Consider the following 57,671-nt stretch of genomic DNA (forward strand, 5'->3'; position numbering starts at 1 on the left):
AGCTTGGCCTGATCGCCGTCCCGTGCATCCGCATACTCGATGCGAGCGATGAGCCCTTCAGGAAAGTCCAGCGGATCAAGTTCATCACCACTGCCGACCAATGTCGGTGGCAGAAGATCGGAAGTCGCAGCACCCACGATGCTGACCGTTGTTGCTTCCGAGCGCTCCAGTGGCACGCCACCACTGACCCGGGTGTAGAAAAAAACCGCCGTTCCCCCCGTGGCAGCGGAAAGGGCATCGTTCGGCACCGGGAGTTTGTACAGGAACGGCGCGTTTTTTACCGTATCGGTCAGCGCCAAAGTGGCTTCACCACCGCTAGCCGCCCGGAAACGGCAGGTCAGATGAATTTCGTCACCCTTCAACCAACTGCGGGGCACATAAATTTGCGCCATGGCTGGCGCGCCATCGAGTTTGTCGAGGTCAAGGATATCGGGATCGTCTTCGGCGTCGTTGGCATCCTCACTGACAATCGGCGGGTCGAACCACGTGCCGTTGAGGTTGACGAAAAGGAACACGTCGGCAGAGTCCGGACTATTGGTGTCCGGGCCGTTGTCCAGACAGTCGTAAACCGTGAAGCTCAGGGGAAAATTCGGGTTGTCCCCAGCGGCAATGAACGTTGCCTCATCGATGATCACCACCACCGGCTTCCCGAGTTCCACCTCGCTCTCAGTGACAACATGGCTCAGCACGATCCCGTTGCAATCAAGATTGAGTCTGTCGCCCGCCCTCATCAACGGGTAGAACAAGCTGACTTCAACACCTTGGTGAGCCCGTTCGGTATTCACCCCCTGATCAAGAATCGACTGTGCAACCTCCAGCTTCAGTTCCGAATGACCTTCGCGCTGCGGAAACAAATCCACCAAACCCGGACGCTTTTTGTGAAACCAGATCCTTAGCGGATGCGAAGTTTCCAGTTCGACATCGGCTCGAACCAGCCCGTATTCAAGCGTGTTAAGCCCGTCTTGCCAAAGCCTGGCGCCCACGTAAAGGCTCAAGGTCTGGTTTTCCTCGCCCGCTGCGATGTGTCTGGTTGTCACCGTTTGAGCATTCAGGCGCAGCGCGAGCGTGTCTCCTGCCAAGACACTCGCCGGCGGATCAATCAACACCCTGACTCCTTGGGGATAGAGATACGTCAGCGCTAACGGCAACCCGCCATCAGCCGGTTGCGGCGAAGAAACCGGTTCTTTCATGCCAAAAACAATAGGCTTTTCGAGGGTTGCAGCGGCCATGACGTCAGTCCTTTGCAGCAGGTATCCAGGATTGGAAAGAACGGGAAACCTGTTCTTTCCATCAGATACTGCAGCGCAAAGGGGCGCAACTGTCAGATCTGACAGGTGTGTTTGAAAAATGAACGGAAAACGTGACCGTTCATCGGCTAACTACCCAATCAGCTGATTGCCGGTAACCACAAACGGAACCGTGCGCCACCCAACGGCGAGGCTTCCACTGTCAAAGAACCGCCCTGCGCTTCCAGTGCCCGGCGACTGATTGCCAGTCCGAGACCAAATCCGCCCGTAGCGCGATCACGACTGCGGTCAAGGCGATAGAACGGCTCGAAAATCCGCTCACGCTCGTCATCCGGAATCCCGATACCGTCATCGTCGACCCAGATTTCACAACCTTCATCCTTGACCTGCACGCCAATCTGAATGCGTTTCTCGCAATAACGCATGGCGTTGCGCAGCAGGTTCTGGATCGCCCTGGCAGTCAGGCGCGGATCCAGCGAAAAACGCTCAAGCTGCCCGTGCAACAACACGTCGATGACGATTTCCGGCGATTCCAGTTCCTCATCGACACTGCCCAGAATACTGTCGATAAACTCATCCAGCGAGACTTCGACCTGTTCCGGCAACTGCGCCGGGTTCTGCAAGCGGCTGTAGGAGAGCAACTCCAGCACCAGTTCATCGAGTTCACGAATGTGCGCGACCAGCCCTTGCAGACGTTCGCGGCTGGCGGCCGGCAGATCATCGGACAAGGCCAACGCAAGGCCGAAATCCAGACGCGTCAACGGTGTGCGCAATTCGTGGGATACCGCATTGAGCAGGTCACGTTGCTGATTGAGCAGGTTCTCTATGTCGCCGGCCATGGTGTCGAACACATTGGCCAGACTGCCGATATTCGAGCTGCGGGCGATCTTCGTTCGCTCGCTCAAATGGCCTTTGCCGAAACGTTCGGCAGTACCCTTGAGGCGTTCGAGATCGCGCCAGTGCGGGCGCAACCACAGCAACAGACACGCGAGCAACGACGCGCCGATCAGCACGTTGATGCTCCAGTACAACAAGTTGACGTCCATCGGATCCGGCGGCACCACCATTTGCACCGCAACGTCATCATTGAGCGGCGCCACCGCCAGCGTGCGCCAGCCCCAATCACCAATGCGCACGACGTTTTCACCACGGCGCAGGCGTCCCTGCTCGATGGCAGTGAAGTCGGCGCTATCAATACGGGCGAGGACGATGTGCAGCGGCTGGAAGTCCTTGTCCATCGACTGCGCCAGCGCCGGCCACTGATCTTGCGGTACAGCGCGGAACTGCTTGCTGATCAACGATTGCAGGCCACGGGAATAATCGAGGTTGTAAGTGACAAAGCGTTCGCGAAACGCCATCACCACCAGATCCGGCACCAGATAAATCGCCGCGCTGTACGAGATGATCGTCACCAGATACAGGCGAAACAGGATGCGAAACATCAGCTCAGCATTCCCATTCCGAACGGCTGAACAGGTAACCCTTGCCCCACACGGTTTTGATCTTGCGCGCCTCGCCGGCGTGGTCATCGAACTTGCGACGCAACTTGGAAATCGCCACGTCAACCGAGCGATCGGTGCCGTTGAATTCGATGCCGCGCAGGCGTTGCAGAATCTGATCACGGCTGAGCACTTCGCCGGCATGTCGGGCCAACACCACCAACAGGTTGTATTCGCCGCTGGACAGTTCCACCGGTTGATCGCGCCAGGTCACCGTGCGCTCGGACAGGTCGATGCACAGGTTGCCCATGAGGATGCGGTCGTTGGCGGTCACCGGTTCGCCGAGGCTGCTGCGCCGTAACAACGTACGGACGCGGGCGAGCAAGACGCGCGGCTCGCAGGGTTTGGTGACGTAATCGTCGGCGCCCATTTCCAGACCGAGCACTTGATCGTGGCTGTCATCGCGCGCGGTGAGCATCAGGATCGGCAGCGTTGCCGAGTCGGCGCGCAGCAGGCGACAGACCTGTAAGCCATCAAGCCCCGGCAGCATCAGGTCGAGAATCACCAGATCCGGCGGATTGATCCGCGCCCGTTCACGCACGTGATCGCCACGGCCGATGACGCTGACGCTGTAGCCATTGCGTTCGAGGTAGCTGGAAATCAGTTCGGCGAGGGCGGTGTCGTCTTCGACCAGGAGGATGTTGGGCATGGGTGTTCCAGAAAAGTGCTGTGGCGACTGATAAATCCCAATCGCGAGCAGGCTCACTCCTACAAGTGATTTGTGGTCAACACAGAACAGTGTAGGAGTGAGCCTGCTCGCGATGGCGGTTCATCTGTCGCAATAAATTTCAAGGGCTAAAGGATATACGCCCTCACCCGTCCCTGAGTAAAACCCTTACACAATTTCACACAGCGCCTACAAAGCTTCACCGCTACTCTCGGCGACTGTCCGTAGGATGCGGGCATCAATATTGGGGGTGGTACATGTCGAACAAACTGCTGGCCGGGCTCGGCCTGATCGCATTGGCGCTGACGCTGAGCGCGTGTGATTCATCTTCGAACGCCGAAGAACAGGCGCCGCCGGCCACGGTGCGCATCGAAACCCTCGAAGCCCGCCCGTTGACGCTGAGCAGCGAACTCAGTGGCCGCATCGCCGCGCCGCGTATCGCCGAGGTGCGTGCACGGGTGGCTGGCGTGGTGCTGGAGCGCACCTTCCGCGAAGGCAGCGACGTGAAAAAAGGTCAGGTGCTGTTCCGCATCGACCCGGCGCCGTTCAAGGCTGACCTCGACAGCGCCGAAGCCGCGCTGCGCAAGGCCGAGGCCAATGCGTTTCAGGCCAGATTGCAGGAACAGCGTTATGCGCAGCTGATCGGCGACAAGGCCATCAGTGCTCAGGATTACGACAACGCCCGAGCCACCGCTCGCCAAACCGCCGCGGACGTCGCGGCCAACAAGGCTGCCGTGGAACGAGCGAAGCTGAGTCTGGGTTACGCCACCGTCACTGCGCCGATCTCCGGTCGTATTGGTCGGGCGCTGGTGACGGAAGGCGCACTGGTCGGGCAGAACGAAACCACGCCATTGGCGCTGATTCAGCAGCTCAACCCGATTCACGCCGACGTCACTCAGTCGACCCGTGAACTCAATGAACTGCGCCGTGCGTTTCGCTCCGGGCAATTGCAGCAGGTCGGTCAGGATCAGGTCAAAGCCACGCTGATTCAGGACGACGGCAGTCTTTATCCGCTGCCGGGCAAATTGCTGTTTGCCGACATCACCGTCGACCCGGGCACTGGCCAGATCATCCTGCGCAGCGAATTCCCTAACCCGGATCTCGATTTGCTGCCGGGCAGTTTTGTCCGCGTGCGTCTGGAGCAGGCAACCATTGCCAATGGCCTGACCGTGCCGCAACGCGCGGTGCAGCGTGACAGCGCCGGTATCGCTCAGGTGCTGACGGTCGATGAGCAAATGCGCGTCGCCCTGCAACCGGTGCAACTGGGTGCGGTGCAGAACGATCGCTGGATTGTCACCGGCGGTCTCAAGCCCGGCGACCGCATTGTCATCGAAGGCCTGCAACACGCCCGTCCCGGCGAGAAAGTGCAGATCGACGACACCCCTCTTCCACTTGCCCAGACCTCTGGTCAGTAAGCAGGACGCTTTTATATGCCGCAGTTCTTTATCGACCGCCCGGTGTTTGCCTGGGTGGTCGCGTTGTTCATCCTCTTGGCCGGCGCGCTGGCCATCCCGCAATTACCGGTGGCGCAGTACCCCGACGTCGCGCCGCCACAGATCGAAATCTATGCCGTGTACCCCGGCGCCTCGGCGCAGACCGTCGATGAAAGCGTGGTCAGCCTGATCGAAGAAGAACTCAACGGTGCCGATCACTTGTTGTACTTCGAATCGCAGAGCAGCCTCGGCAGCGCGACGATCAAAGCCACGTTCCAGCCGGGGACTAATCCCGAGCTGGCCCAGGTTGATGTGCAAAACCGTCTGAAAGTGGTCGAGTCGCGTCTGCCGCAAGCGGTGAATCAGCAAGGCTTGCAGGTGGAGAAGGTTTCCTCAGGCTTCCTGCTGTTGATCACCCTGACGTCCAGCGACGGCAAACTTGATGACGTAGCGCTCAGTGATTATCTGGCGCGCAACGTGATGAACGAGATCAAGCGTCTGGACGGCGTCGGCAAGGCTCAGCTGTACGGCGCCGAACGCGCCATGCGCATTTGGGTCGATCCGCAAAAACTGATCGGCTTCAACCTGACCCCGGCCGACGTTAATGCCGCGATCACTGCTCAGAATGCACAGGTGTCTGCCGGTAGCATTGGTGATTTGCCGAACCCGTCGAGCCAGGAAATCACCGCGACCATTCTGGTCAAAGGCCAATTGTCGACGCCGGAAGAATTCGCCGACATCGTGCTCAAGGCCAATCCGGACGGTTCCACCGTGCGCATCGGTGATGTGGCGCGGGTCGAGATCGGCAGTCAGGAATACCAGTTCGGCACGCGTTTGAACGGCAAGCCATCCACCGCCGTCGGCGTGCAGTTGTCGCCGGGCGCCAATGCACTCGCCACTGCGACACTGGTGCGGGCGAAAATGGATGAGCTGTCGCGCTACTTCCCGGCCGGCGTGGAATACAAGATTCCGTACGACACGTCGCCGTTCGTAAAGGTCTCGATCACCAAAGTGGTTTACACCTTGGGCGAGGCGATGCTGCTGGTATTTGCGGTGATGTTCCTGTTTCTGCAAAACATCCGCTACACGCTGATCCCGACGCTGGTGGTGCCGGTCGCTTTGATGGGTACCTTCGCGACCATGCTGGCGCTCGGTTTCTCGATCAACGTACTGACCATGTTCGGCATGGTGTTGGCCATCGGCATTTTGGTCGACGACGCCATTGTCGTGGTGGAGAACGTCGAGCGGATCATGGCCACCGAGGGGCTGTCGCCCAAGGAGGCCACGCGCAAAGCGATGACGCAGATCACCGGCGCGATCATCGGCATTACGTTGGTGCTGGTCGCTGTGTTTATTCCGATGGCCTTTATGCAGGGCTCGGTCGGGGTGATTTACCAGCAGTTCTCGCTGTCGATGGCGACCTCGATTCTGTTCTCGGCGTTCCTTGCCCTGACCCTGACCCCGGCGCTGTGCGCGACCTTGCTCAAGCCGATTGCCAAGGGCGAGCATCACGAGAAAAGCGGATTTTTCGGCTGGTTCAACCGCCGCTTCGAGCAACTGACCGAGCGTTATCAAGGCTGGGTCGGCTATGCGCTCAAACGTACCGGTCGTTATCTGCTGATTTACGTGGTGCTGCTGGTCGGTCTTGGCCTGTGCTTTATGCGCCTGCCCTCCTCGTTCCTGCCGGTTGAGGATCAGGGCTACACCATCACTGACATCCAATTGCCGCCCGGTGCTACCAAAAACCGTACGGTACAAGTGGCCGAGCAGTTCGAGGCGCACAACGCCGGCGAGCCCGGGATCAGCGACAGCGTGGTGATTCTCGGCTTCAGTTTCTCCGGTAGCGGGCAGAACGCCGCGTTGGCGTTCAGCACACTCAAGGACTGGTCTGAACGTGGCAACGATGACTCGGCCAGTTCGATTGCCGACCGCGCCAACGCCGCCCTTAGCCAGATCAAGGATGCGATGGCGTTTGCCGTGTTGCCGCCGCCAATCGATGGCCTGGGCACCTCTAGCGGCTTCGAATTCCGCCTGCAGGATCGCGGCGGTCTCGGCCACGCCACGTTGATGCAGGCGCGGACAGAGTTGCTCGCCGCAGCGGAAAAAAGCCCGGTGTTGATGAACGTACGCGAAAGCGCATTGGCTGAAGCGCCGCAAGTACAGCTTGAAGTCGACCGTAAACAGGCGAATGCCTTGGGTGTGTCGTTTGCGGATATCGGCAACGTGCTGTCCACCGCTGTCGGTTCCTCGTACATCAACGACTTCCCCAATCAGGGGCGTATGCAGCGTGTGGTGGTACAGGCTGAAGGTGATCAACGCAGTCAGGTTGATGATCTGCTGAAAATGCACGTGCGCAACAACGCCGGAAAAATGGTGCCGTTGTCGGCATTCGTCCAGGCCAAATGGATTCAGGGCCCGGCGCAGTTGACGCGTTACAACGGTTATCCGGCGATTGCGATTTCCGGCGAACCGACACCGGGGCACAGCACCGGTGAGGCCATGGCTGAGATTGAGCGCCTGGTCGCGCAAGGGCCGAAAGGCTTGGGACAGGAGTGGACGGGGCTGTCGTTGCAGGAACGCTTGTCTGGCAGTCAGGCGCCGATCCTGCTCGGGTTGTCGCTGCTGATTGTGTTCCTGTGTCTGGCGGCGCTTTACGAGAGCTGGTCGATTCCGACCTCGGTGCTGCTCGTCGTGCCGCTTGGTGTACTCGGCGCGGTACTGGCGGTGACCTTACGGGGCATGCCCAACGATGTGTTCTTCAAGGTCGGGCTGATCACCATTATTGGTCTGTCGGCGAAGAACGCGATCCTGATCATCGAGTTCGCCAAGAGCCTGTACGACGATGGCCATGACCTGATCGACGCGACCTTGCAGGCGGCACGACTGCGTCTGCGGCCGATTGTGATGACATCGCTAGCGTTCATTCTTGGTGTTGTGCCGTTGGCGATTGCGACCGGCGCCAGTTCGGCGAGTCAGCAGGCGATCGGGACGGGTGTGATTGGCGGGATGATCACCGCGACGTTGGCGGTGATTTTCGTGCCGGTATTCTTCGTCGTCGTCATGAAGCTCGTACACCGCTCCAAAAAATAATGCACCCCCTGTAGGAGCTGCCGCAGGCTGCGATCTTTTGATCTTTAGAACCAGGGTCAAAAGATCGCAGCCTGCGGCAGCTCCTACAAAAGCCCTCTGGCGTGCGCTATGGTGCTGGGACAGTTCGCTAACGTGAGTCCTCATGCGCTTTCTTGCTCGCACCCACCCTCGCCTGTCCGCCGCCGCACTGGTCGGTCTCGCTACCGGACTTCTGGCCCCCGCCGATTCCATCGTCAGTAAAATCCTTATCGGTTGGAACGCCGGCGTCTGGACGTATCTGGTTCTGATGCTCTGGCTGACAATCCGTGCGAAAGCGCCTGACGTCCAACGCATCGCCGAAGTCGAAGACGAAAACGCCGCACTAGTGTTGTTCGTCGTCTGCATCGCCGCCATGGCCAGCCTTGCCACCATCACCTTCGAACTGGCAGGCAGCAAGGATCTGGAAACCAACCGCAAGTTGATTCACTACGCCTTCACCGCGCTAACGGTGATCGGTTCGTGGCTGCTGATCGGGGTGATTTTCTGTGTGCATTACGCGCGCCTGTATTACACCTGCAAAGACAAGGAGCCGGCGCTGCGCTTCGCCGAAGGGCTGACCACGCCCAATTATTGGGACTTTTTGTACTTTTCCTTCACCATCGGCGTCGCAGTGCAAACCTCTGACGTGGGCGTGGCGACCCGGCAACTGCGCAAGATCGTGCTGTTGCAATCGTTACTCGGTTTCGTGTTCAACACGGCGATTCTGGGTTTCTCGATCAACATTGCTGCCGGTCTGTTTGGTTGAGCGCTGCACAAATCTTCTAGGCGACTCGCCAACAGCAGCGCTAAATTGCCCGAAACTTTGCCCGACAGGTGCGGCATGGACTCTCAAAACTGGATCGATCTGGCCCAGGATGCCGACACCGGCATCGAGACTCTGCGCGCGCATTTCAAGGGCCATGCTTACGATCCGCATTGGCATGACAGCTATCTGGTCGGCATCACCGAACAAGGCGTGCAGCAATTCAACTGTCGGCGCACGAAGCACCAGAGCACGCCGGGCAAAGTGTTTCTGCTGGAGCCGGGCGATATTCATGACGGCGACGCGCCCACCGAGGGCGGCTTCACCTATCGCATGCTGTATCTCGATCCGGCGTGGATCGAACGCGAACTTGGCGCCCTGTTCGAAGATGCTCCGCTCAATAGCCAACTGAGTGTCGCCAATACCTTGATCACCGATCCGCAACTGATGCAGGCCACGCAAATGGCCTTTCAGACGCTGCACGGTGGCGAGCTGAAAATTGTCCGTCAGACTGCGCTGGACAATCTACTCGGCCAACTCACCCGCCATTTGCACTGGCGCACGCGTTACGGCGCTGACCCACGCTTGCCGCTGGTGGCGCAAAAAGCTCGCGACTATTTGCATGCCCACGCGCATCAGGACATTGGCCTGGAGCAAGTGGCGGCCGCTATCGGTGTTGACCGCTTTCGCCTGACCCGCGCCTTCAAGGCTGCGTATGGACTGGCGCCCCACGCCTATCTGGTGCAACTGCGCCTGGCGAAGGCACGGCGTCTGTTAGCCAGCGGCGAGCAACCGGCTGCGGTGGCGGTGGAACTGGGTTTTTCTGATCAAAGCCATCTCGGTCGCTGGTTCGTGCGCGCTTACGGCCTGACCCCGGCGATGTATCGCAATCGCTGCTCAAATCTTCCAGACATGGCAGCGGGCAAGCACTGAAGATCGGCTTATCGATCTTCAAGGAAGTTTGCCTGCGATGCTCTCTACTTTCCCGACGTTACTGCCCTTTTTGCTGTTCGCGTTTGTCGCCTCGATTACCCCCGGCCCGACCAATATTCTGGTGCTGAGCAACAGCGCCCGTTACGGTCTCGTTGCCGCATTGCCAATCATTTTCGGCGCCTGCGCGGCGGCGGCGTTGCTGGTGTTGGTGGTCGGCAGTGGCGCCGGCTCGGCGTTGACGGAATTACCCGGCGTACGGAAAGCCATGCAGTGGATCGGCGTGGCCTGGCTGAGTTACTTGGCCTGGCAGATATTTCGTGCGCCCGCCGTAGAACTGAATACACAACAAACAGGGGCTCGATTAGGGCTGGCGGGAGCGGCCAGTTTGCAATTGATCAATCCGAAGACCTGGATGATGGCGTTGGCCGTGGTCAGCGTCTTTGCCGACAACGGTGAAGCCCGAATGGCGCATGTGGTGATCCTGTCACTGCTGTTTTTCCTGATCTCGCTTCCTTGTTTGGGCATCTGGGCGCTGCTCGGCGCCGGCTCTGCACGGTGGTTGCGCTCACCGCGCGCGTTGCAACGGTTCAACCGTTTGATGGCGGTTCTGCTGCTCTGTTCGGCATGGCTGAGCGTGTTGATTTAAGCGCCGCTCGTCGGTGCTCATACACCGCGCGGCGATCATTTACTTGACGGACGATTTGATTCTGGTGTTTCCTGAAACCGGTTTCAGCGCCTCTCACAGCGACTGAACCTATAAATCCAATAACAAGGTTTCAGACCGTGAACGACTTTTCCGCCGCCCAGCGCAGCCGCGTGACCATGCTTGACGTTGCCGAGCGCGCTGGCGTTTCCAAGGCCAGTGTCTCGCGCTTCATCGGCGAAGACCGCGCCCTGCTTTCCGATGCCATTGCCCTGCGCATCGAACAGGCAATCGCTGAACTCGGCTATCGCCCGAATCAAATGGCTCGTGGTCTGAAACGAGGGCGCACGCGCCTGATCGGCATGCTCGTCGCCGATATCCGCAACCCTTATTCAATTGCCGTGATGCACGGGGTGGAAACCGCCTGCCGTGCGCACGGCTACAGCCTGGTGGTGTGCAACACCGACCGCGATGACGAGCAGGAACGCCAGCACCTCGCGCTGCTGCGCTCGTACAACATCGAAGGCTTGATCGTGAACACCCTGGGTCATCATCGCGACGAATTGCACGAACTGCACCGTGAAATGCCGATGGTGCTGGTGGATCGCAAAGTCGACGGGCTCGACAGCGACATGGTCGGGTTGAACAACCCGCACGCCGTGGAAATGGCCCTCACCCACCTTGAGCAACGCGGCTATCAAGAGGTGCTGCTGGTGACTGAGCCCTACGACGGCACCAGTTCGCGGATCGAGCGAGTCAGCAGTTTTCAGCAACAGATCGCCCAGCGCTCGAAGCTGAATGGCGCAGTGCTGGAGACCTCCGACGACCTTGCCGCCGAACTGCAAACCTTTTTGAAAACTTCATCTGCTGGCCCTAAAGCGCTGTTCTGCGCCAATGGCGTGGCGGCGTTGGCCAGCACCCGCGCGTTGAAGGAAATCGGCTGCCGCTTGTTTGAGGATGTCGGGCTGATCGCGCTGGATGATCTGGATTGGTATCCATTGGTGGGCAGCGGAATTACCGCGCTGGCCCAGCCCACTGAAGAGATTGGCGCGCGGGCGTTTGACTGTTTGCTCAAGCGCTTGCGTGGGGATGATGCGGCGGTACGGGTGCTGGATTTTGCGCCGATGTTGGTTGAGCGTGGGTCGACCCGGGGGGATTTGCGGTGAGTGTGATGGCCCCTTCGCGAGCAAGCCCGCTCCCACAGGGGATCGCATTTCAAATGTGGGAGCGGGCTTGCTCGCGAAGAGGCCCTAAAGGCTCAGCACAAAAACCACATGATATTTTTTTGAACAAAAATGAAACCGGTTTCAGAGGTCAATAACAATGAATAAACCCGCCGTTTCCATCAGCCTGTCCAGCTATGGCGCCGAGCTCGTGCGCCAGCGCGGACAAGACTTTTTCATCGATGTACTGGCCGCCGCCGGTGCCGATCGCATCGAATGGCGCGAGGAATTGCTCACCCGAGAAGTCCCCGCGCAACTCGCCGAAGCCACTCAGGTTTTAGGCCTGGAAAGCATCTACTCCTCGCCGACCGAACTGTGGCTCGCCGGCCACGCGCAGCCCAACCCGGAGCTGATCAACGCGTTGCAACACACCGAAGCGTTCGGTTCGAAATGGCTGAAGGTCTCCCTCGGCTACTTCACCGACACCAACGACCTGCAAGCCTTGGCCCAGCGCCTGCAACAGAGTCCGGTGCAACTGCTGGTCGAGAACGATCAAACCCTGCACGGCGGTCGCATCGAGCCGTTTCAACGTTTTTTCACCGCCGTCGAACAGCACAACCTGCCTATCAAGATGACCTTCGACATCGGCAACTGGCAGTGGCAAGACCAGTCCGCCGCCAGCGCCGCGCGGCTGTTGGGGCGTCATGTCGGTTACGTGCATTGCAAAGCCGTGGCCCGCCGCGCCGACGGCAAACTGGTCGCCGTGCCGCCCGCCGCCACCGACCTGTACGTGTGGGAACAACTGCTGCGGCACATGGCCCAAGGCGTTATGCGCGCCGCTGAATACCCGCTGCAAGGCGAAGACCTGGTGCAACTGACCACTGAACACGTCGCCGCCCTCGCCCGCCTCGGCCAATCCCGTCTGGAGCCTGCTCATGTCTGAGATCGATATTCTCTCGTTCGGCGAAACCATGGCGATGCTGGTCGCCGAGCAGAGCGGTGATCTGGCCACCGTCGAACAGTTTCACAAGCGCATTGCCGGCGCCGACAGTAACGTCGCCATCGGCCTGTCGCGGCTGGGTTTCAACGTCGCGTGGCTGAGCCGTGTTGGCAATGATTCGCTCGGTCGCTTCGTGGTGCAGACGCTGGCCAATGAAGGTCTGGATTGCAGCCATGTCGCGGTCGATCCGCAACACCCGACCGGGTTTCAGTTCAAGTCGCGCAGTGACGATGGCAGCGATCCGCAGGTCGAATACTTCCGTCGCGGTTCGGCGGCCAGTCACTTATCGCCGCGTTCGATCAACGAAACGCTGCTCAGTGCGCGCCATCTGCACGCCACCGGCATTCCGCCAGCGCTGTCCGCCACGGCACGGGAAATGTCCTTCGAACTGATGACGCGCATGCGCAATGCCGGACGCAGCGTGTCGTTCGATCCCAACCTGCGCCCAAGCCTGTGGGCCAGCGAGCGCGAGATGATCAGCGAGATCAACCGCCTCGCCGCCCTCGCCCACTGGGTGCTGCCAGGGTTGAGCGAAGGTCGTTTGCTCACCGGGTTTGATGATCCGGCGGACATTGCCGCGTTCTATCTCGATCAGGGTGCAGAAGCCGTGGCGATCAAACTCGGCCCGCAGGGTGCCTATTACCGCACGCAGCAGACTCAGGGTTTTGTCGACGGTGTGCCGGTGGCGCAGGTGGTCGATACGGTCGGCGCCGGTGACGGTTTTGCGGTCGGGATGATCAGCGCTTTGCTCGAGCATCAGAGTTTTGCCGAGGCCGTGCAGCGGGCGAACTGGATTGGCAGTCGAGCGGTGCAGAGTCGCGGGGATATGGAGGGTTTGCCGACTCGCCTGGAGTTATCCGTTGAATTTGAAACCGCTTTCGCGAGCAAGCCCGCTCCCACATTTGGAATGCAGTCCCCTGTGGGAGCGGGCTTGCTCGCGAAGAGGCCCGCATAAGCGCTACATAAATTTGAACCTGCTGCGACAAAAACAACAAGCTCAGGAGCAACGCCATGAAAACCGCAACCCTCGCCGCCCGCCGCTGGTGGTACATCATGCCCATCGTGTTCATCACCTACAGCCTGGCGTACCTCGATCGCGCCAACTACGGTTTCGCCGCTGCTTCGGGCATGGCCGCTGACTTGATGATCACCCCGGGCCTGTCCTCCCTGCTCGGTGCACTGTTCTTCCTCGGCTACTTTTTCTTCCAGGTGCCGGGCGCGATCTACGCGCAAAAACACAGCGTGAAGAAGCTGATTTTCGTCAGCCTGATCCTCTGGGGCGGCCTCGCCACGTTGACCGGTGTGGTCTCCAACGCTTACTGGCTGATCGTCATCCGCTTCATGCTCGGAGTGGTCGAAGCCGCCGTCATGCCGGCGATGCTGGTCTACCTGTGCCACTGGTTCACCCGCGCCGAACGCTCGCGCGCCAACACCTTTCTGATCCTCGGCAACCCGGTGACCATGCTGTGGATGTCGGTGGTGTCGGGCTATCTGGTGCAGCATTTCAGCTGGCGCTGGATGTTCATCATCGAAGGTCTGCCGGCGGTGCTTTGGGCATTTATCTGGTGGCGTCTGGCCGATGATCGTCCGTCCCAGGCCAAGTGGCTCAGCGACGAGGAAAAGCACGATCTGGAAAGCGCCCTCGCCGCCGAACAGGTCGGCATCAAAGCGGTGAAAAACTACGCCGAAGCATTCCGTTCGCCAAAAGTCATCATTCTCGCGCTGCAGTTTTTCTGCTGGAGCATCGGTGTTTACGGCTTCGTATTGTGGCTGCCGTCGATCCTCAAGGCCGGCGCAGAAATGGACATGATCGAGGCCGGCTGGCTGTCGGCGCTGCCATATCTGGCGGCGGTGATCGGCATGCTGGTGGTGTCGTGGGGCTCGGACAAACTGCAAAAGCGCAAACGTTTCGTCTGGCCGCCGCTGCTGATTGCCTCCATTGCGTTCTACGGCTCCTACGCGCTGGGCGCGGAACATTTCTGGTGGTCGTACACGTTGCTGGTGATCGCCGGCGCCTGCATGTACGCGCCTTACGGGCCGTTCTTCGCAATCGTTCCGGAGATTCTGCCGGCCAATGTCGCGGGCGGCGCGATGGCGTTGATCAACAGCATGGGTGCGCTCGGCTCGTTCGGCGGCTCGTACCTGGTCGGTTACTTGAACAGCTCCACCGGTTCGCCCGGCGCCTCGTATTTGTTGATGAGCGGCGCGTTGCTGCTGTCGGTGGTGCTGACGATTTTCCTCAAGCCCGGCGCCAGTGATCGCGTCGTCGCCAAAGCCGTGGCCACGCGCGCCGTGCCGGCTCACTCCTGAAGAGATTTCTGCCATGAAAAAACACGTCGTGTTGTACAAAAAACTGTCGCCCGCGCTGATGGCGCGCCTGCAAGAGCAGTCCGAAGTCACGCTGATCAACAGCCTCGATGCCGACGGCCTCATGCAATTGCGTGACGCCCTGCCCCGTGCCCAGGGTTTGCTCGGCGCCAGTCTGAAACTGGATGCGGCGCTGCTTGATCTGGCGCCGCAACTGGAGGCCATCGCCAGTGTTTCGGTGGGCGTCGACAACTACGACATTGATTACCTGAGTCAACGAAAGATCCTGCTGACCAACACCCCGGATGTCCTCACCGAAACCACTGCCGACACCGGTTTTGCCCTGATCCTCGCCGCTGCTCGCCGTGTGGTGGAACTGGCGAACATGGTGCGCGGTGGTCAATGGAGCCGAAACATCGGCCCGGCGCATTTCGGCACCGATGTGCATGGCAAGACGCTGGGGATTATCGGCATGGGCCGCATCGGCGAGGCGTTGGCGCAGCGCGGGCATTTCGGTTTTGGCATGCCGGTGATCTATCACAGCAATTCGCGTAAACCGGCGGTTGAGGCGCGATTTGCTGCGCAGTATCGAAGCCTTGAAGACTTGTTGCAGCAGGCCGATTTCATTTGCCTGACCTTGCCGCTGACGGCGCAGACCGAAGGCTTGATCGGTGCTGATCAGTTTGCATTGATGCGGCCAGAGAGCATTTTCATCAACATCTCGCGGGGCAAGGTGGTTGATGAGACGGCGATGATTGATGCGCTGCGTAACAACCGCATTCGTGCGGCGGGGCTGGATGTGTTTGAGCGAGAGCCGCTCAATCATGATTCGCCGTTGTTGCAGCTCAGCAATGTGGTGGCAACGCCGCACATGGGTTCAGCCACGCATGAGACGCGCGAAGCGATGGCGCGGTGTGCTGTGGAGAATCTGCTCGCGGCATTGGCTGGGCAGAAACCGGCGAATCTGGTGAATCCAACTGCCTGGCAGGGCTGAGGTTTTGTAGCGCTTTCAAAGCCGCCTTCGCGAGCAAGCTCTGCTCCTACAAATGCAGATCAGCATTGCACCTGTAGGAGCAAAGCTTGCTCGCGAAGAGGCCGGTGAAAGCAACACAAATCCATCAGGCACTGCGTACCTGTAAAAGCTGCGCCGCACACAACGCAATCCGCGCACAGGCATCCGCCAGTTTCACCCGATCCACCACCAGCCCGATGCGAATATGCCCCGCCGCGCTCGGCCCGAACGCCTCACCCGCCAACACCGAAACCCCATAACCTTCGAGCAACTGCGAAGCAAATGCCTGCGCGCCCAATCCGGTCTGGCGCACATCGACCATCACAAACATCCCGCCATCCGGCCGGATCGGGTGCAAACCCGGGCATCCGCGCAAGCGATCGCAGACCAGATCCCGGCGCAAGCGATACTCCTCACGCATCTGCGTCACCTCCGGCAAATCTGTCGCCAGCGCCACCTCTGCCGCTTTCTGCACAAAGTCCGGCAGCCCGAACAACATGCTCAACGACAGATTGACCAAATGCTCGGCCAACGACTTAGGCCCGATCGTCCAACCGATGCGCCACCCGGTCATCGCATGGGATTTCGACAGACTATTGATCGTCGCCGTGCGCTCAGCCATGCCCGGTAAACTTGCCGGGCTGACGTGCTGTCCTTCATAGAGCAGATCGCTGTAAACCTCGTCGCTGATAAGCCACAGATCATGACGAATACACAGCGCCGCCAGTTCCTGCCAGATCAGCAATGACAGGCTCGCGCCGCTGGGATTGTTCGGACTGTTGAGCAACATGGCGCGGGTTTTCGGCGTGATGCGCGCAGCGACATCGGCAGGATCCACGCGAAAACCGTTCTCCGGCCGCACCGGCACCGGCACGACTTTCGCCCCGCAAGCACCAAACACCCCTTCGTAAGTCACGTACATCGGCTCAGCGACAATCACCTCGTCGCCGGGATCCAGCAGACATTGCGCCACCGAATACACCGCACATTGCGCACCGGGCATGACGATCACATTGTCAGCATCGACGGCCTGACCACTGCGTCGCCGATGCCGCTCGGCAATCAACTTACGCAACTCCGTACGGCCACGTACTTCGGAATAATGCGTGTCGCCGGCCAACAAACTGTCGATGGCACCGTGAATGATCGGCAACGGCGTATCGAAATCCGGATCCCCCACACTCAACAACAAAACATCGACCCCCTCGGCGCGCAGCTCCAGCGCGCGGTCGTGAATCTGCCAGGCAGCGGCTCCCTCCCCGGCGATTCGTTGGGTCAAGGCTGAATAGCGCATGTACGTCTCCTGATGGCGCGGATTCCTGCCTTCACCCTATCTCAAATCACAAAACGCGCCACCATCGCATTCAAATCCACTGCCAGACGCGACAATTCATGCGTCGCGGCGCTGGTCTGGTTGGCCCCGGCAGCCGATTGCGTGGCCAGGTCGCGGATGTTGACCAGGTTGCGATCGACTTCGCGCGAGACTTGCGCCTGTTCTTCCGAGGCGCTGGCGATGACCAGATTGCGCTCGTTGATCTGGTGGATCGACTGGGTGATTTGCTCGAGTGCCACACCGGCAGCGCGGGCCATTTCCAGGGTGGATTGGGTACGCTGGTTGCTTTGCTGCATTGACGAGACCGCTTCACCGGTGCCGTTCTGGATACCGGCGACCATTTTTTCGATTTCCTGCGTCGACTGCGCGGTGCGATGGGCCAAAGCGCGGACTTCGTCGGCCACCACGGCAAAACCACGACCGGCCTCACCGGCACGGGCGGCTTCGATGGCGGCGTTGAGCGCGAGCAGGTTGGTCTGTTCGGCGATGGCGCGGATCACGTCGAGTACTTTGCCGATGTCGCGACCTTGCGTAGCCAGGCCTTCGATCATGTGCGCGGTGTTCTGCACGTCGTGGGTCATGGTCTGAATCGCGTCGACGGTTTTCACCACTTGATCGCGACCTTCGCGGGCGGCTTGCGTCGACTGGTTCGAGGCTTCGGAGGTCGAGACGGCATTGCGCGCGACTTCTTCGACGGCGGCGGTCATCTCGTTGACAGCGGTGGCGGCTTGCTCGATTTCGTTGTTTTGCTGTTGCAGGCCACGGGAGGCTTCTTCGGTGACCGCGCTGAGTTCTTCGGCGGCCGCACCCAGTTGCGTGGCGGAACCGGCGATCTGTTCGATGGTTTTGCGCAGGTTGGTCTGCATCGACGCCAGGGCCTGAAGCAGACGCGCCGGTTCGTCGTTGCCGTCGACTTCGATGGTTTTGCTCAGGTTGCCGTCGGCAATGGTTTGCGCCGCGAGCACGGCGCGATTCAACGGGGTGACGATGCTGCGGGTCAGCAACAGCGCCAGCAACACTGTGGCAAGGGAGGCAACTACCGCGACGATAATGATGCCGGTGATAGCGCTGTCGTAATATTTGCCTGCCTGGCTGGACGCAGTTTTCGCGTCAGTGGCGTTGATTGCGATCAGTTTGTTGAGCTGTTCGCCCATCTGGTCGGTGCCGTCCTTGATCCGCGTGTTGATCAGGGTGCGCATCTCATCGACCTTGTCCTGACGCGACAGCTCCATCATCTGACTTTGCGCTTGCATGTAATTGTCGAGCGTCGCGGAGAACGCCTTGTACTGCGCGAGTTCTTCGCCGCCGGCCGGCAATGCGGCATAGCTGGCCTGAGCGCTGCGAACCTTGTCGACGAGCACGCCGATTCGTGTTTGCGCTTCTTGCAAACTCGCCGGCTCACGATTGACTAACACCCGAAACGACAAAATGCGCAGGCGCAGGACGTTCTCGGTCACAACACCGAGATAACCGACGCTAGGCAACTGATTGGTTTCCATGTCGATGGAGGCCTGGCGGATGGTGGTCATGCGATTGACGGCGAACACGCCGAGCACGATCACCAACAAGGCGATAAAAGCAAAACCGAGGAAAGCACGCGGGGCGATGTTCAAGTTGCGCAAGGACATAGTTGGACTCTCAGATGATAGAAGCGACGAGCGTCCATGCCCTGATCACTGGCCCGTGGGGTGGGCTTCAGTCCGGCGTCACTGTTTTAGAATTCTTGTGCTCGCCTGATTGCTGTATCGGCCAGGCTTGAGGAAGGTTGCGGGTAAAGCGCAAATATTTTTCCGATTGTTTCAGCAATGAAACACCAACGCCCCCCTGTGGCGAGGGGATTTATCCCCGTTGGGCTGCGAAGCGGCCCCCAGCAATCTGTCAGGTAAACCGCGCGTACAGGTATTGCGACTGCTGCGCAGCCGAACGGGGATAAATCCCCTCGCCACAGGGGTTCTGTTTGCGGTTTAGAAATTATGGTGAGCCATCTGCCAGACGCGCGCGATATCGGTGGCGCGTTCACGCAGCAAACGCGGCGCTTCGGCGCACGCCTGTTCCAGCGTCATCGGGCCGCTGGTCACGGCAAATGCGGCATCGATGCCGTGATCGTAGAGTTCCTGATAGCCCTCGCCCAAGGTGCCAGCGATGACGATCACCGGCACGTCGTGTTGCTTGGCAATCCGCGCCACGCCAAACGGGGTTTTGCCGCGCAAGGTCTGCGCATCGAAACGCCCTTCCCCGGTGATCACCAGATCCGCACCTTTCACTGCTTCGGCGAGACCAACCAGTTCGGCCACCACTTCAACGCCAGCCTGAAACTGTGCGCCAAGAAACGCCTTGGCGGCGAAACCCAGTCCACCCGCTGCGCCGCTGCCCGGCTCATCACGAACGTCTTTGCCCAACGCCTGCGCGCACAATTCGGCGAAATGGCCGAGGGCCTGATCCAGTTGCTGAACCTGCGTCGGTGAAGCACCTTTCTGCGGGCCGAAGATCGCAGAGGCACCGTGCGGGCCGCACAGCGGATTGTTCACGTCGGCGGCAATGTCGAAACGCACAGCGGCCAGACGCGGATCAAGGTCACTCAGATCCAGTCGCGCCAGTTGCGCCAGTGCCAAACCGCCCGGCACCAACGCCTGTCCTTGCGCATTGAGCAATTTCACGCCTAACGCCTGCATCGCACCGGCACCCGCGTCATTGGTCGCACTGCCGCCAATCGCCAGAATCACCCGTTGCGCGCCGGCATCCAGCGCGGCACGAATCAATTCACCGGTGCCAAACGTGCTGCTGATGCACGCATCGCGCTGCCCCGGCGGCACCAATTGCAAACCACTGGCCTCGGCCATTTCGATAATCGCGGTGTGGTTATGCGGCAACCAGCCCCACGCCGCCTCAACCGGCGCGCCCAACGGGCCACGCACGCGGGTGCGGCGCAGTTCGCCTTCGCAGGCCGCGAGAATCGACTCGACCGTGCCTTCGCCACCGTCGGCCATCGGGCATTTCACCAAAGTGGCTTGCGGCCAGACTTGCGCCAGGCCAAGGGCAATGGCTTCGGCAACGCCTTGGGCACTCAGGCTGTCCTTGAACGAATCGGGGGCGATGACGATTTTCATGCGAATTCTCCAGTTCCAATGCCCCTCATGCTGCCAGTCGGCATGCGCATTGACGCCTGTCCGCTGCACAAGTGGCGCGGGCGTTTATTGTTCATTTTCACAAAAGCAGGTTGCATACGCCCGTGTAGGAGCTGCCGCAGGCTGCGATCTTTTGATTTTGCTTTTAAAAGATCGCAGCCTTCGGCAGCTCCTACAGAGGGTTTGAGTCAGTCTGGGGAAGCAGCTGCACCCCAAGATAAAGCGCCAACATCCCATCCAGCCTCAGCGGATCAACCCCACTGAGCTCGGCAATCCGCTCCATTCGATATCGCAGACTATTGCGATGAATCCCCAGCGCATCCGCACAGGCCTGACTCTGCCCGTCGTGCTCGCACCAACTGCGCAGCGTCGCCAATAACTGGCCGTTAGCGTCCTTGGCGATGACCTTGCGCAGCGGTTTGAGCAACTCATCCAGCGCATCATCGTTGCGGTGTCGCCACAACATCACCGGCAATCGATAACGATTGAGCGTCAGCAAACGCGAGTGCGGCAACACCTCGCGACCATAAGCCAGCAAATCTCCCACGCGACGATAACAACGCCGCAACCCGCCAAGGCCGTCCGCCTGCCCGCCGACCGCAATGCGCAACACCTTCCAGCCGAGGCCATCGAGTTTTTCCAGCAAGCGATCATGCTCGACGTTCTGGCTCGCCGGCCGACACCACAGCAGCGAGGTCTTCGCCGAACTCACGCACCAACTGTCCGGATAGCGCGAGGTCAGCCACGCGCTCAGCGCCTCGACCGTCTGCCCCGGCCCATGCTCCAGACCCAATTCGAACAGATACGGGATCCGCGTCAATTGCGGTTTGAGCCCCAGTTGCTGCGCCTCATCAACCAAGCGCGGCGAATCCCCCGCCTCACTCAACAGCAACGCCAGCAGATCATCACAACGCTGACGCCGCCATTGCTGCTCGGCCTGCTGATTGCGTTGGCCGACGAGCATTTCCGCGGTCATGCGCACCAACTCGGCGTAAGTGCGCAGCAATTCCGGCTCGCCGGTGATGCCGAGCACGCCGATCAAACGCTGATCGAGCAGCAGCGGCAGGTTGATCCCCGGCTGCACGCCCTTGAGATGCACCGCCGTCTGCGCATCGATTTCGACCACGCGACCGTTGGCCAACACCAGTTGCGCACCCTCGTGACGAGTGTTGATGCGCTCCGGTTCGCCACTGCCCAGAATCAGACCCTGGCTGTCCATGACATTGACGTTGTAGGGCAAAATGGCCATGGCCCGGTCGACGATGTCCTGGGCAAGGTCGTGATCGAGTTCGAACATAACGGCGGCAATCCTTATTTTCTGGCACTGACAGTTGTTCAGCCGCACAGGGTCTGGCGGCAAACCCTGTGCTCAGGCACAAAGACAATCCGGCCACAGGTGACCGAGACTCTCGGGGCGATCAACGTTAACCTGTGCATCGCAAAAAATCATAATAAAGAGAGAGCCGCTATGTCGCACAGCGCCGCAGCTACCCAGACCAAAGACGACGATAAAAATGCCGTTTATAAACGCATCACCCTGCGTTTAATCCCCTTCATCTTCATCTGCTACTTGTTCAACTACCTCGACCGGGTCAACGTTGGATTTGCCAAACTGCAGATGCTCGACGCGCTGAAATTCAGTGAAACCGTATACGGCCTCGGTGCCGGTATTTTCTTCATCGGTTACGTGCTGTGCGGCGTGCCGAGCAACCTGGCGCTGACCAAGTTCGGTCCGCGGCGCTGGATTGCGGTGATGATGATCACCTGGGGCACGCTGTCGACCTGCCTGTTGTTCGTCACCACACCTACCGAGTTCTACACCCTGCGCCTGTTTACCGGTGCGGCCGAAGCCGGATTCTTCCCGGGCGTCGTGCTGTATCTCTCGCAGTGGTTCCCGACGTTCCGTCGCGGCCGGATCATGGCGCTGTTCATGTCGGCGATCCCGGTTTCCGGTTTGCTCGGCAGCCCTTTTTCCGGCTGGATTCTCAACCACTTCGCCGCCGGCCAAGGTGGTTTGGCCGGCTGGCAGTGGATGTTCCTGCTGCAAGGCATTCCAACCGTGGTGCTCGGCGCCCTCGCCTATTTCCTGCTGAGCGACAGCTTCGCCAACGCCAAGTGGCTGACCCCGCATGAGCGCGCAGTGCTTGAGGCGGATCAGGCTGAAGATCTGGCGAACAAGCCGAAGACCACGTCCGACTCGTTGCTCGCAGTGTTCAAGAACCCGGCGATCTGGGCCTTCGGCCTGATCTACTTCTGCATCCAGAGCGGCGTGTACGCGATCAACTTCTGGCTGCCATCGATCATCAAAAACCTTGGCTTCAGCGATAACCTGGTGATCGGCTGGTTGAGCGCGATCCCGTATCTGCTGGCAGCGGTATTTATGCTGGTAGTCGGCCGCTCGGCGGACTTGCGCAAAGAACGTCGCTGGCACTTGGTGGTGCCGATGCTGATGGGCGCGATCGGTCTGGTGATTGCGGTGAATTTCGCGGCTAACCCGGCGATTGCGATTCTTGGCCTGACCATTGCGACCATGGGCGCGCTGACCGGTTTGCCGATGTTCTGGCCGGTGCCGACAGCGATGCTGAGCGCAGGTGCTGCTGCCGGTGGTCTGGCGTTGATCAACTCGATGGGGCAAATGGCTGGGTTCCTCAGCCCGTACCTGGTGGGTTGGGTCAAGGACAGCACCGGTTCGACCGATGCGGCGCTGTATCTGCTGGCGGGTGTGATTGTCGGCGGGAGTTTGCTGGCGTTGCGCATGACGCGGACGTTGCGGGCTTAAATAGCAGCAAAGGTCAAAAGATCGCAGCCTGCGGCAGCTCCTGCCTTGGAATACGTTTCCTGTAGGAGCTGCCGCAGGCTGCGATCTTTTTGCGTTAAACGAGCACAACAATTCACTTTGCCCCGCACCACGCTTCTGGTATTTGATTAACGCTTTCCCACCGATAAAAGGATGTCGGCATGAGCTATCGCACACTGGGTCACTCGGGGTTAAAGGTGTCCACCCTCACCCTCGGCACGATGATGTTTGGCGAACAAACCAGCGCCGAAGATTCGTTGCGCATCATCGACAAGGCCTGGGATCAGGGCATCAACTTTATCGACACCGCCGACGTTTACACCCAGGGCCGCTCCGAAGAAATTGTCGGTGAAGCGATTGCCCGTCATCGCCATGACTGGGTGCTGGCGACCAAGGTCGGTTTCGGCCCGGTGGACGGCGTGCCGAACCGCAGCGGTTTGAGCCGCAAACATATTTTCAATGGAATTGATGCGAGCCTGACGCGGCTCGGCACCGACTACCTCGACATCTATTACCTGCACCGCGAAGACCACAACACGCCGCTGGAAGTGACCGTGTCAGCGATTGGCGATCTGATTCGTCAGGGCAAAATTCGCTACTGGGGCCTGTCGAACTACCGTGGCTGGCGGATTGCCGAGGTGATTCGCATCGCTGACCAACTCGGCGTCGATCGCCCTGTGATCAGCCAACCGCTGTACAACATCGTCAATCGTCAGGCCGAGACCGAGCAGATCACTGCCGCGCAAACTTACGGCCTCGGCGTGGTGCCTTACAGCCCGCTCGCCCGTGGCGTGCTCAGCGGCAAGTACGCGCCGGACACAACGCCAGACGCCAACAGCCGCGCCGGGCGTCAGGACAAACGCATTCTGGAAACCGAATGGCGCGTGGAATCGTTGCGTATTGCTCAACAAATTCAGCAGTACACGGAACAGCGTGGTGTCGGCATGGTTGAGTTTGCGATTGCCTGGGTGTTGAACAACGGTGCAGTGACCTCGGCGATTGTCGGGCCTCGGACTGAAGAGCAATGGGATGCGTACACCAAGGCGCAGGCGGTGAAAATCACCGGGGAGGATGAAGCATTTATCGATTCGCTGGTGACACCGGGACATGCCTCGACGCCGGGCTTCAACGATGTGAGCCATTTTGTGTCTGGCCGTAAACCGCATCAGGCCTAAAAAATACACTTGGCTTCAACACAAATCCAATGTGGGAGCGGGCTTGCCCGCGAAAGCGGTGTATCAGGCAACCAAGATATTAATCTTGCCGACGCATTCGCGAGCAAGCCCGCTCCCACAGGTTCTATGCTTACACTCAAGATGTGGGAAATATTGAGCGCTTGCGCAATATTCAGCACAAAAACCACGTATCCTTCGCGCCCCGTTTGATCACCCACCCGCGAGGACAGTTTGTCTAAAGGTATCGCTTTATCGGTTTCGGCCTCGGTGCTGTTTGCCGTCATGTATTACTACACCTCGCTGCTCACCCCGTTGAGTGGCGTGGAAATCTTTGGCTGGCGGATGCTGCTCACTGTGCCGTGCATGACCGTGTTCATGCTGGTGTCCGGTGAATGGCGGCGGGTGGTGGAGCTGGTTCGGCTGATGGCCGCGAAGCCAAAGTTGATCGCCGGCCTGATCGTCTCGGCCGCCCTGCTCGGCGTGCAACTGTGGCTGTTCATGTGGGCGCCGCTCAACGGCTACAGCCTTGATGTCTCGCTGGGCTACTTCCTGCTGCCGCTGGCGATGGTGCTGACCGGGCGAATTGCCTACGGCGAAAGCCTGTCGTACCTGCAAAAGATTGCGGTGTTCTTCGCCAGTCTCGGCGTGTTGAACGAGTTGTATCAGGTCGGCGGATTTTCCTGGGCGACGCTGGTGGTCGTGATCGGCTATCCGCTGTACTTCGTGCTGCGCAAATACCTGAAGACCGATCACCTCGGTGGTTTGTGGGTCGACATGACGCTCATGCTGCCAATTGCCTACTGGTTTGTGCAGGGTGGCGAGCAAGGTTTCGGCGTGTTCGATCAATACCCGGGGCTGATGTGGCTAATTCCGCTGCTCGGTTTGATCAGTGCATCGGCGCTGGTGGTGTACATCATTGCCAGCCGTTTGCTGCCGTTCAGTCTGTTTGGATTGTTGAGTTACGTTGAGCCGGTGTTGTTGCTCGGCGTGGCGTTGTTGCTGGGTGAGAGCATCAAGTCGGGGGAATGGCTGACGTACATTCCGATCTGGCTGGCGGTGGTTGTGCTGGTGTTCGAAGGCTTTAAACACCTGATGCGTCAACGCCGTCCCTGAGCCCTGCACAGTTCAAAATGTGGGAGCGGGCTTGCTCGCGAAAGCGTCGTGTCAGTCGCCATTTAGTTCAACAGGCACGCCCCCTTCGCGAGCAAGCCCGCTCCCACAATTGATTTGTGCGAATCCAAAAAAAATCCCGGCTCTGCATCTCTGCAGGCCGGGATTTTTCATTTCGTCAGCGGATTACTCAGTCGCAAGCACGCCACGACGCACCTGATCACGCTCGATCGATTCGAACAGCGCCTTGAAGTTACCTTCGCCGAAACCATCATCGCCTTTACGCTGAATGAATTCGAAGAACACCGGGCCCATCAGGGTTTCCGAGAAGATCTGCAGCAGCAGACGCTTGTCGCCCGACTCGGACGAACCGTCCAGCAGGATGCCGCGCGATTGCAGTTCATCGACTGGCTCGCCGTGGTTTGGCAGGCGGCCTTCGAGCATTTCGTAATAGGTTTCCGGCGGCGCAGTCATGAAACGCATGCCGACTTTCTTCAGGCGATCCCAGGTGTCCACGAGGTTATCGCTGAGGAACGCCACGTGCTGGATGCCCTCGCCGTTGAACTGCATCAGGAACTCTTCGATCTGGCCGGCGCCCTTGGACGACTCTTCGTTCAGCGGGATGCGGATCATACCGTCCGGCGCGGTCATCGCTTTCGAGGTCAGGCCGGTGTATTCGCCCTTGATGTCGAAATAACGGATCTCACGGAAGTTGAACAGCTTCTCGTAGAAGTTCGCCCAGTAAGCCATGCGACCGCGATACACGTTGTGCGTCAGGTGATCAATGATCTTCAGGCCAGCGCCCACCGGGTTGCGGTCAACGCCTTCGATAAACACGAAGTCGATGTCATAGATCGAACTGCCTTCGCCGAAACGGTCGATCAGGTACAGCGGCGCGCCGCCAATGCCTTTGATCGCCGGCAGGCTCAACTCCATCGGGCCTGTTTCGATATGGATCGGTTGAGCGCCGAGTTCCAGTGCGCGGTTGTAGGCTTTTTGCGAGTCTTTAACACGGAACGCCATGCCGCAAACGGACGGGCCGTGCTCGGCCGCGAAGTACGAAGCAACGCTGTTGGGTTCGTTGTTGAGGATCAGGTTGATCGCGCCCTGACGGTACAGGTGCACGTTTTTCGAGCGGTGGGTGGCGACTTTGGTGAAGCCCATGATCTCGAAGATCGGCTCCAGCGTGCCCGGCACCGGTGAAGCAAGCTCGATGAATTCAAAGCCCATCAGGCCCATTGGGTTTTCGTATAAATCTGTCATGGTGACGCCTCATCATTTCTTATCAATTAACCAGGGTTATTTGTCAGTCATGCGAGGTCGGTGGGCGGCGCACAGGAGATGCCGCGCACACTGCGGGCGAGGAAGTCACCGTAGATCAGTTGAAACCCGAATATCTTCATTGTCGACCCAAGGCTCTTGCGGGCGAGGCTTCTGCTGCCAGAAGACGATTATTATTGTATGCGTAACCCGATTCTACACAGCGTAAATGGGCTTGTCTGCCCTCCCTATAAAATCCGCTTTTTTGCGCCCGGCGCAAGGGGTTTGTTGCACAGGTTGATCAGGCTCAACCCTTGCGCGGCACCGGGGCCGAACACCGCCGGCCCTGTTGATTCGCCGTGTCGGGCCGACGGAAAAGAGCCGCAGATGCCGTATCATTGCTGCCCCTTGATGCTCACCGAAGCGTTTGCTCGACGCTGGCATGGTCTTCATGCATCACCGATGAGCGGCGCAAGCGCAATCCGCCATCTATCGTCCCTTATGCCTGATCTCTTTTTCGGCGGCGCACGGTTGCCCGGCCTACATTCAAGAGCTCCACTTTATTTGCGACAGGAAGCGCCCATGCCGTTAACCGTCAGACACCGCCGCAAACGCAGCACGCGCCTTATCGTGACGCTGCTCAGCGGTTTGCTTCCCGTGATTCTGGGCAGCGTGATTCTTTACATGCAGGCCGAACGCACGTTGCAGCAGAGCACGGCGCACACGGCCGAAGAAGCGTTGCGTCAGTTTGACCTGATGCTTGATAACACTGCGCAAGCGGCGCGACAGCTGCTGCCATTGGCCGGGCAACCGTGCAAGTCGGTCACGCTGGCGTTGCGCGAGCAAGTCACCCGCCGGCCTTTCGTGCGCTCGACTAATCTGGTGTGGGACGACAATCTTTATTGCAGTTCGCTGTTCGGTGAGTTCAGTGAACCCGTCAATGCGGGCGATTACGCGCAGGGCAAATTGTGGTTGATGAATGGCAACCCGGTGACGCCCAACACCGCCCTGCTGATTTATCGCCTCAGTGAAGGACGCGGCGGCGCCTTGACTACCCTCGATGGTTACCACTTGAGCAATGTGCTGCGCCTCATTGGTCGGGACACGTTGTTGTTGCTGCAAGTCGGCGATAACTGGCTGTCCGCCGACGGCAAAACTCATCAGGGCGCACTGCCGGAATTGCCGGTCGCGCAAAGCATGCGTGACTCTGCTCACTATGCTTTCAGTGTGAGTGCAGGATTCCCCGAAGGTGAAACCTGGCGTTACATGAGCGATGAATATCCACCGTTGTTCAGCCTACTGATCTTTTTCGGCGTGGTCTCCGGCGCGATTGGCCACATCGTGCAGAAGCGCTCGACCTCGCCGAGCCACGAAATGTTACGTGCGCTGGAGGCCGGTGAGTTCATTCCGTACTTTCAACCCGTCGTGTATGGCGACAGTAAAAAATGGACCGGCACTGAGGTGCTGATGCGCTGGAACCATCCCAAAGAGGGGCTGGTGCGGCCTGATCTGTTCATTCCGTTCGCCGAGCATTCCGGACTGATCGTGCCGATGACCCGCGCATTGATGCAGCAGACCGCCGCCCTCCTCGGCCCTTTGTCGTCGACGTTTGTCGCGCCATTTCACATTGGCATCAACATCACCGCCAACCATTGCCAGGATCTGGAACTGGTCGAGGATTGCCGCGAGTTTCTTTCGGCATTCACTGCGGGCAGCATCACGCTCGTGCTTGAGTTGACCGAGCGCGAACTGATCGAGCCCACCGATATCACTCGTCAGCTGTTCGAGCAATTGCACACTTTGGGGGTGAAGATCGCCATTGATGACTTCGGTACCGGACACTCGAGCCTCGGTTACCTGCGCAAATTCAATGTCGACTACCTGAAAATCGATCAGAGCTTCGTCGCCATGATCGGTATTGATGCGCTGTCGCGGCATATTCTCGATTTCATCATCGAACTCTCTGCCAAGCTCGATCTGGGTATTGTTGCCGAAGGCGTCGAAACGCAAGCGCAGGCCGATTACCTGACCGCACATAACGTTAACTTCCAGCAGGGTTATCTGTACGGAAAACCCATGCCGGCTGCCGACTTCATTAGTGCATTAACTCATCATTAACTAAATGGGCTTAAGCCGGGTGCGCCGACGGCGCGCACCAAATTGATACAAAAGATCGCTGTTGTTACATGAAGACAACAACAGGATTTACTCTTGACGCATTAACAACTACAATTTTTGTTGCCTGTGCAGAATTGGCAGGTGAGCCATTATCACCGAGTCGCTACAAGGCTCTTGGCTTATAGCTTTGTTTGCGGTTGGTATCAGCCAAATACATTATTGGAGTAAAGATATTGTCCAGACTCGCTGAATTTCGTGCAGCTGAAAAGGCCCTTCAGGAACAGCTCAAGCAGCTGGAATCGCTGAAGAACGATGCCGGGCTCAAGAAAGAAATCGAATTCGAAGAAAAGCTCCAGGGGCTGATGAAAACCTACGGCAAAGGCCTGAAGGACATCATCTCCATTCTCGATCCGAACCCGTCAAAATCCGGCCTGCAAACATCCGCAGCCCCTAAGACCCGCCGTGCACGCGTGGTCAAGGTTTATCAGAACCCGCACACCGGCGAACTGATCGAGACCAAGGGCGGCAACCACCGCGGCCTGAAAGCCTGGAAAGAACAATACGGTGCAGCCACCGTTGATTCCTGGTTGCGCGGTTAATCTCACGCCAACACAAAAGCCCTGCAGAAGCAGGGCTTTTTTTTGGACGATATCTAACAAATGCAACGAATGTCGCCAAGCAAGTTGCGATTGACGTGTAACGCGCACGAGTCAATTGCATCTATTGTTTCTTGGCTGAATGTTGCGAACGCTGCCGAAATTAACTTTCGGCTTAATGCCTTTGGGTATCTAGCACAGAACGGCGAATTAAAGTTTCAGGCTGTTTCGAGCCGCCGCTATTTCCTCAGCGCTTGCCTTATAAACCTCAGCCTGCCCCGCGTAAGAAAGAACATAAGCCTTGTCCGCATCGACCGCAGCGACCAAAGTTTGCGACAGCACATGACGACCGTTTTCAGTCACCGTACAAGTCGTTTCAAGTGCACTCAACGAGCCTAGATTCGCTGGATGCACGCGGTTGCAAACACTTTGATAGCCGCTCTGAAAAAAGTCCTTCTGTATCGACTTGCGCATTTCCAGCAACACGCCTTGCAGGTTGACCTGGTGACCGCTCTCGACTGGCGTCATGGTCAGCTCCATCACCATCACCTGATTGCCGTCGGCGTCATTTTTGACTGCGCGCTGACGTGAAACCTGCGGCGCGGCGTCCGTCAGTGTTTGCACCTCCCAGCCCGCAGGCCAGGTGATGCTCGGCGCATCGGCCAATGCTGCAGCGCTGATCAAGGCTACGCCGAAGAAAACCAACAGGGATTTGTACGGTCGGATCATTACCAAAGGCACTCAAAGGTTGAACCACAAAGTCTGAGGCCCGCCCGCACACAGGGCAAGCCCGCGCTTTGGGTTTGGCGATGCCGTTTGGCATGCGTATCATTGCGCCCATTCACTCGCCCATTGTTATTGGAGGGCCCATGAGCCTGCACGAACTGAACACTTTCCCCGGCGTCACCGCCGCGCCAGACAGCGCAACCCGCAACTTCGTTTTTAACCACACCATGCTGCGCGTGAAAGACATCACCAAGTCTTTGGACTTTTACACCCGCGTGCTGGGTTTCTCGCTGGTTGAAAAGCGCGATTTCCCGGAAGCCGAGTTCAGCCTGTACTTCCTCGCACTGGTCGATAAAGCACAGATCCCGGCCGACGCTGCTGCTCGCACCGTGTGGATGAAGTCGATTCCAGGCATTCTGGAGCTGACGCACAACCATGGCACTGAAAACGATGCCGACTTCGCTTACCACAACGGCAACACCGATCCGCGTGGCTTTGGCCACATCTGCATTTCGGTGCCGGATATCGTTGCTGCTTGTGCACGGTTTGAAGAGCTGGGTTGTGATTTCCAGAAACGTTTGACCGATGGCCGCATGAAGAGCCTGGCGTTTATCAAGGATCCGGATGGCTACTGGGTTGAGATCATTCAGCCTGCGCCGATGTAATCGCTGGAAATGCTGACAAGCCCCTCACCCTAACCCTCTCCCAAAGGGAGAGGGAACTGATTGGGGGATATTGCAGGGTTACGCCGACTTGAACGATTGGCGTTGAATCCAAAATCGACCGGATTCTTCAGGTCGATGCACCTCTTAATACACCTCGGTCGGCTCCCTCTCCCTCGGGAGAGGGCTGGGGTGAGGGGCCAGATTTCACGCATAACAAAAAACCCCATGATCACTCATGGGGTTTTTTCATTTCTGGACTGGCAGTTACGCCGGCGCCGAAGTACGGATCAGGTGATCAAACGCGCTCAACGATGCCTTGGCACCCTCGCCCACCGCGATCACGATCTGCTTGTACGGCACAGTCGTCACGTCGCCCGCTGCGAAGATCCCCGCAATCGAAGTCTCACCACGGTTATCGACAATGATCTCGCCACGCGGCGACAGCTCGATGGTGCCCTTGAGCCAATCAGTGTTCGGCAACAAACCGATCTGCACAAAAACCCCTTCCAGCTCGACCGTGCGCAGCTCATCGCTGTTGCGATCCTTGTAGCGCAAGCCGTTGACCTTCTGCCCGTCGCCCGTCACTTCAGTGGTTTGCGCACTGGTGATCACGGTGACGTTCTTCAGGCTGTGCAATTTACGCTGCAATACCGCATCGGCGCGCAACTGGACGTCGAACTCCAGCAGCGTGACGTGAGCAACGATACCGGCCAGGTCGATAGCTGCTTCAACGCCGGAATTACCGCCGCCAATCACCGCGACACGCTTGCCTTTGAACAGCGGGCCGTCGCAGTGCGGGCAGTACGCCACGCCTTTGTTGCGGTAATCCTGCTCACCGGGCACGTTCATTTCACGCCAGCGCGCACCGGTCGCCAGAATCACGCTTTTGGCTTTGAGGGTCGCGCCGCTGGCGAAGTGGACTTCATGCAGCTCGCCGTTTTTGCCAGGGATCAGCTTGTCGGCACGCTGCAGGTTCATGATGTCGACGTCGTATTGTTTGACGTGTTCTTCCAGCGCCGTCGCCAGTTTCGGCCCTTCGGTTTCCTGTACGGAAATGAAGTTCTCGATGGCCATGGTGTCGAGCACCTGACCGCCGAAGCGCTCAGCGGCGACGCCAGTGCGGATGCCTTTACGAGCGGCATAAATCGCTGCCGAAGCACCGGCCGGGCCACCGCCGACGACCAACACATCAAAAGCTTCTTTGGCGCTGATTTTTTCGGCCTGACGCTCAATGGCGCCGGTGTCGAGTTTGGCGAGAATCTCCTCCAGGCCCATGCGGCCCTGGCCGAAGTTTTCGCCGTTCAAGTAGATGCTCGGCACGGCCATGATCTTGCGATCATTGACTTCATCCTGGAACAACGCGCCGTCAATGGCGACGTGGCGGATGTTCGGGTTGAGCACGGCCATCAGGTTCAACGCCTGAACAACATCCGGGCAGTTCTGGCAGGACAGCGAGAAGTAAGTCTCGAAGCTGAACTCGCCTTTAAGCGAGCGAATCTGCTCGATCACTTCAACGCTGGCCTTCGATGGATGGCCGCCGACTTGCAGCAGGGCCAGCACCAACGAAGTGAATTCGTGGCCCATCGGGATGCCGGCGAAACGCAGACTGATGTCGGCGCCCGGGCGGTTGATCGAGAACGATGGCTTGCGTGCATCGTCACCGCTGTCGATCAAAGTAATTTGGCTCGAAAGACTGGCGACGTCTTTCAGCAGTTCCAGCATTTCACGGGATTTCGCACCGTCGTCGAGGGAAGCAACGATCTCGATCGGCTGGGTGACCCGTTCCAGGTACGATTTCAACTGGGCTTTAAGATTGGCGTCCAACATACGGGCGATTTCCTTTATTTGAGGCGAAAAAAAGCCCGAGCGAATCTCGCCCGGGCATTTTTTTGGGCGGTGCAGCGTACTTAAGAAGGTGCGGCGTACCGCCCTGAGTTGCGTGTCACAGACTTAGATCTTGCCGACCAGGTCCAGGGATGGAGCCAGAGTGGCCTCGCCTTCTTTCCACTTGGCTGGGCAAACTTCGCCTGGGTGAGCAGCAACGTACTGAGCAGCCTTGATTTTGCGCAGCAGCTCGGAAGCGTCACGGCCAACGCCGCCATCGTTCAGTTCAACGATTTTGATCTGGCCTTCAGGGTTGATCACGAAGGTGCCACGGTCAGCCAGGCCAACTTCTTCGATCAGCACGTCGAAGTTGCGGGAGATGGCGTGGGTCGGGTCGCCGATCATGGTGTATTCGATTTTGCCGATGGCTGGCGAAGTGTTGTGCCAGGCAGCGTGGGCAAAGTGGGTGTCGGTGGAAACGCTGTAGATTTCTACGCCGAGTTTCTGGAAGGCAGCGTAGTTGTCCGCCAGGTCTTCCAGCTCGGTTGGGCAAACGAAGGTGAAGTCGGCTGGGTAGAAGAACACGACCGACCACTTGCCTTTCAGGTCAGCGTCCGAGACTTGAACGAAGTCGCCGTTTTTGAACGCGGTAGCTTTGAACGGTTTTACTTGGCTGTTGATGATAGGCATTGATGACTCTCCGTCAGGGTTGTGAATTCGATGGGAGAATCCTAACCACTCGCTCGACGGATGGCTCATTGGCAAACCTGATGCTGCTGATATGTTTTGGCTATTAGGCAACTGTATTAATAGAAGAAATGGATATCTAGGCGGGCACGTCGGTAATCCGCGCCATTCCTTGAAACGGGCTGACCTCGACATAACGCATCGCAGACTTCATGTCCTTCCAACCGACGTAGCTCATTAACGATTTCAAATCCCAACCACTTTGATGCGCCCAGGTGGCGAAGCCGCGCCGCAGGGAATGGCTGGTGTAGTTTTCGGCAGCGATCCCGGCACGCTGCAAGGCCTGGCGCAGTAAAGGGATGATGCTGTTGGCATGCAGGCCCTCCTCGTTCAGATTGCCCCAGCGGTCAATGCTGCGAAAAACCGGGCCGCGCACCAGCGCTGCTTCGGTGATCCAGTCGATGTAGGCCTGAACCGGGCACAGCTTTAACAGCGCCGGCGCTTGATAAGTCTGCCCGAGGTTTTCCCGATCGCCCTTACTGCGTGGCACATAAAGGGTGATGCCTTTGCCGGCATGCGCTTGCACATGTTCAATCTGCAAGCGGCACAGCTCATCGCTGCGGAAGCCCCGCCAGAATCCCAGAAGAATCAGGGCGCGGTCGCGGTAAGCCTTGAGCAGCGCCGGGCGATCCTGCTTTTCTTTGGCGGTTTGCACTTCGTGCTCCAGCCAGTCGATGACGCGCTGCAAATCCTGCAACTGCAACGGCTCGGCCTGCTTCTCCTGTGCCGGGTGCAGGGCGCGAATGCCTTTGAACACCTGGCGCACCACCGGCGCCTTGGTCGGATCAGCAAAGCCCTGACTGTTATGCCACTGCGCCAACGCTGACAGACGCAGCTTCAGCGTATTGATCGATAACTCCCCAGCATGCGCCACCAGATACCGCGCGACGCTATCAGCCGTGGCTGGCAGGAACCCGCCCCACTTCACTTCGAAATGTTCAATGGCTGCACGATAGCTTCGGCGCGTGTTGTCACGGGTGGCGGCTTGCAGATAGCGATCCAGATCGCTCATGGGCTGTTTTCTCGCTGGCGTACTGATTCAAGGATGCAGATGTGCATTTTGCCGCCTGACACTGGGTAATACCAGTATATCCCGCGTCTTTAATATCAATGATTTAACTTTATTTTCAGCATGGTACACTGCGTACTTAGGTGGCATGTACCACAGTATGAAACCGTAGGAGTTCACATGGCCCGTGGCGGCATTACCAAAGCACTGGTGCAGATCGCGCGCACAGCGATTCTGGCTCGCGGAGAACACCCGAGCATCGATGCAGTACGCATTGAAATGGGCAACACCGGCTCGAAAACCACGATCCATCGCTATTTGAAAGAGCTGGATGATGGCGCTCAACCGACCGAAGCATCAGCAGAACCCATCGACGATGAGCTGACCGCCCTCGTCTCCCGCCTAGCTCAACGCCTGAAAGAACAGGCGCAAGAGCCCATCGAACAAGCTCGCGAGCAGTTCGAGGAACAGCGTGAGGCACTGGAATCGGAGCTGAAGCAGGTTCGTCAGGCGCTGGAAAAAATCGAGCATGAGCACGACATTCAAGGCGCAGCACTGGCGCGCGAATCCGAAGCGCTGAACAACACGCGCTCGATGCTGCAAACCGAACAAACTCGTAACGCCGGTTTGAATCAGGCCTTGGCCGACTTTGAATTGCGCCTGCAGGACAAGGACGAGCAGATTCGCTCGCTGGAAGAAAAGCACCTGCATGCTCGCGACGCACTTGAGCATTACCGCAACGCCACCAAAGAGCAGCGCGAGCAGGAACAGAGCCGCCACGAAAGCCAGGTGCAGCAGATTCAGGCGGAACTGCGTAAGGCACAGCAAAGCGCACTGGTGCGTCAGGACGAGATCACGCAACTGCATCGCGATAACGAGCGCTTGCTGACGGAAAACCGTGGCACCCAGCGCGAATTGAACCTTACGCAGGATCAGCTCAAGCAGAGCAATCAGCGTCAGGATCAGTTGCTGGAACAAGCGACGCGCATGGACAGCGAACGCACCCTCCTCCAGGAACGTTTACGCGTGGCCACACTGGAAAGTCAGACACTCAAACAGAACGTCGAAGAGCAGGCGCTCCTCAATCAGTCACTGGAAAAGCAATTAAGCAAAACGCAGGCGAGCCTGGAAGAAAGCCAGCGTCTGGCGGCTACCGTTGCGGCAGCGCCAGACTCGGCCAAACCGAAGGACGCTTAAGCGCCGACCGGTGTACGCATGGTGACAAACTCTTCGGCGGCCGTCGGATGTACCCCGATCGTGTCGTCGAAGTCGCGCTTGGTCGCGCCTGCCTTCAGCGCAATCGCCAGGCCTTGGACGATTTCGCCAGCGTCCGGGCCGACCATGTGGCAGCCGAGAACTTTGTCGGTCTTGCCGTCCACCACCAGCTTCATCAGCGTCTTCTCCTGACATTCAGTCAAGGTCTGCTTCATCGGGCGGAAGCGACTTTCGAACACCACAACATCGTGGCCAGCCTCGCGCGCTTCCTCTTCGGTCAACCCGACCGTACCAATGTTCGGCAGGCTGAACACCGCCGTCGGGATCATCTTGTAATCCACCGGACGATATTGCTCAGGCTTGAACAAACGACGCGCTACAGCCATGCCTTCCGCCAATGCCACTGGCGTCAGCTGCACTCGACCAATAACGTCGCCGAGGGCCAGAATTGACGGCTCAGTAGTCTGGTACTGATCATCGACCTTGATGAAGCCTTTGTCGGTGAACTGCACATCGGTGTTTTCCAGTCCGAGATTGTCGAGCATCGGACGGCGACCGGTCGCGTAGAAAATGCAATCCGCCTCGAGCTCGCGACCATCCTTGAGAGTGGCTTTGAGGCTGCCATCGGCCTGTTTATCGATGCGCGCGATGTCGGCATTGAATTGCAGATCCAGACCGCGCTTGGTCAGCTCTTCCTGCAAATGTTTGCGCACCGAACCATCGAAACCGCGCAGGAACAGATCACCGCGATACAGCAGCGTCGTGTTCGCGCCGAGACCGTGGAAAATCCCGGCGAACTCAACTGCGATGTAACCACCACCCACCACTAGTACACGCTTAGGCAGCTCTTTGAGAAAGAACGCCTCGTTGGAGCCGATCGCATGTTCGTGTCCCGGAATCTGCGGAATCTGCGGCCAGCCGCCGGTGGCGATCAGAATGTTTTTTGCGGTAAAGCGTTCGCCATTGACCTCGACTTCATGAGGCCCAACGATCTTGGCGTGCGCCTCATGCAAGGTCACACCGCTGTTGACCAGCAGGTTACGATAAATGCCATTGAGGCGATTGATCTCGCGATCCTTGTTGGCGATCAGCGTCGTCCAATCGAAGTTCGCTTCGCCAAGGCTCCAGCCAAAACCGGATGCTTGCTCAAAGTCTTCAGCGAAATGCGCGCCGTACACCAATAGCTTTTTCGGCACACAGCCAACGTTGACGCAGGTACCGCCCAGATAACGGCTCTCGGCCACCGCCACTTTCGCGCCGAAACCGGCAGCAAAACGCGCAGCGCGCACACCGCCGGAACCGGCACCAATCACATAAAGGTCAAAATCGTAGGCCATTTCTATCTCCTCGGCAGGCGACCAGCATACCTGCCGACGCTCATTGAGCAAGTCTCCAACGGATTTGCCCTGCATTAGCAACGCCAAGACTCCTCCACCGCCTTAGCTTCAGGTATCCGCAAGGTGCGCCAGGTGATCAGCATCGCAACGAGCGCCAGGCCGAAAGCGGCCCATGACACCAGCCCCACACCACCCTCAAACGCCAACGCCGCTTGCGACATCAGCGTCTGCGCTTGCTCTGCGGATAACCCGGCGGCGACAGAAAATGCGCCGGAGAGCGTCTCGCTCGCCAACATAAACTGAATGTCGTTCAAGAAGGCCGGCAGTTGCAAAGCGCCGCGATAGTAGGCCGTGGCCAGACCACCAAGCAGTGTAGTGCCCAGCACGACGCCCACTTCATACGCGCTCTCACTGATTGCGGAGGCTGCGCCTGCCTTCGCCGGCGGCGCGGCAGACAAAATCACATCGTTGGTCACTGTCGTAATCGCGCCCACCCCGATATTTAGTAAGGCGAACGCTGCCACCCATACCGCCAGACTGCCGCCCATGCTCGCCACCAGCAGAAACGCCGCGCCGACGAATCCAGTCAGAATCGGAATCAGGACATGCACGGGCATACGTTTCGCAATCGGCACGACAGCCATCCCGACGATGATCGCCATGATTTGCCCGGGCACGAGCGCCAGACTCGCACTTAGCGGCGACAGCTGTAGAACGATCTGCAAGAACTGAGTGGTGAAGAAAACAAAACCTACAAGAAAGGCGAGGCTCATCAGATTGATCAGAATTGAGCTGCTGAAAGCGCCATTGCGAAACAGGCTCAAGTCCATCAACGGCTCAGCAAGGCGCGACTGACGCCGCACGAACATCCAGCCTGCTAACAGTCCAATCAGAAACGTGATCAACACGACCTCGTCGATACTGTCACTGGCGCCACGCTTGACGCTGTAAACGATAGCCCCCAACGCGACCATCGATTGCACAATGCTCACTGGATCCAGCGGCCCTGATGCATCCCGCTCCGACTCAGGCAGAAACAGCGGCCCAAAAACCAATAGCGGTATCAGCACAGGCACCGCCAATAGAAAAATGGCGCCCCAATCAAAGAACTCCAGCAGCACCCCGCCGACCAAAGGCCCTAACGCCGAACCCACCGTCAACGTTGTCGCCCAGATCGCCACGGCCAGTCGGCGCTCGTCGCGATCTTCAAACACCCAGCGTATCAACGCTAAAGTCGAGGGCATCAGCATTGCGCCGAAAATACCCATACAGGCACGCCCGATGATCAGTTGCATGGCTGTTTCGGAATAGGCAGTCAAAACAGAAACGACAGCAAAACCAAAGGATCCCGCGAGCAGTAATTTTCGATGCCCGATCCGGTCACCCAAGCTGCCCATCGACACCAGCAAACCTGCCAGCACCAACGAGTAGGCATCGATCATCCACAGTTGCTGACTAGCGGTTGGGTACAACGCTTCGGCGATTTTTGGCAGTGCGAATCCCAACACCGTGTTGTCAACGGTTACCAGCAACACTGGCAGCATCAGAACGGCAAGACTCAACCAGCGCGTTTTACTTGCAGGCTTTTCTATCAACACCACGGGCAACTCTCCTTATTGCCAAAAATGATTCCACAGCAATGCCGTGAAACGCCTCTCCTGCACTCATCCCTGGCAAGAGCCCGTCAGTTCAACAGTGAATACATCTTTTGACAAACGCTCATTTGTTTCAGTTTGCATCCCAAGAACAAGGTCAGAGACCGTGTCTTTTTTCGGCACAAAAAAAACGCCCCGAACCGGTCGGGGCGTTTTTTGGCCTTCACACAAATGACATCGTGCGAAGGTGCTACAAACGGATCAAGCGCTCTTAGTAAGCCTTGCCAGTCTTGTAGAAGTTCTCGAAGCAGAAGTTGGTCGCTTCGATGTAGCCTTCAGCACCACCGCAGTCGAAACGCTTGCCTTTGAACTTGTAGGCCATGACGCAGCCGTTCTGGGCTTGTTTCATCAGGGCGTCGGTGATCTGGATCTCGCCGCCTTTGCCTGGCTCGGTTTGTTCGATCAGGTCGAAGATGTCCGGGGTCAGGATGTAACGACCGATGATCGCTAGGTTCGAGGGAGCGTCTTCCGGCTTTGGCTTCTCGACCATGCTGTGAACGCGGTAAATGTCATCGCGGATCATCTCGCCAGCGATTACGCCGTATTTGCTGGTTTCCTGCGGATCAACTTCCTGGATGGCGATGATCGAGCAGCGGAACTGCTTGTACAGTTTGACCATCTGGGTCAGGACGCCGTCGCCATCAAGGTTGACGCACAGGTCGTCCGCCAGTACCACGGCGAACGGTTCGTCACCGATCAGCGGACGGCCAGTCAGGATCGCGTGGCCCAGACCTTTCATTTCGGTTTGACGGGTGTAGGAGAACGAGCACTCGTCGAGCAGCTTGCGGATACCGACCAGGTATTTCTCTTTGTCGGTGCCTTTGATCTGGTTTTCCAGCTCGTAGCTGATGTCGAAGTGGTCTTCCAGAGCGCGTTTGCCACGACCGGTAACGATGGAGATTTCCGTCAGGCCAGCGTCCAGAGCTTCTTCAACGCCGTACTGGATCAGTGGCTTGTTTACCACCGGCAGCATTTCTTTAGGCATGGCTTTAGTCGCTGGCAGGAAGCGAGTACCGTAACCGGCTGCTGGGAACAAGCATTTCTTGATCATATAAGTCCTTGAAAAGGCTGTGTGTACGAGTTTCGGCGCAGTCTAATCAGGCGGCGTGCACCTTACAATGCCCCGCGCTGGCTAACCGATGCCATCATAGAGAAATATTCTGGCGGATAGTTCCGCTGGCATCATCGAGCAGCGAAATCAGCGTAGCTCAAAGAATCTACCACCATACGCGCATCATCACCCAGCGCCAGCATTTGCCGGTATCATGGCGACTTTGAAACAGCGAACGAGACAGATAGATGGCCGAACCAAAAATCATCAACGGGTACACCGTCGGCAAGGGCAAAGATGGCCAATGGCACATTACTGCCACCAATGGCGAGGATGTTTCCGGGCCGCTACCTACCGAAGCAATGGCGATTGAGGTGGCCTCGGTGCTCGACTACACCCCTCCTGCGCCTAAGCGTCGCGGCAAAAATCAAGACTGATTGACCGCGTTACGCCATAAGCCCTGCCAATACGCAGGGCTTTTTTGTGTCCACGTGCAAACAAGTGGCCAATCGCTATAACCTTTTCACGCCGGCGCTGTCAGAGCGTCTAGTCCCCCTACTCGCTGAAGACGACATCTATGAACATAAACAATTTTTTGCCACTGATTGCAGTACTGGCATTGGCCGGCTGCGCCACCTCTGAGCCGACGTATCTGAAAACCGGTGAACAGGGTTTGACCATCGATTGCTCCGGCGAAGCCAATTCCTGGGCCACCTGCTATGAAAAGGCTGACGCCTCCTGCGCCGGCACCGGCTACCGCATCGTTGGCACTGACGGCACACCTCAGCCAAAAGAGAGCGACAAAACGCTGGGCGTTGACGTCGGCAACTACAAAACCCGCAGCGTCGTGGTGGTCTGCAAATAATCGCTACATGTGAATTTCGGCGAACTTGATCCCGAGGCCGCGCACGACTTCGATCAAGTCATCGAGTTTGCTGAACGATTCGACTTCGTCGTTATCGTCGACCAGAAAATAGCTGCGACCGGCGCTTTTCTTGAAAAAGACAATCCATTCACCCGAGTTCGCCGGGTTCTGGATGACATGGGTGGCAGAGATAAGGCCCTCTGCATGGCGCTCCCGCACTTGCTCTCGCTTCATCGCGACTCCAGAAATGAAAATGCCGCCACAGCATGACTGTGGCGGCATTGATGCTGATGACGGCTAGTCTATCAGCCAGAGATGCAGGCGTTGGCCGCGTTACGCACATCGCGAGGGCGTACCGGCACATTGGACATGCGCTCGTGCAGCTTGATGCTGCTGCCGCCGGAGCGGTCTTCGATGTCGAACACCGCCGCCGCGCCAGTGGAAAGTTTGCCGGGGACGATCACTTCGACACCGTCCTTCTTCGGTTGAACCTGCAATGCACCACGGCTGTCAGCCAGTTTTTCTGCCAGGCACTGCGCATACTCATGGGGCTTCTTGCCAGAGATCACGACCATGGTCGGCAACGTTTCATTGATTTCGGCAACATTCGCGCAACCACCCAAAGCCAAAACCAACGGCAGACACACCACACCCCACTTCATACAAATCCTCCTTTAAAGACCGTCCGACAGCACAAATGCCGTTTTTCTCCGAGGTCTTCTGCATTTAACCTGCATCCAATCGCGAATATCTGTTCAAAATTGTCAAACCAACGCCCGACGGCCAGATAATAACCCGTGCGGGCTGATAAACTGCGCCCAATCGACAAGCTATCGTTTTGATTTTGTAGAAAAAGCCCTTCTGGAGGCGCCCATGAAATTTATTCACCAGCGCGAGCACCTCAACGAAGACGACATCGTCGTCATCCAGTGCTCGCAAACCTGCAACATCCGTCTGATGAACGACGCCAACTTCCGCAGCTTCAAGAACGGCGGCCGTCACACCTACCACGGCGGCGCTTTCGACACGTTTCCGGCCCGCATCACCGCACCGAGCACCGGTTTCTGGAACATCACCATCGACACCGTCAACCGTCGGCCGATCAGCGTGACCCGCAAGCCGACCCTGACGCACTCGATCAAGATCATCCGCCGCTCCAGCACCAAACTGAGCTGAGCCGATCCCGCCAACGCACACAGGTAAGCATGAACGTGGCCCAAACGACCAAATACGTCATCAAGTACAAACTCAATGGCGAACGCCGCTTTGAGTTCGCGCAGTTGGAAAACGGCACCGCCGAAGAAGCAAAGGCTGCACTCGATGCCCTGCATGACAGCGAAGATGTGATCAGCGAAATCAGCGTCAGCAAAGCGTTGTAAGGCGCCGCTGCGAATTCGACCGCAAGCGGCGGAGTGTTCTGCCGCAGGGATGTGTCTAGCCTGATCACCTCGACTTTGCGTCCAGGAATCAGCATGCCAATGTCCCCTGCCCGACTGAATTCGCTCGACTGGTCAACGCTGGAGCAGCAACTGGATCAGGATGGTTTTGTCATCATCCGCTCCCTGCTGCTTGGCCAGACGTGTGATCGTTTGAGTGACTTGTACTCGCAGACCGAACCGTTCCGTTCGCAGGTCATCATGGCCCGCCACGGCTTCGGTCGCGGCGAATATAAATACTTGCGCTATCCATTGCCCACAGCCGTAGAACGGCTGCGCACAGCGTTGTATCCGCATCTCGCGCCGCTAGCGAATCGCTGGCAGGCGCGCATGAATCTGCCCGAGCGTTTTCCGACGACGCACGCTGAATTTATTCAGCAATGTCACACCGCCGAACAGACGCGCCCTACTCCGCTGTTATTGCGCTATGGCCCGCAGGACTACAATTGTCTGCATCAGGACGTGTACGGCGAACGGTTATTTCCGCTGCAAGTGGCGATTCTTCTGTCAGAGCCTGGCGAAGATTTCACCGGCGGCGAGTTGGTTTTGACCGAACAGCGCCCACGCATGCAATCACGCGTTCACGTCATGGATCTGAAAAAAGGCGACGCCTTGATCTTCGCGGTGAACCAACGACCGGTCAAAGGCGTACGCGGCGACTATCGGGTGACCATGCGTCACGGCGTCAGTCGCCTGCACAGTGGAAATCGGCATACCCTAGGCATCATCTTTCACGACGCATTGTGAACACCATGCAACCGAGCAACTTCGACCTGTTCGCTGACAACGAACCGCAACAACAGCCTCGCGCAGACCAGATCGGTGAACAATCGTGGGTGCTGAGGGGTTTCGCGCTGCCTGTTGTCGATCAACTTCTACCGGCACTGGAAAACGTACTTGAAGCCGCGCCATTGCGCAGCATGATGACACCGGGCGGATTCAGCATGTCTGTCGGTACCAGCAGTTGTGGCGCTTTGGGCTGGATCACCGACCGCAGCGGCTACCGTTACTCCAGCGTCGACCCGCTCAGTGGAGCGCCATGGCCAGCAATGCCAGAGGCCTTCGCTGAATTGGCCCATTCAGCCGCCACCCAGGCCGGTTTTCCTGATTTTGTGGCAGATTCCTGCCTGATCAATCGCTATATCCCCGGCGCCAAGATGTCTTTGCATCAGGACAAAGACGAAAATGCCTACGCCGCGCCGATCGTTTCTCTGTCACTGGGTTTACCGGCGATGTTTCTGTTCGGCGGTTTTGCCCGCAGCGACAAGACCCAACGTGTTCCGTTGCTGCACGGCGACATGGTGATTTGGGGCGGCGTCGATCGGCTGCGCTTTCATGGCGTGTTACCGATCAAACAGGGTCGTCATCCGCAACTCGGTGAGCAGCGGATCAACCTGACCTTTCGCGTAGCCGGATAAGCTTAAGAGTTTGACCGCAAGGCCCGGAGTGTTGTCCTCGCCGGCGCTGGATAACCTGAATCAAACAGGCCAACGGATTAACCTTCATGAAAACGCTTTCGACCCACCTCAACATCGAAAACGATCCACGCTGGGCCGCCGTCGTTGCCCGCGACCCACGGGCGGACGGGCAGTTTGTCTACGCAGTGAAAACCACCGGCATCTATTGCCGCCCGAGTAGCTTGGCGCGCCTTCCAAAACCACAGAATGTGGAGTTTTTCGACAGCGCTGCCGAGGCTGAAGCGGCGGGTTATCGGCCGAGTAAGCGCGCCGGTAAAGATCAGACGGAGGTCAACGCTCAACACGCGAAGACGGTGGCGCAAGCCTGTCGGCAGATTGAGTCGTCTGAAACGTTACCGACGCTGAATGACCTCGCGGAAACAGCAGGCTTGAGTCCATTTCATTTCCACCGCGTGTTCAAAGCTTCTACCGGACTCACCCCGAAAGGTTATGCCGCCGCGCATCGCTCGCGCAGGGTGCGTGAACGCTTGGCGGACGGCGGCTCGGTGACCGATGCGCTGTATGACGCAGGCTTTAATTCCAATAGTCGTTTCTATGAATCAGCCGATCAGGTTTTAGGCATGAAGCCCGGTGATTACCGCGCGGCCGGGCAGAACAACGATATCCGCTTCGCTGTCGGCGAATGCTCGCTCGGGGCGATTCTGGTGGCGCAGAGTGATCGTGGGGTTTGCGCGATTCTGCTGGGGGACGATCCGCACCAATTGGTGTGTGATTTGCAGGATCAGTTTCGCCGCGCCAATCTGATTGGTGCCGATAGCGATTTTGAGCAGTTGATCGCAAAAGTCGTGGGGTTTATTGAAGCGCCGGCCATTGGCCTCGACTTGCCGCTGGACGTCAGAGGCACGGCGTTTCAGGAGCGCGTCTGGCAAGCGCTGCGGGAAATTCCTGCGGGCAGCACGGCCAGTTATTCCGAGATTGCCCTGCGCATCGGCGCGCCAACCTCGATGCGCGCGGTGGCTCAGGCCTGTGGTGCGAACCGGTTGGCGGTAGCGATCCCCTGTCACCGTGTGGTGCGCAGCGACGGCAACCTCTCCGGTTACCGTTGGGGCGTCGAACGTAAGCGCCTGTTACTGGATCGCGAAACGCAGGCCTAGCGTCGGCTGATTCTCAGCGATTGACGTCCACCACAACCCGGCCACGAATGCGCCCGGCAAGCAACTCAGGCGCAGTATTAATCGCCTCGCTTAAAGCGATTTCATGGCTGATCAGGGGAAGCAAGGCGAAATCCAGATCCTTGGCCAGACGATCCCAGGCCTGCACGCGACGGGCCTTGGGTTGAGTCACGCTGTTGACGCCCGCGAGGGTCACGCCGCGCAAAATGAACGGTGCAACCGAGCCCGGGAAGTCCATGCCCTGCGCCAATCCACACGCGGCAACGGTGCCTTCGGAACGCGTACTGGCGCAGGCGTTGGCCAATGTATGGCTGCCGACCGAATCAATCACCGCCGCCCAGCGCTCCTTCGCCAATGGCTTACCCGGCTCGGACAGGGTTGCACGATCGATGATTTCGCTGGCGCCGAGTTGCTTTAAATATTCGTGCTCAGAAGCCCGGCCAGTGGACGCCACCACGCGATAACCCAGCGTGTTGAGTAGAGCAATGGCAAAGCTGCCGACGCCACCATTGGCGCCAGTCACCAGCACCTCGCCTTGCTCCGGGGTCACGCCGTTATGCTCGAGCGCGAGAATGCACAGCATCGCCGTGTAACCCGCCGTGCCAATGGCCATGGCTTGTGCAGCGGTGAAGGCTTCGGGCAACGGAATCAGCCAATCGCCATTGAGTCGCGCTTTCTGCGCCAGACCACCCCAATGGGATTCGCCGACGCCCCAGCCGTTGAGCAACACCTTGTCGCCGACCTTGTAGTCGGGATGCGAACTGGCTTCGACGGTGCCCGCCAGATCAATCCCCGGCACCATCGGAAACTTGCGCACCACCGGGCTGCTGCCGGTAATCGCCAGACCGTCCTTGAAGTTCAGCGTGCTGTAGGCCACCTGTACCGTGACATCGCCGTCGGGCAATTGATCTTCATTGAGTTGCTGCAGGTCGGCGCGGTAACCGCTGTCGTCTTTGTTGATCACAATGGCGTTGAACATGAGTGCCCTCGCATGGCTGGATGTTGAAATGTCGTGCCTTGAAATACCACATCGCAACACGTTGCCACACTCGACTTTGTGCCTGGCTTAAATTTCATCGGGTAATTTCATTGTCGGCGTCTATGCTTTTTCGACTACCCTGCTGATCTTGGCCAAGCCCTCTAGAATCACCTTGTCGATGGAGTTGACGATGTCTCACCCGCGTTCTCTTGTAGTGATGCTGATGCTCAGTCTGCTGGCATTTGGCAATGCGTGGGCGGCGCCTGCCCCGGCTGCTGATGCGGCAACATCTGCTGCACCGAGTGAGCCGGCGTGGCCACAAGTCATTACCAGCGGCAAATCGAAATTGACTGTGTACCAACCGCAACTCGACAGTTGGGACGGTTACACGCTCAACGCTCGCGCGGCTGTCGAAGCTACCGGCGCTGATGGCAAATCCACTTACGGCATCGTCGAGTTCAGCGCCCACACCCTGGTCGACAAGGCCACCCGTTGGGTCGCGCTCGATCAATACAAAATCATCAAAGCCGATTTCCCGGCCGATGCCGGTCAGGCAGACACCTGGGTGGCGGCGCTGCAAAAAGATGCCGAAAAGCGCAAGAAAACCATTTCCCTTGATCAGCTCGAAGCCGCTGTCGGCGTACTGTCGGCAGAACAGAAGGCGGACAGCGCTCCGCTGGAGAACACCCCGCCGACCATCATCAGTTCCGACGTCCCGGCGATGCTGGTTTACATCGACGGTGATGCGGCGTATCGGCCGGTGGAAGGCACCTCGCTGCAACGAGTGATCAATACTCGCCCGCTGCTGCTCAAGGACGAACAAGGCAAACACTATCTGCACGTGTTTGATGGCTGGATGATCGCAGACCAGATCAACGGTGATTACACACGTCTGGCAAAACCGCCAGCCGATCTGGAAAAAGCCAAACAGGCCGCCATCAAAAGCCGTCAGGTCGATCTGCTGACCGGGCAAAGTGATCCGAAAGACAAGATCCCAAGCCTGGCCAAACCGCCGCAGCCGAAGATCTTCATTGCGACCACGCCTACCGAGTTACTGGTAACTGATGGCGCGCCGCAATGGCTGCCGATTCAGGGCACCGGCCTGCTCTACGTCAGCAACACCACCGGGCATATCTTCAAGGAAATCGGCGATCAGAACAGTTATGTGTTGATCTCCGGGCGCTGGTTTCGCGCCAGCGACATGAAGGGCCCATGGACGTTTACCGCGGCGGATAAACTGCCGGCAGACTTCGCCAATATTCCCGACGACAGCCCGAAAGAGAACGTCAAAGCCTCGGTCGCTGGCACTCCGCAGGCGAAAGAAGCGGCGATTGCCGCGACCATTCCGCAGACCTCAGCGATCAAGAAAAGCGCGGTGAAAATGACCGCACCGCAGTTCGATGGCGAGCCGCAGCTCAAAGCGATCAACACCACGCCGTTGCAATATGTAGTCAACAGCGCCACACCGATCATCCGGGTCGACAACAACAGTTGGTACGCCGTGGAAAATGGCATCTGGTTTACCGCCACGTCGGTGAACGGCCCGTGGGTCGTGGCCAGTTCGGTGCCGGCGGTGATCTATTCGATCCCGCCGAGTTCGCCGATGCATTACCTGACTTACGTGAAAGTCTATGAGTCCAGCGGTGATACCGTGGTGGTCGGTTATACCCCGGGTTATCAGGGCTCCAATATTGATCCGGTGACTAATGTCGTGGTTTACGGCACCGGTTATCCGTACACGCCGTGGGTCGGTAGCGTCTGGTACGGGCCGCCGGTGACTTACGGTTTCGGCGTCGCGATCCGCTACACCCCGTGGACTGGATGGACATTCGGATACGGTTTCGGCTGGAGTTGGGGCGGCAGCACCGTGGCGATGGGCTGGGGCTGGGGCGCTTATCCGTGGTGGGGAAATTACGGTTGGGGTTACGCCTGGGGCCCGCGCTTGTATCCAGCGCCACTGGCCTGGGGCGGCGCTGCTTATGGTTATCGTGGCGGCGCAGTGGCGTGGGGCCCGGGCGGATGGGCCGGCACCACCGGCAATATCTATCACCAGTGGGGTGACCGCGCGACGGTCAGCCGCTACGGCGCCGGTTACAACGCCTGGACCGGCAATCGCTGGGCAGGTCAGGTCGGCTCCTCCTACAACTCGCGCACCGGTGTGGCGGCCGCCGGTCAACGCGGCGCGGTACACAACGTCTACAACGGCAATTACGCAGCCGGCCGCAGCGGTGCAGTCGTCGGGCCGAATGGCGGCGCTATCGCCGGCGCGCGCCTGACAGAGGGTAATACGCGCACCGGTACGCAGGTCACTGCCAATCGCGGCGCGGTGTACAACCCTAATACCGGCAAGACCACCCAATATGGCGCTATCCACGGCCGCAACGGTGGCGCCGCGCAGGTCGGCAACAACGTTTATGCCGGGCGCGACGGCAACGTCTACAAAAAAACCGACAGTGGCTGGCAATCGATGGTCGGCGGTGGTGGCAGCACACGCGCGGCGCCGCTGAACAACAACCCACAGCTGCAAAATCTCAATCGCGATTCCGCTGCGCGTAATTTTGGCAATCAGCGCACCAACAACTTCCACAACTCCTCGCAATTCATGAACCACTCCTTCGGTGGTGGTGGAGGCGGCGGATTCCATCGACGTTAACGGCTTGTGAATTTCGGACTGGCCCTGAGTGCGGTTTTGCTGTTAAAAAACCGGCTCAGCCGTCCCTGCCCGTTTCAACGTTCGGAGTACCGCTTTCATGAGCCAATGGCCAGACACCCGTATTCTTGACCTGTTCGGCATCGAGTTGCCGATCATCCAGGGCCCGATGGCCGGCGCCACGAACTCGTCGATGGTGATTGCCGTGTGCAACGCTGGTGGCTTGGGTTCGATGCCCGCCGCGATGCTCAGCATTGAGCAGTTACGTGAAGAACTGAAAACAATCCGCGAGCACACCGACAAACCTTTCAACGTGAATTTCTTCTGCCATCAGCCACCGGCAGCCGATGAACAGCGCGCGCGTGATTGGAAGAATTTGCTGGAGCCTTATTACCGCGAACTGGGCGTCGACTTTGATGCACCGACGCCGGTGTCCAACCGGGCGCCGTTTGATGCGGCCGCTTGCGAGGTGCTGGAAGAGTTTCGCCCTGAAGTGGTGAGCTTCCACTTCGGTCTGCCGGAAAAATCTCTGCTGGATCGGGTCAAGGCCACAGGCGCGAAAATCATCTCCTCGGCCACCACCGTCGATGAAGCCGTGTGGCTGGAGCAAAACGGCTGCGACGCGATCATTGCCATGGGCTATGAAGCCGGCGGCCATCGCGGGATGTTTCTCAGCGATGACCTGAGCAGTCAGGTCGGCACTTTTGCTTTGGTACCGCAGGTGGTTGACGCGGTGAAGGTTCCGGTGATTGCGGCCGGTGCGATTGCCGATGCTCGCGGGGTCGCAGCGGCGCTCATGCTCGGTGCGTCAGCGGTGCAGGTCGGCACGGCGTATCTGTTTACCCCGGAAGCGAAAGTCAGTGCCTCACATCACAAGGCTTTGCGTACAGCCAAGGAAAGTGAGACGGCCGTCACCAACATTTTCACCGGGCGCCCGGCGCGTGGGATTCTCAACCGTGTGATGCGCGAACTCGGGCCGATGTCGGCGAAGGCGCCGGCCTTTCCGTTAGCCGGTGGCGCGCTGATGCCGCTGCGAGCGAAGGATGATGCGCAGTTTGCCAATCTTTGGGCGGGTCAGGCGTTTACGCTGGGGCGGGACGTCAGTAGTGCGGAATTGACGAGGGAGTTGGCTGAGGGGGCGTTGGCGAAACTTGTGAGGTAGCGGACGGATTTCGCAGCAATTGGAAAGAGGGCGTGCTGCGCGCGCCAACGGGGATAAATCCCCTCGCCACAGGGGAGTGTTTCGCTATATATTTCGCTATATAGCGAAACCACCCTCGCATCGGCGCAGTCCACCTCCAACAATAACTGCCCTCTGCACTTGCCAACAACGGAGCTGTTACATGACCACTCGTGCCTCACGTTTTGCCCCAAATTGCCTGGCCGCTTTGCTGGCGACCTTCGCCATCGGCGCCGCTCAGGCTGATGAAGTGCAAGTGGCAGTTGCTGCCAACTTCACTGCACCGATTCAAGCCATCGCGGCAGATTTCGAAAAAGACACCGGGCACAAACTGGTCGCAGCCTACGGCGCCACTGGCCAGTTCTATACCCAGATCAAGAACGGAGCGCCGTTCGAAGTGTTCCTCTCGGCCGACGACACTACCCCGGAAAAACTCGAGAAGGAAGGCGATACCGTTAAAGGCTCGCGCTTCACCTACGCCATCGGCACCCTGGCGCTGTGGTCGGCAAAAGAAGGCTATGTCGATGCCAAAGGCGACGTGCTGAAGAAGAACGAATACCAACATCTCTCTATCGCCAACCCGAAAGCCGCGCCTTACGGCCTGGCCGCCACCCAGGTACTGGAAAAACTGAAACTGACCGAAGCCACCAAAGCCAAAATCGTTGAAGGCCAGAACATCACTCAGGCCTACCAGTTCGTTTCCACCGGCAACGCTGAGCTGGGCTTTGTAGCGCTGTCGCAGATCTACAAGGACGGCAAAGTCAGCAGCGGTTCGGCGTGGATCGTTCCAGCCAGCATGCACGACCCGATCAAACAGGACGCCGTAATCCTCAACAAAGGCAAAGACAACGCCGCCGCCAAAGCACTGGTTGAATACCTCAAAGGCCCGAAAGCCGCTGCGGTGATCAAGTCTTACGGCTACCAGCTCTAAATGTCGCTGACGAGTGCCGATTTCGCGGCGATCTGGCTGACCCTGAAACTGGCGTCCCTGACCACCGCGATCCTGCTGGTTGTCGGCACTCCGATTGCCCTGTGGTTGTCGCGCACCCAATCGTGGTTGCGCGGCCCGATCGGGGCGATCGTCGCCCTGCCCCTCGTGCTGCCGCCGACCGTGATCGGTTTCTATTTGTTGCTGATGATGGGGCCGCACGGTTTCCTCGGCCAGTTCACCCAATGGCTCGGGCTTGGCACGTTGACGTTCAGCTTCACCGGACTGGTGATTGGATCGGTGATCTATTCCATGCCGTTCGTGGTGCAACCGTTGCAAAACGCGTTCTCGGCGATCGGCACCCGCCCATTGGAAGTGGCGGCGACCTTGCGCGCCAATCCGTGGGACACATTTTTCAGCGTGGTTCTGCCGTTGGCCCGTCCCGGTTTTATCACGGCGGCGATCCTCGGATTCGCGCACACCGTCGGTGAGTTTGGCGTCGTGTTGATGATCGGCGGCAACATTCCTGACAAGACCCGCGTGGTATCGGTGCAAATCTACGACCACGTTGAGGCCATGGAATACGCGCAGGCTCATTGGCTGGCCGGCGCCATGTTGGTGTTCTCGTTCCTGGTGTTGCTGGCGCTCTACTCCAGCCGCAAAACCCGCGCAGGCTGGAGCTGATCGATGATCGATGCACGTCTGAAAATCGCTTATTCGGGCTTCAGCCTGGATGTCGACCTGCACTTGCCGGGGCGCGGCGTTTCCGCTTTGTACGGACATTCCGGCTCGGGCAAAACCACCTGCCTGCGCTGCATTGCCGGCCTGGAACGCGCCGAGCAAGGCTTCGTGCAAATCAACGACGAAATCTGGCAAGACAGCGACAACGGCATTTTCGTCCCGCCGCATAAACGCGCGTTGGGTTACGTGTTTCAGGAAGCCAGTCTGTTTCCGCATCTGTCGGTGCTGGCCAACCTGCAATTCGGCCTCAAACGTATCGCCAAGTCGCAGCGCCGGGTTGATCTGGCACAAGCCACCGAACTGCTCGGCATCGGCCACTTGCTCGAACGCCATCCGCAGCATTTGTCCGGCGGTGAACGCCAGCGTGTCGGCATCGCCCGCGCACTGCTGACCAGCCCGAAACTGTTGCTGATGGACGAACCCCTCGCCGCCCTCGACAGCCAACGCAAAAGCGAAATCCTGCCTTATCTGCAACGGTTGCATGACGAACTGGATATTCCGGTGCTGTACGTCAGCCACGCGCAGGACGAAGTCGCGCGACTGGCCGACCATCTGGTGTTGCTCAGCGACGGCAAGGCGCTGGCCAGCGGCCCGATTGGCGAAACCCTCGCGCGTCTGGATCTGCCGATGGCAATGGGTGATGACGCCGGGGTAATCATCGAAGGTCAGGTCAGCGCTTACGACACGAAATATCAGTTGCTGAGTTTGCAACTGCCGGCCACCGAAATGAACATTCGTGTCACTCACGAACCGATGACTGTCGGCCAGGCCCTGCGCTGCAAAGTGCACGCGCGGGACATCAGTCTGGCGCTGCACAATGACGCTTCCAGCAGCATCCTCAATCGACTGCCGGTCACGGTGGTCAGCGAACAAGCGGCGGACAATGCCGCCCATGTGCTGATTCGTCTCGATGCCGGCGGCACCCCGCTGCTCGCGCGCATCACCCGCTACTCGCGCGATCACTTGGCGATCCATCCGGGCCAGCAACTCTGGGCGCAAATCAAGGCAGTTGCAGTGCTCGCATAAATCATTCGGCACCACTCCGAGAGCGCGCGGTCAATCGTTTTACAGACCGCCGCGCCACTTAAGGAAGTCGCCATGTCCGAAACCGAGCTGACCGATGCACTGCCATCCGACCTGCACTACGTCGATGACACGCAGCCCGGCATCACCCGCAAAAAACTGCGCGGCAAGTTCGCCTATTTCGAGCCGTCCGGTCAGCGCATTACCGACCCGGACGAAATAAAACGCATCAACGCCCTCGCGGTTCCGCCGGCCTATGTCGATGTGTGGATTTGCGCCGACCCGCGCGGTCATCTGCAAGCTACTGGCCGCGACGCCCGTGGTCGCAAGCAATATCGCTATCACGCTCGCTGGCGCGAAGTGCGCGATGCCGACAAATATTCGCGGCTACGCGAGTTCGGTCTGGCGCTGCCAAAACTGCGCAAACAACTGGAAACACTACTGGCCGCGCCCGGCTTCAGCCGCGACAAGGTTATGGCCACGGTGATCACTCTGCTCGACGCCACGTTGATTCGCGTCGGCAACACGCAATACGCCCGCGATAATCGCTCTTACGGGCTGACCACTCTGCGCAGTCGCCATGTCGAAGTGAATGGCAGCGCGATCCTGTTTCAGTTTCGCGGCAAGAGCGGCATCGAACACCAGATCACCGTCAAGGATCGCCGTTTGGCGCGAATTATCAAACGCTGCCTGGAGCTCCCCGGCCAGAATCTGTTTCAGTACCTGGACGAACACGGCGAGCGCCACACCGTCAGCTCTTCCGACGTCAACAGTTACCTGCAAACCCTGACCGGCGCCGACTTCACCGCCAAGGATTACCGCACTTGGGCAGGTAGCGCTCTGGCATTATCGGTACTGCGTGAACTGCAATGGGAGTCGGAAACCGAGGCCAAACGGCATGTGGTCGACATGGTCAAAGGCGTCGCCAAACAGTTGGGCAATACGCCAGCGGTGTGCCGCAAGTGCTACATCCATCCCGCCGTGGTGGAAAAATTCATGCTCGGCGCCCTCGCCGAACTACCGCGCCCACGCGTGCGAAAGGGTCTGCGCAGCGAAGAAGTGGCCCTGGCGATGTTTCTCGAACGGATGAGCGAGATGGCCGTCGCACCTTGATCGTCCGCGCATCGTCGTCTAGGCTAGCCACTTTCCCCTCTTCAGGATGACCGCAGAAGTGAACAATCAGGCCTTCTAAAAATGTAATCGCGACAGCCGCCGCTTGGCGTTTGTCAGTCTTCACGACATTTTTTGGAGGTGCCGATGACTCACGTCTCGCGTACGCCTGCCTTCGTCTCGCTCAATCAGCTGAGTTTCCAATTCGCCAATGGCGAGACGATTTTCAACGCACTGAATCTGCAGTTCGATCATGTCCCGACCGCGATTGTCGGTCGCAACGGTGTCGGTAAAAGCCTGCTCGCGCGGCTGATTGCCGGGCAGCTACAGCCCACATCCGGGAGCGTTTCAAGCGCAGTGCCTGTGATGTACGTTTCCCAAATATTTGTCGGTGCACCTGGCCAAACGGTGGCGGACGCGACGGGTACAGCCCAAGTACTTGAAGCACTGCAGCGCCTCGACCAGGGCAATGCCAGCACCGACGATTTCGACATCATCGGCGATCGCTGGGATTTGCCGGAACGTTTACGGCAGATGCTTGATGAGTGCGGACTCACCGATATCGCTGATACCGACCTCACCGAAAACCTCAGCGGTGGCCAACAAGTCAGAATCGCCCTGATCAAAGCACTGTTGAGCCAGGCGCAATTGCTGGTGCTGGATGAGCCGACCAATCATCTGGACAGCGCCGGTCGCCACTGGCTGCTCAATACACTCAATCACTGGCGCGGCGGTCTGATCGTCATCAGTCACGATCGACAGTTGCTGGAGCGGATGCAGCGCATCGTCGAACTCACGCCGTTGGGCGTGAATGTTTTCAGCGGCTCCTACTCAGCCTTTACCGAACAACGAAGCCTGCAACACGCAGCCGCTCAGGCACAACTCGACCAAGCCAGAACCGAACGCCAGCGCGAGCGTTCCCGCCTGCAACGCGAGCACGACACGATCCAGCGCCATGCCGCCAACAGCCGTCGCAATGCGCAAACCGCGAACGTTTCCAGCATCGAACGCGCCGGGATGAAAGGCGCGGCGCGGGACATCATGGGGCATGTGCGCGTTGGCCAACAAGCGCGTAAATCCGATCTCGATAACCGCGTGCGCGAGGCGTTTACAAAGGTGTTGCCCGAAGACAGCGTGCTGATCAATCTTCCGGGCAGCGTGGTGCCGAACAGCCGCCAAGTCTGCACGCTCGTGGACGCGTGCCTGCCGTGGTTATCGCCGGTGAGCCGACTGAGTCTCACGATCCAGGGGCCGATGCGCATCGCCGTCAGTGGCCCTAACGGCTGCGGTAAATCGACCCTTCTGAACATGCTCGCCGATGAACTGGAACCGGCCAGCGGTACCTGCACGACTCACGTACCGATGGCATTTCTCGATCAACAACTGCGTCTGCTTGATGACGCAAAATCCATTGTTGACCAGTTGCTGGCTCAGCAAACTCCGTTGAGCGAAGGTACCCTGCGCAGTTATCTGGCGCACCTTCAACTAAATGCCCAGCGTGCGACGCAGCCCTGCGCTTTGCTCAGCGGCGGCGAACGCCTGAAGGCTGCACTGGCATTGGCGTTGTGGCGCCAGACGCCGGCGCAATTGCTCTTACTTGATGAACCGACCAATCATCTCGACCTGGCCTCGGTGGAAGCTTTCGAACAGTCATTACAGAATTTTCCCGGCGCCATTGTCGCGGTTTCCCACGACCAGACGTTTCTACAAGCGTTGAATCCAAGCCATCGGCTAACGTGGCAGCCAAGCGGTTGGCTGCTGCAACCGACGAGTTGAGCTGACTATTTTTTGCACGATTGCCACAGGCTTCTATAGTTGATCTGACACGAATCAGCTGCGGTGACGCCATGGAAGACATTTTCGTTGTGAAGCGTTGCAACAAGATCATCATTCATGGTCGTCGCGCCGAGGACAGCCAGCACGAGCCCGCCGAAGCCATCGGCTGGTTTCGCATTTGCGATACACGCACAGGCGGTTTCATCGGCGATGGCTACGACCGGGAGGAAGACGCACGGCGCGAATGCCTGCGCCTCAACGCAGCGAGTTCGATATTACCGGCTCGCGAATCGTCAGCCTGATGCTGACCATTTGCGGGTCTATACTGAAACCAGCTGAAGGAGCAGCGCCCCAACGGCATAAAGCTCGCAGTTCGCGGGCTTTTTGCTGCCGCTCAGCGGTTTCACCGAACGGAGGTGTTCCATGTCCGAAAAAGAGTCCATCACCACCCTCCTCACCTTGCTCGACGCCCGGCAGGCGCGCCTCGCGGCCGCTTGCAAAGAGATCGCCGACTGGGTTGATCATCAAGGCGGTCACCCCACCGCCCTGCGTATTCGCGATCGTCTGAATGACATCGAGAAAGACGCGCCGTTGATTCGCAACACGCTGTCGGCGCTCAGACCCATTGACCGGCCTCTGCCACGGTTTAGATAACAAACGCGAATAGCACGAACGCCCCGCTGCGACTTTCGATCGGGGCTCTAGAGCGGCGACGGCTGTGTTACCGAGGGATTATCTGTCCGGAGTTTATATTTTCCTCGTTGATTTGTTTATTTTCACAAAATCATCACATCTGCGCGCCTACAGTGAAATCACTCCTTTGGAGATCACACTTAACGCCCGCCCGCATGCGGGTGTTTTTTTGCCTGAAATTTGGCTCGGCGAACACCCGCGACTATCAGTGGTCACAATTTAGTACACGTCACAAAGGAGACGATTCATGGTTATCCATTTCAACGTCGATGGTCATTTAGCCTGCGGGCATAAAGGCAAACATCTCACTGCCAGCCGCGAACTCAATCGGGTGAAGTGCCGCAGCTGCCGTAATACCGATGCGTACAAGCAAGCCAGAAAAGATCAGCGTAACGCGGCTCGACGCGCAACACGCCAGGCCAAAACCACACACCACGCCGTCAACTGGCGGTCCTCATGGGTAGAGCGTTTGGCTGCGATGCCGGGGCGTCAACGCCTGCCTCGCGGCTTTGCCGGACAAGCCTTCGTTTAGTCCGCAAATAAAAAATGGGCCGGCGAGTGCCGGCCCATTGCTTACTAGTTGTTGCCCTGAACATCCTTCACGGTCTTCAAAGCCCGGTTCGTTAAATCAATACATTTCTGGTTGTCGCCTGCCTTTTGCGCGGCCTCGGCATCTTTACGGTCTTGCTGGATATTGCCCAAAGCAGGCTGTCCCATTACCGCCGTTTCCCTTAATTCTTTTAACTTCTGCAAGTTGACGGCACACAAGTCACCGGCTGCAAAAAGCGGTGTCGCAACAACCAAGGACACAACGAACAGACCTAATCGCTTCATGACGAATTCCACCTGTTTGGACTTGGGAATTTGACTATAGATGCTGAATTGAAAGAGCGACAGCCAAGGCATATGAAACGCTGAAACAAACAGCCGAACACTAATCCAGCGGCTTGCCGGCGGTCTCCTTGACCCTCATCAAACCGATCAAGGTCAGACCGACGCAGAACATCATGTACAGGGCTGGCGCATTGTTATTGCCCGTCAGCCCGATAAGCCCGGTAGCAAAAAACTGCGCAAAGCCGCCGAAAACAGAGACGCCCAGGCAATAAATGATCGACAGCCCGGTCGCACGAATCGCCCGTGGAAACAGCTCGGTCACCAGCACCAGTGTCGGCACGGTAATCAGCACCAACAGAAACGTGGTGACCAATGAAACGGCCAGCAGTGTTATCAGCGTCGGATACAGATTCATCAACATAAAGGCCGGATAAATCAGCAGCAGCATCGGAATGCAGCCCAGCGCAATCGTGCGCCGCCGACCGATGCGATCACTCAACCGCCCCGCCCAGATCGACAGGCTGATCTGCACCAGCGCGCCAAGACAGGCAGCCGTCGTGCCCATGGTCATCGGCAGATGCAGGACAGTCACGGTGTAGTTGGTCATGTAGTCGAGCACGATATAGCTGGATGCCGTGCTGCCGATCACCAACAACACACCGCTGACGACCGTCCGCCGATAGTCCCGGAAAATGACTCGCAGACTGGACGTCGCCTCACTGCCATCTGGTGTTTCAGCGGCGGTTTCCTTCAAGTGACGGCGGATGTAGATGCCGACCGGGATCACCAACATCCCCAACACAAACGGCAGACGCCAGCCCCAGCTTTCCAGTGCCTCAGCGCTCAAGAATGAGCTGAGCGCCAGTGCCACCAGCGCGCCGAGCATGAAGCTCAATCCCTGACTGAACAGCTGCCAACTGCCATAAAAGCCACGGCTGCGATCGTCAGCGTATTCCATCAACATCGCTGTGGAGGCGCCCACTTCGCCACCGATCGCAAAGCCCTGAACCAGCCGCGCCAGCACGATGATCACCGGCGCCGCGATGCCGATCTGCGCGTACGTCGGCGCAATCGCAAACATCAACGAACCCAGCGCCATCAGCCATAACGTCACCATCATTGCCGGTTTACGCCCAACGCGGTCGGCGTAGGCGCCCAGCACCAGACCACCAATCGGGCGCATGCCGAAGCCGACACCAAAGGTTGCCAGTGACAGCAGCAATTGTCCTAACGTGCTTTCGACCGGGAAAAACTGCCGACCAATTAGGGTGGCAAAAAAGCTGTAAACAGAAAAATCGTAGAACTCCAGCCCGGAACCGATGGTGATCGCGGCAATGGCACGCGCGCC

The 57,671-nt window shown here is 58.5% G+C and carries 54 protein-coding genes (1 of these 54 running past the window's edge); 34 read left to right on the forward strand and 20 right to left on the reverse strand.

Features of this window, described 5'->3' with window-relative positions:
• The 3 genes from GVL50_RS07500 to GVL50_RS07510 all read right to left on the reverse strand — a co-directional run.
• On the reverse strand, positions 1-1,229 hold a 1,229-nt coding region (locus tag GVL50_RS07500; protein WP_159812333.1), incomplete at its 3' end, for a hypothetical protein.
• 158 nt (positions 1,230-1,387) lie between these two features.
• Complete coding sequence (locus GVL50_RS07505) at positions 1,388-2,689, reverse strand: ATP-binding protein (RefSeq protein WP_159812334.1); 1,302 nt, start codon at positions 2,687-2,689, stop codon at positions 1,388-1,390.
• 4 nt (positions 2,690-2,693) lie between these two features.
• Complete coding sequence (locus GVL50_RS07510; protein ID WP_053120306.1) at positions 2,694-3,395, reverse strand: response regulator transcription factor; 702 nt, start codon at positions 3,393-3,395, stop codon at positions 2,694-2,696.
• 275 nt (positions 3,396-3,670) lie between these two features.
• Here GVL50_RS07510 and GVL50_RS07515 point away from each other — a divergent pair, with 275 nt between their 5' ends.
• The 10 genes from GVL50_RS07515 to GVL50_RS07560 all read left to right on the forward strand — a co-directional run bounded on the left by GVL50_RS07515 (position 3,671) and on the right by GVL50_RS07560 (position 15,757).
• Entirely contained in the window at positions 3,671-4,828 is a 1,158-nt protein-coding gene (locus GVL50_RS07515; protein WP_159812335.1) for an efflux RND transporter periplasmic adaptor subunit, read from the forward strand.
• Positions 4,829-4,843: 15 nt separating this feature from the next.
• The gene (locus GVL50_RS07520; protein ID WP_159812336.1) at positions 4,844-7,936 is read left to right on the forward strand and encodes an efflux RND transporter permease subunit; all 3,093 of its coding nucleotides are present in this window, start codon (positions 4,844-4,846) and stop codon (positions 7,934-7,936) included.
• Positions 7,937-8,078: 142 nt separating this feature from the next.
• Positions 8,079-8,720 (forward strand): DUF1345 domain-containing protein, encoded by a 642-nt coding sequence (locus tag GVL50_RS07525; RefSeq protein ID WP_053120314.1) that lies wholly within the window; start codon positions 8,079-8,081, stop codon positions 8,718-8,720.
• 75 nt (positions 8,721-8,795) lie between these two features.
• A complete protein-coding gene (locus tag GVL50_RS07530; RefSeq protein ID WP_159812337.1) occupies positions 8,796-9,650 on the forward strand; it encodes an AraC family transcriptional regulator in 855 nt (284 codons plus the stop codon).
• Between the two features lie 37 nt (positions 9,651-9,687).
• Positions 9,688-10,296 carry a LysE family translocator gene (locus GVL50_RS07535; RefSeq protein WP_159812338.1) on the forward strand — a complete coding sequence of 203 codons (609 nt, stop codon included), beginning with the start codon at positions 9,688-9,690 and terminating at the stop codon, positions 10,294-10,296.
• Positions 10,297-10,433: 137 nt separating this feature from the next.
• A complete protein-coding gene (locus GVL50_RS07540; RefSeq protein WP_159812339.1) occupies positions 10,434-11,459 on the forward strand; it encodes a LacI family DNA-binding transcriptional regulator in 1,026 nt (341 codons plus the stop codon).
• Between the two features lie 157 nt (positions 11,460-11,616).
• Positions 11,617-12,399: a sugar phosphate isomerase/epimerase gene (locus tag GVL50_RS07545; RefSeq protein ID WP_159812340.1), complete on the forward strand. Its 783-nt coding sequence runs from the start codon at positions 11,617-11,619 to the stop codon at positions 12,397-12,399.
• Positions 12,392-13,411 (forward strand): sugar kinase, encoded by a 1,020-nt coding sequence (locus tag GVL50_RS07550; RefSeq protein ID WP_159812341.1) that lies wholly within the window; start codon positions 12,392-12,394, stop codon positions 13,409-13,411. The genes GVL50_RS07545 and GVL50_RS07550 overlap by 8 nt, the downstream gene beginning before the upstream one ends.
• Before the next feature lie 56 nt (positions 13,412-13,467).
• The gene (locus GVL50_RS07555; protein ID WP_053120322.1) at positions 13,468-14,766 is read left to right on the forward strand and encodes an MFS transporter; all 1,299 of its coding nucleotides are present in this window, start codon (positions 13,468-13,470) and stop codon (positions 14,764-14,766) included.
• A gap of 13 nt (positions 14,767-14,779) precedes the next feature.
• A complete protein-coding gene (locus tag GVL50_RS07560; protein ID WP_159812342.1) occupies positions 14,780-15,757 on the forward strand; it encodes a D-glycerate dehydrogenase in 978 nt (325 codons plus the stop codon).
• A gap of 124 nt (positions 15,758-15,881) precedes the next feature.
• On the opposite strand, the gene GVL50_RS07565 is transcribed toward GVL50_RS07560, so the two are convergent.
• The 4 genes from GVL50_RS07565 to GVL50_RS07580 all read right to left on the reverse strand — a co-directional run bounded on the left by GVL50_RS07565 (position 15,882) and on the right by GVL50_RS07580 (position 21,530).
• Positions 15,882-17,069 (reverse strand): pyridoxal phosphate-dependent aminotransferase, encoded by a 1,188-nt coding sequence (locus tag GVL50_RS07565; RefSeq protein WP_159812343.1) that lies wholly within the window; start codon positions 17,067-17,069, stop codon positions 15,882-15,884.
• Between the two features lie 41 nt (positions 17,070-17,110).
• Positions 17,111-18,736 (reverse strand): methyl-accepting chemotaxis protein, encoded by a 1,626-nt coding sequence (locus tag GVL50_RS07570; protein ID WP_159812344.1) that lies wholly within the window; start codon positions 18,734-18,736, stop codon positions 17,111-17,113.
• Between the two features lie 336 nt (positions 18,737-19,072).
• Complete coding sequence (locus GVL50_RS07575) at positions 19,073-20,215, reverse strand: glycerate kinase (RefSeq protein ID WP_159812345.1); 1,143 nt, start codon at positions 20,213-20,215, stop codon at positions 19,073-19,075.
• 190 nt (positions 20,216-20,405) lie between these two features.
• Positions 20,406-21,530 (reverse strand): sugar diacid recognition domain-containing protein, encoded by a 1,125-nt coding sequence (locus GVL50_RS07580; protein WP_159812346.1) that lies wholly within the window; start codon positions 21,528-21,530, stop codon positions 20,406-20,408.
• 171 nt (positions 21,531-21,701) lie between these two features.
• Here GVL50_RS07580 and GVL50_RS07585 point away from each other — a divergent pair, with 171 nt between their 5' ends.
• The 3 genes from GVL50_RS07585 to rarD all read left to right on the forward strand — a co-directional run bounded on the left by GVL50_RS07585 (position 21,702) and on the right by rarD (position 25,318).
• Complete coding sequence (locus GVL50_RS07585; RefSeq protein ID WP_053120336.1) at positions 21,702-23,012, forward strand: MFS transporter; 1,311 nt, start codon at positions 21,702-21,704, stop codon at positions 23,010-23,012.
• Positions 23,013-23,191: 179 nt separating this feature from the next.
• Positions 23,192-24,205, forward strand: a complete 1,014-nt coding sequence (locus tag GVL50_RS07590) for an aldo/keto reductase (protein ID WP_159812347.1) — start codon at positions 23,192-23,194, stop codon at positions 24,203-24,205.
• A gap of 231 nt (positions 24,206-24,436) precedes the next feature.
• The gene (rarD, locus tag GVL50_RS07595) at positions 24,437-25,318 is read left to right on the forward strand and encodes an EamA family transporter RarD (RefSeq protein ID WP_053120341.1); all 882 of its coding nucleotides are present in this window, start codon (positions 24,437-24,439) and stop codon (positions 25,316-25,318) included.
• A 183-nt stretch (positions 25,319-25,501) separates the two neighbouring features.
• Here the strand turns inward: rarD and hppD are convergent, their stop codons facing one another.
• On the reverse strand, positions 25,502-26,578 hold the full coding sequence (gene hppD / locus GVL50_RS07600; RefSeq protein ID WP_159812348.1) for a 4-hydroxyphenylpyruvate dioxygenase: 1,077 nt from the start codon (positions 26,576-26,578) through the stop codon (positions 25,502-25,504).
• 579 nt (positions 26,579-27,157) lie between these two features.
• Between hppD and GVL50_RS07605 the strand changes: the two genes are divergently transcribed.
• Positions 27,158-28,693, forward strand: a complete 1,536-nt coding sequence (locus GVL50_RS07605; RefSeq protein ID WP_159812349.1) for an EAL domain-containing protein — start codon at positions 27,158-27,160, stop codon at positions 28,691-28,693.
• Between the two features lie 233 nt (positions 28,694-28,926).
• On the forward strand, positions 28,927-29,292 hold the full coding sequence (locus GVL50_RS07610; RefSeq protein ID WP_053120358.1) for a histone-like nucleoid-structuring protein, MvaT/MvaU family: 366 nt from the start codon (positions 28,927-28,929) through the stop codon (positions 29,290-29,292).
• A 207-nt stretch (positions 29,293-29,499) separates the two neighbouring features.
• Here the strand turns inward: GVL50_RS07610 and GVL50_RS07615 are convergent, their stop codons facing one another.
• The gene (locus GVL50_RS07615; RefSeq protein ID WP_159812350.1) at positions 29,500-30,018 is read right to left on the reverse strand and encodes a DUF4946 domain-containing protein; all 519 of its coding nucleotides are present in this window, start codon (positions 30,016-30,018) and stop codon (positions 29,500-29,502) included.
• A gap of 140 nt (positions 30,019-30,158) precedes the next feature.
• Here GVL50_RS07615 and gloA point away from each other — a divergent pair, with 140 nt between their 5' ends.
• Complete coding sequence (gene gloA / locus GVL50_RS07620) at positions 30,159-30,680, forward strand: lactoylglutathione lyase (protein ID WP_159812351.1); 522 nt, start codon at positions 30,159-30,161, stop codon at positions 30,678-30,680.
• A gap of 264 nt (positions 30,681-30,944) precedes the next feature.
• Here gloA and ahpF read toward each other — a convergent pair whose 3' ends face one another.
• The 3 genes from ahpF to GVL50_RS07635 form a co-directional block, all read right to left on the reverse strand.
• A complete protein-coding gene (gene ahpF / locus GVL50_RS07625) occupies positions 30,945-32,507 on the reverse strand; it encodes an alkyl hydroperoxide reductase subunit F (protein WP_159812352.1) in 1,563 nt (520 codons plus the stop codon).
• A 123-nt stretch (positions 32,508-32,630) separates the two neighbouring features.
• Entirely contained in the window at positions 32,631-33,194 is a 564-nt protein-coding gene (gene ahpC, locus GVL50_RS07630; protein ID WP_007912224.1) for an alkyl hydroperoxide reductase subunit C, read from the reverse strand.
• Between the two features lie 136 nt (positions 33,195-33,330).
• Positions 33,331-34,263: a site-specific integrase gene (locus tag GVL50_RS07635; protein ID WP_159812353.1), complete on the reverse strand. Its 933-nt coding sequence runs from the start codon at positions 34,261-34,263 to the stop codon at positions 33,331-33,333.
• A 177-nt stretch (positions 34,264-34,440) separates the two neighbouring features.
• Between GVL50_RS07635 and GVL50_RS07640 the strand changes: the two genes are divergently transcribed.
• The gene (locus tag GVL50_RS07640; RefSeq protein ID WP_159812354.1) at positions 34,441-35,457 is read left to right on the forward strand and encodes a DNA-binding protein; all 1,017 of its coding nucleotides are present in this window, start codon (positions 34,441-34,443) and stop codon (positions 35,455-35,457) included.
• On the opposite strand, the gene gorA is transcribed toward GVL50_RS07640, so the two are convergent.
• The 3 genes from gorA to galU form a co-directional block, all read right to left on the reverse strand.
• Complete coding sequence (gene gorA, locus GVL50_RS07645; RefSeq protein WP_159812355.1) at positions 35,454-36,812, reverse strand: glutathione-disulfide reductase; 1,359 nt, start codon at positions 36,810-36,812, stop codon at positions 35,454-35,456. The two genes, GVL50_RS07640 and gorA, sit on opposite strands and share 4 nt — an antisense overlap.
• Before the next feature lie 74 nt (positions 36,813-36,886).
• The gene (locus GVL50_RS07650) at positions 36,887-38,413 is read right to left on the reverse strand and encodes an MFS transporter (RefSeq protein ID WP_256671834.1); all 1,527 of its coding nucleotides are present in this window, start codon (positions 38,411-38,413) and stop codon (positions 36,887-36,889) included.
• A gap of 265 nt (positions 38,414-38,678) precedes the next feature.
• Positions 38,679-39,518: a UTP--glucose-1-phosphate uridylyltransferase GalU gene (gene galU / locus GVL50_RS07655; protein ID WP_053120371.1), complete on the reverse strand. Its 840-nt coding sequence runs from the start codon at positions 39,516-39,518 to the stop codon at positions 38,679-38,681.
• A 248-nt stretch (positions 39,519-39,766) separates the two neighbouring features.
• Here galU and GVL50_RS07660 point away from each other — a divergent pair, with 248 nt between their 5' ends.
• Both GVL50_RS07660 and GVL50_RS07665 read left to right on the forward strand, forming a co-directional pair.
• Positions 39,767-39,955: a hypothetical protein gene (locus GVL50_RS07660; RefSeq protein ID WP_053120372.1), complete on the forward strand. Its 189-nt coding sequence runs from the start codon at positions 39,767-39,769 to the stop codon at positions 39,953-39,955.
• Positions 39,956-40,095: 140 nt separating this feature from the next.
• Complete coding sequence (locus tag GVL50_RS07665; protein ID WP_053120373.1) at positions 40,096-40,383, forward strand: hypothetical protein; 288 nt, start codon at positions 40,096-40,098, stop codon at positions 40,381-40,383.
• A gap of 3 nt (positions 40,384-40,386) precedes the next feature.
• Here GVL50_RS07665 and GVL50_RS07670 read toward each other — a convergent pair whose 3' ends face one another.
• Together GVL50_RS07670 and GVL50_RS07675 are read right to left on the reverse strand one after the other, a co-directional pair.
• Positions 40,387-40,617 (reverse strand): hypothetical protein, encoded by a 231-nt coding sequence (locus GVL50_RS07670; RefSeq protein WP_053120375.1) that lies wholly within the window; start codon positions 40,615-40,617, stop codon positions 40,387-40,389.
• A 71-nt stretch (positions 40,618-40,688) separates the two neighbouring features.
• Positions 40,689-41,045, reverse strand: coding sequence for a hypothetical protein (locus GVL50_RS07675; protein ID WP_159812356.1), 357 nt, complete (start codon positions 41,043-41,045; stop codon positions 40,689-40,691).
• A gap of 211 nt (positions 41,046-41,256) precedes the next feature.
• Here GVL50_RS07675 and GVL50_RS07680 point away from each other — a divergent pair, with 211 nt between their 5' ends.
• From GVL50_RS07680 to ada, 5 genes are all read left to right on the forward strand, one after another.
• Positions 41,257-41,559: a DUF1883 domain-containing protein gene (locus GVL50_RS07680; RefSeq protein WP_007946189.1), complete on the forward strand. Its 303-nt coding sequence runs from the start codon at positions 41,257-41,259 to the stop codon at positions 41,557-41,559.
• 29 nt (positions 41,560-41,588) lie between these two features.
• The gene (locus GVL50_RS07685; protein WP_156316150.1) at positions 41,589-41,762 is read left to right on the forward strand and encodes a hypothetical protein; all 174 of its coding nucleotides are present in this window, start codon (positions 41,589-41,591) and stop codon (positions 41,760-41,762) included.
• Between the two features lie 93 nt (positions 41,763-41,855).
• Positions 41,856-42,566, forward strand: a complete 711-nt coding sequence (locus GVL50_RS07690; protein ID WP_159812357.1) for a 2OG-Fe(II) oxygenase — start codon at positions 41,856-41,858, stop codon at positions 42,564-42,566.
• A 5-nt stretch (positions 42,567-42,571) separates the two neighbouring features.
• Positions 42,572-43,237, forward strand: coding sequence for a DNA oxidative demethylase AlkB (gene alkB / locus GVL50_RS07695; RefSeq protein ID WP_159812418.1), 666 nt, complete (start codon positions 42,572-42,574; stop codon positions 43,235-43,237).
• Between the two features lie 86 nt (positions 43,238-43,323).
• Complete coding sequence (gene ada / locus GVL50_RS07700) at positions 43,324-44,391, forward strand: bifunctional DNA-binding transcriptional regulator/O6-methylguanine-DNA methyltransferase Ada (RefSeq protein WP_159812358.1); 1,068 nt, start codon at positions 43,324-43,326, stop codon at positions 44,389-44,391.
• Positions 44,392-44,404: 13 nt separating this feature from the next.
• Here ada and GVL50_RS07705 read toward each other — a convergent pair whose 3' ends face one another.
• Entirely contained in the window at positions 44,405-45,388 is a 984-nt protein-coding gene (locus GVL50_RS07705; RefSeq protein ID WP_159812359.1) for an MDR family oxidoreductase, read from the reverse strand.
• 190 nt (positions 45,389-45,578) lie between these two features.
• Between GVL50_RS07705 and GVL50_RS07710 the strand changes: the two genes are divergently transcribed.
• The 10 genes from GVL50_RS07710 to GVL50_RS07755 all read left to right on the forward strand — a co-directional run bounded on the left by GVL50_RS07710 (position 45,579) and on the right by GVL50_RS07755 (position 56,021).
• Positions 45,579-48,041 (forward strand): autotransporter, encoded by a 2,463-nt coding sequence (locus GVL50_RS07710; RefSeq protein ID WP_159812360.1) that lies wholly within the window; start codon positions 45,579-45,581, stop codon positions 48,039-48,041.
• Between the two features lie 97 nt (positions 48,042-48,138).
• On the forward strand, positions 48,139-49,200 hold the full coding sequence (locus GVL50_RS07715) for a nitronate monooxygenase family protein (RefSeq protein WP_159812361.1): 1,062 nt from the start codon (positions 48,139-48,141) through the stop codon (positions 49,198-49,200).
• Positions 49,201-49,381: 181 nt separating this feature from the next.
• Positions 49,382-50,149: a molybdate ABC transporter substrate-binding protein gene (gene modA / locus GVL50_RS07720; RefSeq protein WP_159812362.1), complete on the forward strand. Its 768-nt coding sequence runs from the start codon at positions 49,382-49,384 to the stop codon at positions 50,147-50,149.
• Positions 50,150-50,830, forward strand: a complete 681-nt coding sequence (modB, locus tag GVL50_RS07725) for a molybdate ABC transporter permease subunit (protein WP_159812363.1) — start codon at positions 50,150-50,152, stop codon at positions 50,828-50,830. It abuts the gene before it with no gap.
• 3 nt (positions 50,831-50,833) lie between these two features.
• The gene (gene modC / locus GVL50_RS07730) at positions 50,834-51,913 is read left to right on the forward strand and encodes a molybdenum ABC transporter ATP-binding protein (protein WP_159812364.1); all 1,080 of its coding nucleotides are present in this window, start codon (positions 50,834-50,836) and stop codon (positions 51,911-51,913) included.
• Positions 51,914-51,985: 72 nt separating this feature from the next.
• Positions 51,986-53,023 carry a DNA topoisomerase IB gene (locus GVL50_RS07735; RefSeq protein WP_159812365.1) on the forward strand — a complete coding sequence of 346 codons (1,038 nt, stop codon included), beginning with the start codon at positions 51,986-51,988 and terminating at the stop codon, positions 53,021-53,023.
• Between the two features lie 144 nt (positions 53,024-53,167).
• Positions 53,168-54,796: an ABC-F family ATP-binding cassette domain-containing protein gene (locus GVL50_RS07740; protein WP_159812366.1), complete on the forward strand. Its 1,629-nt coding sequence runs from the start codon at positions 53,168-53,170 to the stop codon at positions 54,794-54,796.
• Between the two features lie 71 nt (positions 54,797-54,867).
• Positions 54,868-55,098, forward strand: a complete 231-nt coding sequence (locus GVL50_RS07745) for a hypothetical protein (RefSeq protein ID WP_053120397.1) — start codon at positions 54,868-54,870, stop codon at positions 55,096-55,098.
• 121 nt (positions 55,099-55,219) lie between these two features.
• The gene (locus GVL50_RS07750) at positions 55,220-55,450 is read left to right on the forward strand and encodes a hypothetical protein (protein ID WP_053120399.1); all 231 of its coding nucleotides are present in this window, start codon (positions 55,220-55,222) and stop codon (positions 55,448-55,450) included.
• A 286-nt stretch (positions 55,451-55,736) separates the two neighbouring features.
• Positions 55,737-56,021 (forward strand): hypothetical protein, encoded by a 285-nt coding sequence (locus GVL50_RS07755; RefSeq protein ID WP_053120401.1) that lies wholly within the window; start codon positions 55,737-55,739, stop codon positions 56,019-56,021.
• 44 nt (positions 56,022-56,065) lie between these two features.
• On the opposite strand, the gene GVL50_RS07760 is transcribed toward GVL50_RS07755, so the two are convergent.
• Positions 56,066-56,323, reverse strand: a complete 258-nt coding sequence (locus tag GVL50_RS07760; RefSeq protein ID WP_159812367.1) for a hypothetical protein — start codon at positions 56,321-56,323, stop codon at positions 56,066-56,068.
• A 100-nt stretch (positions 56,324-56,423) separates the two neighbouring features.
• Positions 56,424-57,671, reverse strand: the 3' portion of a protein-coding gene (locus tag GVL50_RS07765; protein ID WP_159812368.1) for an MFS transporter. 57 nt of this gene lie beyond the right edge of the window; 1,248 of the gene's 1,305 nt are visible here — the last part of the coding sequence; its start codon lies off the right edge, out of view; its stop codon occupies positions 56,424-56,426.

Source organism: Pseudomonas sp. 18058, from assembly GCF_902706155.1.
Taxonomy (GTDB): Bacteria; Pseudomonadota; Gammaproteobacteria; order Pseudomonadales; family Pseudomonadaceae; genus Aquipseudomonas; species Aquipseudomonas rustica.

Bases quoted from the DNA above. Each gene is read 5' to 3' on its own strand.
- GVL50_RS07505 (WP_159812334.1), bottom strand. From the start codon at position 2,689: ATGTTTCGCATCCTGTTTCGCCTGTATCTGGTGACGATCATCTCGTAC.
- GVL50_RS07510 (WP_053120306.1), bottom strand. From the start codon at position 3,395: ATGCCCAACATCCTCCTGGTCGAAGACGACACCGCCCTCGCCGAACTG.
- GVL50_RS07515 (WP_159812335.1), top strand. From the start codon at position 3,671: ATGTCGAACAAACTGCTGGCCGGGCTCGGCCTGATCGCATTGGCGCTG.
- GVL50_RS07520 (WP_159812336.1), top strand. From the start codon at position 4,844: ATGCCGCAGTTCTTTATCGACCGCCCGGTGTTTGCCTGGGTGGTCGCG.
- GVL50_RS07525 (WP_053120314.1), top strand. From the start codon at position 8,079: ATGCGCTTTCTTGCTCGCACCCACCCTCGCCTGTCCGCCGCCGCACTG.
- GVL50_RS07530 (WP_159812337.1), top strand. From the start codon at position 8,796: ATGGACTCTCAAAACTGGATCGATCTGGCCCAGGATGCCGACACCGGC.
- GVL50_RS07535 (WP_159812338.1), top strand. From the start codon at position 9,688: ATGCTCTCTACTTTCCCGACGTTACTGCCCTTTTTGCTGTTCGCGTTT.
- GVL50_RS07545 (WP_159812340.1), top strand. From the start codon at position 11,617: ATGAATAAACCCGCCGTTTCCATCAGCCTGTCCAGCTATGGCGCCGAG.
- GVL50_RS07550 (WP_159812341.1), top strand. From the start codon at position 12,392: ATGTCTGAGATCGATATTCTCTCGTTCGGCGAAACCATGGCGATGCTG.
- GVL50_RS07555 (WP_053120322.1), top strand. From the start codon at position 13,468: ATGAAAACCGCAACCCTCGCCGCCCGCCGCTGGTGGTACATCATGCCC.
- GVL50_RS07560 (WP_159812342.1), top strand. From the start codon at position 14,780: ATGAAAAAACACGTCGTGTTGTACAAAAAACTGTCGCCCGCGCTGATG.
- GVL50_RS07565 (WP_159812343.1), bottom strand. From the start codon at position 17,069: ATGCGCTATTCAGCCTTGACCCAACGAATCGCCGGGGAGGGAGCCGCT.
- GVL50_RS07570 (WP_159812344.1), bottom strand. From the start codon at position 18,736: ATGTCCTTGCGCAACTTGAACATCGCCCCGCGTGCTTTCCTCGGTTTT.
- GVL50_RS07575 (WP_159812345.1), bottom strand. From the start codon at position 20,215: ATGAAAATCGTCATCGCCCCCGATTCGTTCAAGGACAGCCTGAGTGCC.
- GVL50_RS07580 (WP_159812346.1), bottom strand. From the start codon at position 21,530: ATGTTCGAACTCGATCACGACCTTGCCCAGGACATCGTCGACCGGGCC.
- GVL50_RS07585 (WP_053120336.1), top strand. From the start codon at position 21,702: ATGTCGCACAGCGCCGCAGCTACCCAGACCAAAGACGACGATAAAAAT.
- GVL50_RS07590 (WP_159812347.1), top strand. From the start codon at position 23,192: ATGAGCTATCGCACACTGGGTCACTCGGGGTTAAAGGTGTCCACCCTC.
- hppD (WP_159812348.1), bottom strand. From the start codon at position 26,578: ATGACAGATTTATACGAAAACCCAATGGGCCTGATGGGCTTTGAATTC.
- GVL50_RS07605 (WP_159812349.1), top strand. From the start codon at position 27,158: ATGCCGTTAACCGTCAGACACCGCCGCAAACGCAGCACGCGCCTTATC.
- GVL50_RS07615 (WP_159812350.1), bottom strand. From the start codon at position 30,018: ATGATCCGACCGTACAAATCCCTGTTGGTTTTCTTCGGCGTAGCCTTG.
- gloA (WP_159812351.1), top strand. From the start codon at position 30,159: ATGAGCCTGCACGAACTGAACACTTTCCCCGGCGTCACCGCCGCGCCA.
- ahpF (WP_159812352.1), bottom strand. From the start codon at position 32,507: ATGTTGGACGCCAATCTTAAAGCCCAGTTGAAATCGTACCTGGAACGG.
- ahpC (WP_007912224.1), bottom strand. From the start codon at position 33,194: ATGCCTATCATCAACAGCCAAGTAAAACCGTTCAAAGCTACCGCGTTC.
- GVL50_RS07635 (WP_159812353.1), bottom strand. From the start codon at position 34,263: ATGAGCGATCTGGATCGCTATCTGCAAGCCGCCACCCGTGACAACACG.
- GVL50_RS07640 (WP_159812354.1), top strand. From the start codon at position 34,441: ATGGCCCGTGGCGGCATTACCAAAGCACTGGTGCAGATCGCGCGCACA.
- gorA (WP_159812355.1), bottom strand. From the start codon at position 36,812: ATGGCCTACGATTTTGACCTTTATGTGATTGGTGCCGGTTCCGGCGGT.
- galU (WP_053120371.1), bottom strand. From the start codon at position 39,518: ATGATCAAGAAATGCTTGTTCCCAGCAGCCGGTTACGGTACTCGCTTC.
- GVL50_RS07660 (WP_053120372.1), top strand. From the start codon at position 39,767: ATGGCCGAACCAAAAATCATCAACGGGTACACCGTCGGCAAGGGCAAA.
- GVL50_RS07665 (WP_053120373.1), top strand. From the start codon at position 40,096: ATGAACATAAACAATTTTTTGCCACTGATTGCAGTACTGGCATTGGCC.
- GVL50_RS07670 (WP_053120375.1), bottom strand. From the start codon at position 40,617: ATGAAGCGAGAGCAAGTGCGGGAGCGCCATGCAGAGGGCCTTATCTCT.
- GVL50_RS07675 (WP_159812356.1), bottom strand. From the start codon at position 41,045: ATGAAGTGGGGTGTGGTGTGTCTGCCGTTGGTTTTGGCTTTGGGTGGT.
- GVL50_RS07680 (WP_007946189.1), top strand. From the start codon at position 41,257: ATGAAATTTATTCACCAGCGCGAGCACCTCAACGAAGACGACATCGTC.
- GVL50_RS07685 (WP_156316150.1), top strand. From the start codon at position 41,589: ATGAACGTGGCCCAAACGACCAAATACGTCATCAAGTACAAACTCAAT.
- GVL50_RS07690 (WP_159812357.1), top strand. From the start codon at position 41,856: ATGCCAATGTCCCCTGCCCGACTGAATTCGCTCGACTGGTCAACGCTG.
- alkB (WP_159812418.1), top strand. From the start codon at position 42,572: ATGCAACCGAGCAACTTCGACCTGTTCGCTGACAACGAACCGCAACAA.
- ada (WP_159812358.1), top strand. From the start codon at position 43,324: ATGAAAACGCTTTCGACCCACCTCAACATCGAAAACGATCCACGCTGG.
- GVL50_RS07705 (WP_159812359.1), bottom strand. From the start codon at position 45,388: ATGTTCAACGCCATTGTGATCAACAAAGACGACAGCGGTTACCGCGCC.
- GVL50_RS07710 (WP_159812360.1), top strand. From the start codon at position 45,579: ATGTCTCACCCGCGTTCTCTTGTAGTGATGCTGATGCTCAGTCTGCTG.
- GVL50_RS07715 (WP_159812361.1), top strand. From the start codon at position 48,139: ATGAGCCAATGGCCAGACACCCGTATTCTTGACCTGTTCGGCATCGAG.
- modA (WP_159812362.1), top strand. From the start codon at position 49,382: ATGACCACTCGTGCCTCACGTTTTGCCCCAAATTGCCTGGCCGCTTTG.
- modB (WP_159812363.1), top strand. From the start codon at position 50,150: ATGTCGCTGACGAGTGCCGATTTCGCGGCGATCTGGCTGACCCTGAAA.
- modC (WP_159812364.1), top strand. From the start codon at position 50,834: ATGATCGATGCACGTCTGAAAATCGCTTATTCGGGCTTCAGCCTGGAT.
- GVL50_RS07735 (WP_159812365.1), top strand. From the start codon at position 51,986: ATGTCCGAAACCGAGCTGACCGATGCACTGCCATCCGACCTGCACTAC.
- GVL50_RS07740 (WP_159812366.1), top strand. From the start codon at position 53,168: ATGACTCACGTCTCGCGTACGCCTGCCTTCGTCTCGCTCAATCAGCTG.
- GVL50_RS07745 (WP_053120397.1), top strand. From the start codon at position 54,868: ATGGAAGACATTTTCGTTGTGAAGCGTTGCAACAAGATCATCATTCAT.
- GVL50_RS07750 (WP_053120399.1), top strand. From the start codon at position 55,220: ATGTCCGAAAAAGAGTCCATCACCACCCTCCTCACCTTGCTCGACGCC.
- GVL50_RS07755 (WP_053120401.1), top strand. From the start codon at position 55,737: ATGGTTATCCATTTCAACGTCGATGGTCATTTAGCCTGCGGGCATAAA.
- GVL50_RS07760 (WP_159812367.1), bottom strand. From the start codon at position 56,323: ATGAAGCGATTAGGTCTGTTCGTTGTGTCCTTGGTTGTTGCGACACCG.